At 68.4% G+C, this 57,080-nt stretch carries 46 protein-coding genes (2 of these 46 cut by a window edge); 25 read left to right on the top strand and 21 right to left on the bottom strand.

The annotated features are described in order from the left end of the window. The 6 genes from AC3ANK_RS00490 to rpmG form a co-directional block, all read left to right on the top strand. Positions 1-606 carry the 3' portion of a glycosyltransferase family 2 protein gene (locus AC3ANK_RS00490; protein WP_206862589.1) on the top strand. The gene continues 135 nt to the left of window position 1, outside the view, so the window shows 606 of its 741 coding nt (coding positions 136-741); its start codon lies off the left edge, out of view; it ends in the stop codon at positions 604-606. 28 nt (positions 607-634) lie between these two features. Beyond that, on the top strand, positions 635-961 hold the full coding sequence (locus AC3ANK_RS00485; RefSeq protein ID WP_425492643.1) for a lipid-A-disaccharide synthase N-terminal domain-containing protein: 327 nt from the start codon (positions 635-637) through the stop codon (positions 959-961). A gap of 562 nt (positions 962-1,523) precedes the next feature. Then, entirely contained in the window at positions 1,524-3,311 is a 1,788-nt protein-coding gene (locus tag AC3ANK_RS00480) for a DUF885 domain-containing protein (RefSeq protein WP_484172906.1), read from the top strand. A gap of 52 nt (positions 3,312-3,363) precedes the next feature. Next, positions 3,364-3,639: a DUF2845 domain-containing protein gene (locus AC3ANK_RS00475; RefSeq protein WP_206861802.1), complete on the top strand. Its 276-nt coding sequence runs from the start codon at positions 3,364-3,366 to the stop codon at positions 3,637-3,639. Positions 3,640-4,048: 409 nt separating this feature from the next. Continuing rightward, positions 4,049-4,285: a 50S ribosomal protein L28 gene (gene rpmB / locus AC3ANK_RS00470; RefSeq protein ID WP_115842765.1), complete on the top strand. Its 237-nt coding sequence runs from the start codon at positions 4,049-4,051 to the stop codon at positions 4,283-4,285. Positions 4,286-4,298: 13 nt separating this feature from the next. Further along, the gene (gene rpmG, locus AC3ANK_RS00465; RefSeq protein WP_115842766.1) at positions 4,299-4,463 is read left to right on the top strand and encodes a 50S ribosomal protein L33; all 165 of its coding nucleotides are present in this window, start codon (positions 4,299-4,301) and stop codon (positions 4,461-4,463) included. A gap of 276 nt (positions 4,464-4,739) precedes the next feature. Here the strand turns inward: rpmG and AC3ANK_RS00460 are convergent, their stop codons facing one another. Both AC3ANK_RS00460 and AC3ANK_RS00455 read right to left on the bottom strand, forming a co-directional pair. Beyond that, positions 4,740-7,670 (bottom strand): TonB-dependent receptor plug domain-containing protein, encoded by a 2,931-nt coding sequence (locus AC3ANK_RS00460; protein WP_484171808.1) that lies wholly within the window; start codon positions 7,668-7,670, stop codon positions 4,740-4,742. Positions 7,671-7,700: 30 nt separating this feature from the next. Continuing rightward, positions 7,701-8,684: a helix-turn-helix transcriptional regulator gene (locus tag AC3ANK_RS00455; protein WP_484171807.1), complete on the bottom strand. Its 984-nt coding sequence runs from the start codon at positions 8,682-8,684 to the stop codon at positions 7,701-7,703. 135 nt (positions 8,685-8,819) lie between these two features. On the opposite strand from AC3ANK_RS00455, the gene cls reads away from it, so the two are divergent. Beyond that, positions 8,820-10,238 (top strand): cardiolipin synthase, encoded by a 1,419-nt coding sequence (cls, locus tag AC3ANK_RS00450; RefSeq protein WP_484171806.1) that lies wholly within the window; start codon positions 8,820-8,822, stop codon positions 10,236-10,238. Between the two features lie 88 nt (positions 10,239-10,326). Continuing rightward, entirely contained in the window at positions 10,327-13,782 is a 3,456-nt protein-coding gene (locus tag AC3ANK_RS00445; RefSeq protein ID WP_484171805.1) for a PAS domain-containing hybrid sensor histidine kinase/response regulator, read from the top strand. A gap of 21 nt (positions 13,783-13,803) precedes the next feature. Here the strand turns inward: AC3ANK_RS00445 and AC3ANK_RS00440 are convergent, their stop codons facing one another. The 3 genes from AC3ANK_RS00440 to acs form a co-directional block, all read right to left on the bottom strand. Further along, positions 13,804-15,126 (bottom strand): PQQ-dependent sugar dehydrogenase, encoded by a 1,323-nt coding sequence (locus tag AC3ANK_RS00440; RefSeq protein ID WP_484171804.1) that lies wholly within the window; start codon positions 15,124-15,126, stop codon positions 13,804-13,806. 108 nt (positions 15,127-15,234) lie between these two features. Further along, on the bottom strand, positions 15,235-15,903 hold the full coding sequence (locus tag AC3ANK_RS00435; RefSeq protein WP_206861808.1) for a response regulator transcription factor: 669 nt from the start codon (positions 15,901-15,903) through the stop codon (positions 15,235-15,237). Positions 15,904-16,048: 145 nt separating this feature from the next. Then, positions 16,049-18,001 (bottom strand): acetate--CoA ligase, encoded by a 1,953-nt coding sequence (gene acs, locus AC3ANK_RS00430; RefSeq protein WP_484171803.1) that lies wholly within the window; start codon positions 17,999-18,001, stop codon positions 16,049-16,051. A 221-nt stretch (positions 18,002-18,222) separates the two neighbouring features. On the opposite strand from acs, the gene AC3ANK_RS00425 reads away from it, so the two are divergent. Continuing rightward, positions 18,223-19,683 carry a DcaP family trimeric outer membrane transporter gene (locus tag AC3ANK_RS00425; RefSeq protein WP_484171802.1) on the top strand — a complete coding sequence of 487 codons (1,461 nt, stop codon included), beginning with the start codon at positions 18,223-18,225 and terminating at the stop codon, positions 19,681-19,683. 12 nt (positions 19,684-19,695) lie between these two features. Then, positions 19,696-21,363 carry an MFS transporter gene (locus AC3ANK_RS00420; protein WP_206861811.1) on the top strand — a complete coding sequence of 556 codons (1,668 nt, stop codon included), beginning with the start codon at positions 19,696-19,698 and terminating at the stop codon, positions 21,361-21,363. Between the two features lie 147 nt (positions 21,364-21,510). Here AC3ANK_RS00420 and AC3ANK_RS00415 read toward each other — a convergent pair whose 3' ends face one another. Next, entirely contained in the window at positions 21,511-21,888 is a 378-nt protein-coding gene (locus tag AC3ANK_RS00415) for an MmcQ/YjbR family DNA-binding protein (RefSeq protein WP_484171801.1), read from the bottom strand. A 53-nt stretch (positions 21,889-21,941) separates the two neighbouring features. After that, entirely contained in the window at positions 21,942-22,850 is a 909-nt protein-coding gene (locus AC3ANK_RS00410) for a LysR substrate-binding domain-containing protein (protein WP_484171800.1), read from the bottom strand. Positions 22,851-22,959: 109 nt separating this feature from the next. Here AC3ANK_RS00410 and AC3ANK_RS00405 point away from each other — a divergent pair, with 109 nt between their 5' ends. Next, positions 22,960-23,667 (top strand): glutathione S-transferase family protein, encoded by a 708-nt coding sequence (locus tag AC3ANK_RS00405; protein ID WP_484171799.1) that lies wholly within the window; start codon positions 22,960-22,962, stop codon positions 23,665-23,667. A gap of 74 nt (positions 23,668-23,741) precedes the next feature. Here AC3ANK_RS00405 and AC3ANK_RS00400 read toward each other — a convergent pair whose 3' ends face one another. The 4 genes from AC3ANK_RS00400 to AC3ANK_RS00385 all read right to left on the bottom strand — a co-directional run bounded on the left by AC3ANK_RS00400 (position 23,742) and on the right by AC3ANK_RS00385 (position 30,668). Beyond that, the gene (locus AC3ANK_RS00400) at positions 23,742-27,443 is read right to left on the bottom strand and encodes an indolepyruvate ferredoxin oxidoreductase family protein (protein ID WP_484171798.1); all 3,702 of its coding nucleotides are present in this window, start codon (positions 27,441-27,443) and stop codon (positions 23,742-23,744) included. Positions 27,444-27,731: 288 nt separating this feature from the next. Continuing rightward, positions 27,732-28,868, bottom strand: a complete 1,137-nt coding sequence (nagA, locus tag AC3ANK_RS00395) for an N-acetylglucosamine-6-phosphate deacetylase (protein WP_484171797.1) — start codon at positions 28,866-28,868, stop codon at positions 27,732-27,734. 8 nt (positions 28,869-28,876) lie between these two features. Then, a complete protein-coding gene (locus AC3ANK_RS00390; RefSeq protein ID WP_484172905.1) occupies positions 28,877-29,887 on the bottom strand; it encodes an SIS domain-containing protein in 1,011 nt (336 codons plus the stop codon). A 37-nt stretch (positions 29,888-29,924) separates the two neighbouring features. Further along, positions 29,925-30,668 carry a GntR family transcriptional regulator gene (locus AC3ANK_RS00385; RefSeq protein WP_206861816.1) on the bottom strand — a complete coding sequence of 248 codons (744 nt, stop codon included), beginning with the start codon at positions 30,666-30,668 and terminating at the stop codon, positions 29,925-29,927. Positions 30,669-30,964: 296 nt separating this feature from the next. Here AC3ANK_RS00385 and zwf point away from each other — a divergent pair, with 296 nt between their 5' ends. The 4 genes from zwf to eda all read left to right on the top strand — a co-directional run bounded on the left by zwf (position 30,965) and on the right by eda (position 35,737). Further along, positions 30,965-32,434, top strand: coding sequence for a glucose-6-phosphate dehydrogenase (gene zwf / locus AC3ANK_RS00380; protein WP_484171796.1), 1,470 nt, complete (start codon positions 30,965-30,967; stop codon positions 32,432-32,434). Continuing rightward, positions 32,418-33,173, top strand: a complete 756-nt coding sequence (gene pgl, locus AC3ANK_RS00375) for a 6-phosphogluconolactonase (RefSeq protein WP_206861817.1) — start codon at positions 32,418-32,420, stop codon at positions 33,171-33,173. Before zwf ends, pgl begins: the two co-directional genes overlap by 17 nt. A 43-nt stretch (positions 33,174-33,216) precedes the next feature. After that, positions 33,217-35,043, top strand: a complete 1,827-nt coding sequence (gene edd / locus AC3ANK_RS00370) for a phosphogluconate dehydratase (RefSeq protein ID WP_484171795.1) — start codon at positions 33,217-33,219, stop codon at positions 35,041-35,043. 67 nt (positions 35,044-35,110) lie between these two features. Then, positions 35,111-35,737: a bifunctional 4-hydroxy-2-oxoglutarate aldolase/2-dehydro-3-deoxy-phosphogluconate aldolase gene (gene eda, locus AC3ANK_RS00365; protein ID WP_206861819.1), complete on the top strand. Its 627-nt coding sequence runs from the start codon at positions 35,111-35,113 to the stop codon at positions 35,735-35,737. 197 nt (positions 35,738-35,934) lie between these two features. On the opposite strand, the gene AC3ANK_RS00360 is transcribed toward eda, so the two are convergent. From AC3ANK_RS00360 to AC3ANK_RS00350, 3 genes are all read right to left on the bottom strand, one after another. Next, a complete protein-coding gene (locus tag AC3ANK_RS00360) occupies positions 35,935-36,555 on the bottom strand; it encodes a thymidine kinase (protein ID WP_206861820.1) in 621 nt (206 codons plus the stop codon). Between the two features lie 95 nt (positions 36,556-36,650). Beyond that, positions 36,651-37,529 carry a methylglyoxal synthase gene (locus tag AC3ANK_RS00355; protein WP_206861821.1) on the bottom strand — a complete coding sequence of 293 codons (879 nt, stop codon included), beginning with the start codon at positions 37,527-37,529 and terminating at the stop codon, positions 36,651-36,653. Between the two features lie 99 nt (positions 37,530-37,628). Beyond that, positions 37,629-38,354 carry a sel1 repeat family protein gene (locus AC3ANK_RS00350; protein WP_206861822.1) on the bottom strand — a complete coding sequence of 242 codons (726 nt, stop codon included), beginning with the start codon at positions 38,352-38,354 and terminating at the stop codon, positions 37,629-37,631. Positions 38,355-38,492: 138 nt separating this feature from the next. Between AC3ANK_RS00350 and AC3ANK_RS00345 the strand changes: the two genes are divergently transcribed. The 5 genes from AC3ANK_RS00345 (at position 38,493) to AC3ANK_RS00325 (ending at position 43,143) form a co-directional block, all read left to right on the top strand. Further along, positions 38,493-40,475: a UvrD-helicase domain-containing protein gene (locus AC3ANK_RS00345; RefSeq protein WP_206861824.1), complete on the top strand. Its 1,983-nt coding sequence runs from the start codon at positions 38,493-38,495 to the stop codon at positions 40,473-40,475. A gap of 16 nt (positions 40,476-40,491) precedes the next feature. Beyond that, complete coding sequence (gloA2, locus tag AC3ANK_RS00340; protein ID WP_206861825.1) at positions 40,492-40,884, top strand: SMU1112c/YaeR family gloxylase I-like metalloprotein; 393 nt, start codon at positions 40,492-40,494, stop codon at positions 40,882-40,884. Next, a complete protein-coding gene (locus AC3ANK_RS00335; RefSeq protein WP_484171794.1) occupies positions 40,881-41,372 on the top strand; it encodes a GNAT family N-acetyltransferase in 492 nt (163 codons plus the stop codon). The genes gloA2 and AC3ANK_RS00335 overlap by 4 nt, the downstream gene beginning before the upstream one ends. Positions 41,373-41,451: 79 nt before the next feature. Next, positions 41,452-42,354 carry a 5'-nucleotidase, lipoprotein e(P4) family gene (locus tag AC3ANK_RS00330; RefSeq protein WP_484171793.1) on the top strand — a complete coding sequence of 301 codons (903 nt, stop codon included), beginning with the start codon at positions 41,452-41,454 and terminating at the stop codon, positions 42,352-42,354. 450 nt (positions 42,355-42,804) lie between these two features. Next, positions 42,805-43,143, top strand: coding sequence for a hypothetical protein (locus AC3ANK_RS00325; protein WP_484171792.1), 339 nt, complete (start codon positions 42,805-42,807; stop codon positions 43,141-43,143). 45 nt (positions 43,144-43,188) lie between these two features. Here AC3ANK_RS00325 and AC3ANK_RS00320 read toward each other — a convergent pair whose 3' ends face one another. The 4 genes from AC3ANK_RS00320 to AC3ANK_RS00305 form a co-directional block, all read right to left on the bottom strand. Beyond that, positions 43,189-44,163, bottom strand: coding sequence for a fimbrial protein (locus AC3ANK_RS00320; protein ID WP_484171791.1), 975 nt, complete (start codon positions 44,161-44,163; stop codon positions 43,189-43,191). Next, positions 44,163-46,859 carry a fimbria/pilus outer membrane usher protein gene (locus AC3ANK_RS00315; RefSeq protein ID WP_484171790.1) on the bottom strand — a complete coding sequence of 899 codons (2,697 nt, stop codon included), beginning with the start codon at positions 46,857-46,859 and terminating at the stop codon, positions 44,163-44,165. The genes AC3ANK_RS00320 and AC3ANK_RS00315 overlap by 1 nt, the downstream gene beginning before the upstream one ends. Next, on the bottom strand, positions 46,856-47,596 hold the full coding sequence (locus AC3ANK_RS00310; protein ID WP_484171789.1) for a fimbrial biogenesis chaperone: 741 nt from the start codon (positions 47,594-47,596) through the stop codon (positions 46,856-46,858). Before AC3ANK_RS00310 ends, AC3ANK_RS00315 begins: the two co-directional genes overlap by 4 nt. A 71-nt stretch (positions 47,597-47,667) precedes the next feature. Beyond that, positions 47,668-48,204 (bottom strand): fimbrial protein, encoded by a 537-nt coding sequence (locus AC3ANK_RS00305; RefSeq protein WP_484171788.1) that lies wholly within the window; start codon positions 48,202-48,204, stop codon positions 47,668-47,670. 317 nt (positions 48,205-48,521) lie between these two features. On the opposite strand from AC3ANK_RS00305, the gene AC3ANK_RS00300 reads away from it, so the two are divergent. After that, positions 48,522-49,457 carry a hypothetical protein gene (locus AC3ANK_RS00300; protein WP_484171787.1) on the top strand — a complete coding sequence of 312 codons (936 nt, stop codon included), beginning with the start codon at positions 48,522-48,524 and terminating at the stop codon, positions 49,455-49,457. 25 nt (positions 49,458-49,482) lie between these two features. Beyond that, positions 49,483-52,290: a glycerol-3-phosphate 1-O-acyltransferase PlsB gene (plsB, locus tag AC3ANK_RS00295; protein ID WP_484171786.1), complete on the top strand. Its 2,808-nt coding sequence runs from the start codon at positions 49,483-49,485 to the stop codon at positions 52,288-52,290. A 197-nt stretch (positions 52,291-52,487) separates the two neighbouring features. Here plsB and AC3ANK_RS00290 read toward each other — a convergent pair whose 3' ends face one another. Then, a complete protein-coding gene (locus AC3ANK_RS00290) occupies positions 52,488-52,697 on the bottom strand; it encodes a YdcH family protein (RefSeq protein ID WP_206861835.1) in 210 nt (69 codons plus the stop codon). Between the two features lie 65 nt (positions 52,698-52,762). Here AC3ANK_RS00290 and ttcA point away from each other — a divergent pair, with 65 nt between their 5' ends. From ttcA to AC3ANK_RS00275, 3 genes are all read left to right on the top strand, one after another. Next, positions 52,763-53,665: a tRNA 2-thiocytidine(32) synthetase TtcA gene (gene ttcA, locus AC3ANK_RS00285; protein ID WP_484171785.1), complete on the top strand. Its 903-nt coding sequence runs from the start codon at positions 52,763-52,765 to the stop codon at positions 53,663-53,665. Between the two features lie 76 nt (positions 53,666-53,741). Then, entirely contained in the window at positions 53,742-54,647 is a 906-nt protein-coding gene (locus tag AC3ANK_RS00280; protein WP_206861837.1) for a recombination-associated protein RdgC, read from the top strand. A gap of 132 nt (positions 54,648-54,779) precedes the next feature. Next, complete coding sequence (locus tag AC3ANK_RS00275) at positions 54,780-55,583, top strand: M48 family metallopeptidase (protein ID WP_484171784.1); 804 nt, start codon at positions 54,780-54,782, stop codon at positions 55,581-55,583. Between the two features lie 93 nt (positions 55,584-55,676). On the opposite strand, the gene AC3ANK_RS00270 is transcribed toward AC3ANK_RS00275, so the two are convergent. Together AC3ANK_RS00270 and hemH are read right to left on the bottom strand one after the other, a co-directional pair. Next, entirely contained in the window at positions 55,677-56,549 is an 873-nt protein-coding gene (locus AC3ANK_RS00270; RefSeq protein ID WP_484171783.1) for an alpha/beta fold hydrolase, read from the bottom strand. Beyond that, positions 56,549-57,080, bottom strand: the 3' portion of a protein-coding gene (gene hemH, locus AC3ANK_RS00265; protein ID WP_484171782.1) for a ferrochelatase. 485 nt of this gene lie beyond the right edge of the window; 532 of the gene's 1,017 nt are visible here — the last part of the coding sequence; its start codon lies beyond the right edge, outside the window; the stop codon is at positions 56,549-56,551. The genes AC3ANK_RS00270 and hemH overlap by 1 nt, the downstream gene beginning before the upstream one ends.

Raw genomic sequence — 57,080 nt, 5'->3', positions numbered from 1 at the left:
TACGTCGACGACCACTCGCGCGACGACACCCTGGCGGTATTGCAGGCGCTGAAGGCCGACGTGCCGGAACTGCGCGTGATCCATCACGTGACGCAGAGCGGCCAGAGCACCGCGATCCGCAACGGCGTGAAGGCCGCGCGCGGCGAATGGATCGCCACGCTCGACGGCGACGGCCAGAACGACCCGGCCGACATTCCCAAGCTGATCGCGATGCGCGCGAATTCGCCCGCCGAGGTGAAGATGTTCGCCGGCTGGCGCGTGAACCGGCAGGACAGCGGCAGCAAGCGCTGGGCGTCGAAGTGGGCGAACGCGATCCGCGCGCGCATGCTGCGCGACGACACGCCCGACACCGGTTGCGGCATCAAGCTGTTCGAACGCGCGGCATTCCTAGAGCTTCCGCATTTCAACCACATGCACCGCTACCTGCCCGCGCTGATGCAGCGCGCCGGCTACAGGACAGTGAGCGTGCCGGTGAACCACCGCGCGCGTTCGACCGGCGTGTCGAAGTACAACAACCTCAACCGCGCGCTGGTGGGCATCGCCGACCTGCGCGGCGTCGCGTGGCTGATCCGCCGCGGCAAGGTCACGCGCATCGAAGAAGTCTGACAGCGGGGTCGCCATGGAATTCGACTTCATGAACCACCCCATCGCCTGGCTCGAATGGACCGGGCTCCACATGTCGCCGTGGAAGATCATCGGCCTGACCGGCGCGCTGATGTTCGGCGGCCGGTGGCTGGTGCAGTTCGTCGCCTCGCGGCGCCACGGACGGCCGGTGATCCCGCGCCTGTTCTGGTACATGAGCCTGGTCGGCAGCGCGATGACGCTGGCGTACTTCCTGTTCTCGCAGAAGCAGGACGCCGTCGGCGTGATCCAGAACCTGTTCCCGGCGTTCACGGCAGCGTACAGCCTGTATCTGGACATCCGGCATCGTGGGTGGCGGCGGGATCGGGCGACGCATTGATTCGGGAATCGGGAATCGGGAATCGGGAATCGGGAATCGGGAATCGGGATTCGGGATTCGGGATTCGGGATTCGGGATTCGGGATTCGGGATTCGGGATTCGGGAATCGGGAATCGGGAATCGGGAATCGGGAATCGGGAAAGCAAATCACCGGCTCGTTTTGAAGTCCGTCATGCCGGCGAAGGCCAGGATCCTGGCCCGTAAACGCGCGGGCACTCCCTCGCCCGTCGCACCATCTCTCACCGTCATTCCAGCGAAAGCTGGAGCCCATGTTGCTCTTCGTCTTGGTGAGAACAGCGGCGTGGGTGGGCTCCAACGCACCGACCACCCCGCCCCTCACCCCAACCCCTCTCCCGATGGGAGAGGGGCTTCAGAGCCCTCATTCGCGCCGGCATGCCGCTGCGCACCATCGACTTTGCGCCGTCCGCCCGCAGACCTGCCGCGGCGAGGCCGCAACCACGCGGTGCTGCCGCGCCAACGCGACCGCCGTCGCATAGGCCATCCGGCGCATGCCGCGCGCGCGTACGGGATGCGATGATCGGCCGGTTCGCTCGCCCTGGGGATACCCGTGAAACGACTGCTTCTCGCCGCCGCGCTTTCGGCGCACCTCGCCCTCGTCTCGTCCGCCGCCCTCGCCGGCCCGGTCGACGACCGCTTCCAGGCCATCTACAGCAAGGAATGGCAGTGGCGGCAGGAGCAGACCGGCAGCGCCGACGAGGACAACGACGGGTCCAGCGACCGCCACGACCTGCCTTCCGTCGATGCCGCCAGCCAGCACGCGCGGCTGAAGGTGTGGGAGGACGTCCTCAAGCAGCTCGACGCCATCGACGTCGCGAAGCTCGAGGCGCAGAACCAGGTGAACTTCGCCGTCTACCGCGCGCAGGTGGAGAACCTCGCCGCCGAGGTGCGCCTGCGCACCTACGAGATGCCGTTCAATTCGGATTCCTCGTTCTGGTCGAACCTGGGCTTCATGACGCGCCGGCCGATGCGCACCGTCGCCGATTACGAGGCCTACATCGATCGCCTGCGCGACGTGCCGCGCTATTTCGACCAGCACATCGTCAACATGCGCGCCGGCCTGGCGCGCGGCTTCAGCGTGCCGCGCGCGGTGCTGGATGGACGCGACGTGTCGATCGCCTCCGTCGCCGAGGTCAAGGACCCGCAGGCGTCGACGTTCTTCGAACCGTTGAAGAAGATGCCGTCGAGCATCCCCGCCGCCGAGCAGGCGCGCCTGCGCGAGGCCGCGGCGGCGGCGATCTCCGATCGCGTGGTCCCGGCCTACGCGAAGCTGCTGACGTTCTTCCGCAACGACTACGTGCCGCACGCACGCAAGACGCTCGGTGCCGAGCAGATGCCCGACGGCAAGGCGTTCTATCGCCAGCAGATCCGCGAGTACACCACGCTCGACCTGGGCCCGGAGGAGATCCACCAGATCGGTTTGAAGGAAGTCGCGCGCATCCAGGCGGAGATGGACGCGATCATCAGGCAGGTCGGATTCAAGGGCAGCTTCGCGGATTTCCTCAAGTTCCTGCGCACCGACAAGCAGTTCTACGCGACGACGCCGCAGGAACTGCTCGATCGCGCGGCATGGATCTCCAAGCGCGTGGATGGCGAGGTCGGCAAGTTCATCGGCACGCTGCCGCGCGGGCGCTTCACCATCGTGCCGGTGCCGCCGGACATCGCGCCGTTCTGGACCAGCGGTCGCGGCGGCGCGGGCACGTACTGGGTGAACACCTACGACCTGCCTTCGCGCCCGCTCTACAACCTGCCCGCGCTGACGCTGCACGAGTCCGCGCCGGGCCATGCGCTGCAGGGTTCGCTGGCGAAGGAACAGGGGGAACTGCCGGCGTTCCGTCGCGAGACCTACATCTCCGCGTACGGCGAAGGATGGGGCCTGTACAGCGAGAAGCTCGGCGTGGAGATGGGCATCTACCAGACGCCCTACGAGGATTTCGGCCGCCTGACCTACGAGATGTGGCGCGCCTGCCGCCTGGTCATCGACACCGGCGTGCACCACAAGGGTTGGACGCGCGACCAGGCGATCGCCTACCTGCGCGATCGCACCGCGCTGAGCGAGCATGAGGTGACGACCGAGGTCGACCGCTACATCTCCTGGCCGGCGCAGGCGCTGAGCTACAAGCTGGGCGAGATCACCATCGTCCGCCTGCGCGGGGAGGCCGAAAAGGCGCTGGGGCCGAAGTTCGACGTAAAGGCCTTCCACGACGCCCTGCTCAGCGAGGGCTCGGTGCCGCTGCCGGTGCTGGAGCAGCAGGTGCGGGCGTTCATCGCGAAGTCCGCCGCCGAGGGCGCCGGCGGAAACGTGTCAACCGGCGCGGCGGCAGGGCGTTGACGCCGGACGGGCCCACTCAGCAGAGTGGGCCTCCCACATGGAGGTTTTTCCAATGCGTATCGCGATTGCCATGGTGTTCGCCGTCGCCCTGTTCGGCGCGGCGGGCGCGCACGCCGCCGAGTCGTATGCCTTCGGCAACCGGGTGCTGACCGTCGGCGACAGCGCCGGCAAGCTGGTAGAGCTGGCCGGCACCCCGGTCCACAAGGAGCCGGTGGAGAACAAATTCGGCGCCCATGAGGCGGAGCGCTGGGAATTCCGGCGCGACGACAAGACGCTGTTCGTGACGATCCGGGACGGGAAGGTCGCCCAGATCGACGAGGTTTACTGAGGTCTGATGGGGGGCGGGCGCGCTGGCGCCGGCTCCGCCAGGCAGGACGGACGATGCGCGGCGCTGAGGGCACGCCGCAAGCGGGCTTCGCCTCTCCCGCCCCCGATGACGGTTCTTCGGGGCGCGCGCCAAGGCCCCCGAACGCCCGCCCCGCCTACGGTTGCAGCGATCACCGCGGCTGTGGATAAGTGCTTGCCCGAGGCCCGGATCCCGGGCATAATGCGCGGCTCGCTGCGTCCGGTCTGTCCATCAGGACTCGACCGGGCGGGGTCCGGAAGCACGATTCCGTCCCGCCGCCGGCAGCCAGGATTTCACTACCCGTATCGTGCGCCGCCACCGGATGTCCGGGCGCGGAGGGGCCGCCGCCGCCCTGGCCAAGGGCGACACCCCAATACCTTTCGAGGTGCGTATGGCCCGTATCTGCCAAGTAACCGGCAAGCGAACGACGACCGGCAACAACGTCTCGCATGCAATGAACAAGACCCGTCGCCGCTTCCTTCCCAACCTTCACGAGCGCCGCTTCTGGGTGGCTTCGGAGAACCGTTGGATCAAGCTGCGTGTTTCCAGTGCCGCCCTGCGCACCATCGACAAGAACGGCATCGATGCCGTCCTCGCCGACCTGCGCGCCCGCGGCGAGAAGATCTGAGGAGAACTGACCCATGGCTTCCAAGCGCGACAAGATCCGCCTGATCTCCTCGGCCGGCACCGGCCACTTCTACACCACCGACAAGAACAAGAAGAACACGCCGAACAAGATGGAGGTCAAGAAGTACGACCCCGTCGTTCGCAAGCACGTGATCTACAAGGAAGGCAAGATCAAGTGACGTGACGGCCCGCACGCGCGCAGCGCGTGTGGCTTTGCCGGAACGTCATCCCCGCGAAGCGGGGACCAGCGCCTTCCAGCTTGTTCGAAGCTTCAGCAAGAACCCCGCCGAAAGGCGGGGTTTTTGTTTGGGCGTCGGGTCGACGTGTTGGACGAGTGCTCCTTCTGTCTGCGGTCGACACGGCTCCGTTTCCGGGCTTTGCGCACTGATGCCCGCACCACTCAAAAAGCTACGGCCCCTTTCGGGGCCGTAGCAATCATCACGCTGGATCGTCGATCAGAACCGCTGTGCGTACTTCAGGTAGTAGAAACGGCCGATATCGAAGCCGCCATACATGCCGAAGTCCGAGTTCGGGCTGGTGTACAGGTACGTGCCCTGATGGTCGAACACGTTGTTGGCGCCGATCGAGACGGTCGCGTTCCACGGCGTGTTGTAGCGGAACTGCACGTCATGGAAGGTGTTGGCGCCGGTCTCGTTCGTCGCCTGTGCCAGCGTGTACGACGAGTAGAAGTCCGGATTGTTGCACTCGCCGTCGTACGCGCACGCTTCCTTGATGCCGGAGTAATAACGCGTGCTCCACGTTGCGCCGAAATCGCCCAGGTTCCAATCCAGGCTCAGGTTCGAACGAACGCGGAAGTACGCGTCGCTGTCCACCGACCAGCTGTTCTTCTGCTCGACCGGCGTGACCGCCTCGTTGTCGCGCTTGTATTCCCAGTAATCGATGTACGAGGTCTTCCAGTCGATCGTGAAGTTGCCGATGGACGTCTGGGGCAAGCGGTAGCGGAGGTTGAAATCGTAACCTGCCGTCTCCTGGTAACCGCCGTTGACCAGCGTGACGGTGGCATCGACGATCTCACCCGGAGCGGTTCCGATCGTGCCGGTCAGATCGCGGGTGAAGCCCGAGCACGAGGACGCGATGCCCAGCACGTAGCAGCGATTGAGGATGGCCGTCATCGTTTCGGCGGCAATGACATCGTCGATGCGGATCTTCCACCAGTCGAGGCTGATGTCGAGTCCTTCGGCGAAGCCCGGGCTGTACACGAAACCGAACGTGGAAGACTTCGAGGTTTCGGGCTTCAGGTTCGGATTGGACGTCACCAGGAACGGCGAATCGGCCTGCGTGTTCGGGCCCGCGGCCACCGTGCTACCCGAGGCGATCTGCCGGAAATCCGCCGGAACGCCGTCGGCGACACAGCGCGCGAGCACCTGCGGATTGCTGGCGGCCGAGCCGAAGTTCGTATCGCACGGATCGGTGTAGAACGCGAAGGTCTGCGAGTCGCCACCGTACAGATCGTCCAGCGCCGGAGCGCGGAAGCCGGTGGCGTAGGTGCCGCGGATCAACAGGTCGTCGATAGGACGCCACTTCAGACCGAACTTCCCGTTGACCGTGTCGCCGAACGTGTCGTAGTCGGAGTAGCGGCCTGCCACGTCGATCGACAGCTCCTTGGCGAACGGCATGTCGGCCAGGATCGGTACGTTGAACTCGAGGTAGAACTCGTCCAGTGAGTAGCCACCGGCGGTTACCGCGCCCGCCAGGTCCGTGCTCAGGCCCGACTGCTTCAGCGCGTCGGGTTCGAACCGGGCCTCTTCCTTGCGGTGTTCGTAGCCCATGGCCATGTTGAGGTCGCCCGCCGGCAGGGTCGCCAGCGTGCCGCTCAGGTTGAGGCTGTAGACGTGGGTCGTGGTCTCCGACGTATCGTGCGTCGGCAGGAACAGGTAGTCCTCCAACGCCTGATTGCCGGTGAGGCCACCCGCGCCGGCCTGGCCATGGGGCAGCGCCGGATTCCACGGAACGCATCCGGCGATCACGTTGTCGGCGGTGCCGCAGCGCGCGACCCCGTCGGCGTCGATGAAGCTCGGGCCGAGCGCCGTGCGCGCGTTCGGGATGAAGAGATTGCCCGTGCCCGCCTGCAGTCCCTTGTTCTGGTTGTAGAGATAACCGGCATCCCAGTCCCACGGCTTGTCGCCGATCTCGAACGCGCCCTGCAGCGTGGTGCCGAACCGGTACGTGGTCAGTTCGTTATGCGTCTGCCGCGGCACTTCCCAGGTGCGGCGGACGAACTGCGCGTCGGTGCCGAACGGGTTGTACACATTGTCCGCCGACCAGATGTTGCGGACGCCATCGTTGCTGCTGGTGGACCCGAACGGATAGCCGGCGATCTGCTGCAGCGTGTCGCGATGCGTATAGAGCGCATCTGCCGTCAGGCGAACCCGGTCGGTGAAGTCGAAGCTGCCGTTGGCGAACACCGAACGACGCTCGATGCCCGTGCGCAGGAACATCGCTTCATTCGTGTTGACCAGATCGAAGTTCTCGCCCTCACCGTAACGGTGGTAGTTCGCCGGATCGCTCGGATCGGCGCCCGGGTCCAGGGTCCAGGAACCACCGCCATCCGGAAGGTTGATGCGTCCCTTGTAGGTGTTGCCGCTCCAGCCGCTGGAGTCGAGGATCGTGTTGCCGTCCTCATCGACGCGCCTTTCCGGAAAACGGTGATAAGGGCCGTTGGGATAGTGCGAGAACGCGCGATCGCGCGCGTTGACCGGCTCTTCCTGCGAGTATTCGGCGCCCAGCATCACGGAGCTGCGCTCACCCGAGCTGCCCAGCAGCATGTTGTACTGCTGTACTTCGCCGTCGCCTTGGCTGTACTGGCCGATATAGGCGCTGGCCTCGGCGCCGTCGAAGTTCTTGCGGGTGATGATGTTGATCACGCCCGCGATCGCGTCGGAACCGTAGATTGCCGATGCACCGTCGGTCAGCACTTCGATCCGCTCGACCACGCCGGTCGGGATCGAGGCCAGGTCGGCGTATCCGCTGGAGGTGATGCCAAGGCGCTTGCCGTCGAGCAGCACGAGCGTGCGCTCGGGGCCAAGATTGCGCAGATCGACGTACTGCCCGCCCACTTCTTCGCCGGACGACAGCGCGTTGGCGCGGCTGATCGCCGGCGAGCCGGCGGTGGTGATGTTCTGGATGATGTCGCCGACGCTGGTGAAACCCTGCTTCTGGATCTGCTCGCGGGTCATCATGATGACCGGGTTGGCAGTCTCGATGCTCGCCTGACGGATACGCGACCCCGTCACCTCGATCTTGTCCAGCGTGGTCGCGTCCTTGCCCGATTCCTGCGCCAGGGCGAACGTCGGCGCGAGCGCGACCGCGATGCCCGCCGGCAGCAAGCCGACGCGCACGACCGCGCGCATGTTGCGATGCTTCATTTCTCTCTCCAGAGTTCTGTTATGAGCGCGTTAAGGGCGCTGCAAAACCTTAGGGCCCGGGTGGTCCGAGCCGGTTTCCCGTGCGAAGCGGAGAGATTCGCGACCGGCGGCAATGTGGTTTGCGCGCGCGGGAGCGCACGTTTGCGCGCTTTGTCCATCGGTGCCCGGCGTGGAGCTGCGGTAGTCCGACGCGGTCATGCCGAAATGGGCGCGGAAACTGCGCGCGAAGCTGCAGTTGTTGTCGAAGCCGCTGGCGATGGCGACCTCGCCGATGGTCATCGGCGTGGTGGACAGCAGGTTCGCCGCGTGTTTCAGGCGCAGGTTCGCGCAGGCGGCCTGCGGGCTTTCGCCGTACAGGCGATGGAACACCTTGGAGAAGTACCACATCGAGAACTGGGTGCGTTCGGCCAGCTCGGAGATGCGGATGATGCGGTCGCAGTTGCCCTCCATGAAGAGACGGGCGCGCTGCATGCGCTCGAACACCTGCCGCTTGCGCGCCAGCGATGCGCCCGGGCACAACGGGATGCGGCTGCGATCGTCGGCCTGCATGTCCTGCAGGTTGAGCAGCAGCGAGCGCACGCGCGCCTGGTAGGCGGTCGCACCCAGCACGTTGTCGCGATGGCGGGCGATGCGGTACCAGTGGCGGGCGATGTCGCGCGCCTCACCGGACGCGACCTGACCGAGTCCCACATGCAGATCGAAGTTGCCGAAGCGCGTCATCGACTTCAGCGCATCCTCGGAGATCGCCATGCCGAGGGTCAGCCCCTGCGCGTCGGCCTGGACGAGTGGCGCCGAATCCTTCGCGAATGCGATCCAGTCGCCGGCGCGAAGATAGAACCGTCCTTCCTTCGCTTCGACCCAGGCGCCGCCGCGCATCTGGATCCAGATCGAGAGGTCCTGTCCGTGGTACTCCACGCTGCCCAGGCGGGAGGCACCGATGCATCGTGCCCACTGTCCTTGCGCCGATCCGATGCGCAATAGCTGTCCCCGGTCTGCCCACTTTGCCTTATCCATGGTTATTTGTTCCCGTGTCTGGTGGGGGCAGGCTATGAGGACATCCCACGACACTCCATAGGATTAATTCGCTGGTCAGTTGCCTGTTGGACGCGTTGATCGATGCGGAGCTGATGTCTTGACAGGAGCGCTCGAATGAATTTCGAAGTCCACTTCGGCTATTTGCTCTTCCTGTTCGACTGGTTGATCCGTCTCGCCGCACTGGCGTGGATCCCGGTGCGCAGCCCGCCCGCGGCCGCGCGCAGCTGGTTGCTGCTGGTGGGCTTCGTGCCGCTGTTCGGATTGCCGCTGTACCTGCTGCTCGGACATCCATGGCTGGCGACGCAGCGGCGGCAACGGCAGGCGCTCGCATCGCAGCTGATCCGCGATCGCCAGGCGAGTCTTGCGATGCTTCGCTGGACGCCGGCCGCGCACGGCCTCACCTCCGACATCGCGCGGCTCGCCGAACGCCTGGGCGATTTCATGCCGGTGCACGGCAACACCGTCGACCTGCTGGACGATTACGCGACGTCGATCGACGCGCTGGTCGCCGACATCGACGCGGCGCGCGAGGAAGTGCACCTGCTCTACTACCTGATGTTCGACGACGCCGTCGGCCGCGCCGTGTGCGAGGCACTGCAGCGCGCCAGCGGGCGCGGCGTGCGCTGCCGGTTGCTGCTTGATGCGGTCGGTGCGAAGTCCGGCTTCCGGGCATTCGCCGGGCCGTTGGGGAACGCGGGCGTGGACGTGCGCGCGATGCTCGCCGGCGGCCTGAGGTGGCGCAGCCTCTCGCGCATGGACCTGCGCAACCACCGCAAGCTCGCGCTGATCGACCGGCGCGTCGGCTACGTCGGCTCGCAGAACCTCGCCGACGCCGGCTTCGTGCCCGGCCATCCCAATCGCGAGCTGGTCGCGCGCGTGCGCGGGCCGGTGCTGCGGCAGATCGCGGCGTTGTTCGCGAGCGACTGGCTGATCGAGACCGGCGAGCGGCTGGAGATCGGCGATTTTCCAGGCGGCGAAGCGGGCCGCACGCCCGCGCAGATGCTGCCCAGCGGCCCGGCGTATCCGTTCGAGAACGCGCGCAACCTGGTCGTCGCGCTGGTGCAGCGTGCGCGTCGGCGCGTGGTGCTGGTCACGCCGTACTTCGTGCCGGACGACATGACGCTCGGCGCGCTGCGCGTAGCGGCGCTGTCGGGCATCGACGTGCAGCTGGTGCTGTCGATGAGCAACAACCAGACGCTGACGCGCTGGGCGCAGCGGTCCTACTACGACGAACTGCTCCGGGCGGGCGTGCGGATCGCGCTGTACCGCCCTCACTTCCTGCACGCCAAGCACCTGAGCGTGGACGACGAGGTCGCGCTGATCGGCTCGATCAACCTCGACATCCGCTCCTTCGCGCTGAATGCCGAAGCCGGGCTGCTGTGCTTCGATGCGGAGGTGGTCGCCCGGTTGCGCAGGATCGAGGCCGACTACCTCGCCGATGCGCGGCAACTGGAGCTGCACGAATGGCGCCGCCGTCCACGCTGGCACCGCAGCCTGGAAGGCATGGCGCGGCTGGCCGACTCGCTGATGTAGGCGGGCCGGCGCATTCAGCGACCCGGGCCGGACGCGGGCTGCCGTCGACGTTCTACACTCGCGGCGTGTTCCCTGCAGGGCGGCTTACGTGATCCCAGGCTGGATTCTGCTGCTGGTTTCGGCGGCCTACGTCGGCGTGCTGTTCGCGGTGGCCTATTTCGGCGACCAGCGCGAAACCACGCCGCGGGCGCGCTGGCTGCGGCCGGCGGTGTATTCGCTGGCGCTGGCGGTGTACTGCTCGTCGTGGACGTTCTACGGGGCGGTCGGCACGGCGGCGCGCACGGGGCTGGGATTCCTGCCGATCTACCTCGGCCCGCTGCTGATGCTGCTGTTCGGCTGGCGCATCCTGGAACGGCTGGTGCTGATCTCCGGCGAGCACCGCATCGTGTCGATCGCCGATTTCCTGTCGTCCCGCTACGGCCGCGCGCCGGGCCTCGCGGCGCTGGTGGCGGCGGTCGCGCTGACCGCGGCCGTCCCGTACGTCGCGCTCCAGTTCAAGGCCGTCGCGATGAGCGTGGAAGTGCTGGCCGACGTGCGCAGCGACGCCGGCCTGCTGTCGGACCCGGCGTTCTACGTGGCGCTGATGCTGGCGGCGTTCGCGATCCTGTTCGGCACGCGCCAGATCGACGCCACCGAACACCATCGCGGCATGGTGCTCGCCATCGCGCTGGAATCGCTGGTGAAGCTGCTCGCGTTCCTCGCCATCGGCCTGTTCGCGCTGGCGCACCTGCCGGGCACGGGCAACCTGGTCCAGCGGATGGTGCAGGCCGCGCCGGTGGTGACGGCGCAGGGCCTGCCGGCGGGCTTCGTCGCGCAGACGCTGCTGGCGTTCACCGCCATCGTCTGCCTGCCGCGCCAGTTCCACGTCGCCGTCGTCGAATGCCAGGACCCGGCCGACCTGCGGTCGGCGCGCTGGATGTTCGGCGCCTACCTGGTGCTGATCTCGCTGCTGGTGGTGCCGATCACGCTGGCGGGGCAGTCGCTGCTCGCCGGCACGGGCGCGTCGCCCGACACCTACGTGCTCGCGCTGCCGCTGGCCCTGCAGCACGAGACGCTGGCGTTGATCGTCTACATCGGCGGGTTCTCCGCGGCGACGGGCATGGTGATCGTCGCCAGCGTCGCGCTCTCCACGATGGTCAGCAACGACCTGATCATGCCGCTGCTGCTGCGCGGTGGCGCGCTGCACGAAAGCCAGGGCATCGACAAGCAGGTGCTGTGGGTGCGCCGCATCACCATCTTCGTGCTGGCGATGATGGCCTACGGCTACCACCGCGGCTCGGCGTACTACGGCGGCGGCGAGGACACGCTCGCGCAGCACGGACTGCTCGCGTTCGCGGCGGTGGCGCAGTTCGCGCCGGCGCTGATCGGCGGCCTGTACTGGCGCGGTGCGAGCCGCGCCGGTGCGTTCTCCGGCCTGTTCGCCGGCACGGTGCTGTGGCTGTACACGCTGCTGCTGCCGGCGCTGGCGCGCGGTGGCTGGTTCGGCACGCAGTGGATCGAACAGGGGCCGCTCGGCGTGGACTGGCTGCGGCCGGAACAGCTGTTCGGCCTGCATGGCTGGGACCCGCTCACGCACGGCGCGTTCTGGTCGCTGCTGTTCAACGTCGGCGTGTTCCTGTTCGTCTCGGTGCGACAGCGTCCGCGTTTGCAGGAGCAACTGCTTGCCGCGCCGTTCCTCGATCCCTACGTGCAGCGTCCCGCGCTCGGCCCCGGCGGTTGGGCCGGCAGCGTGCGCGGCGGCGAACTGCTCGCGCTCGCCGAACGCATCGTCGGCGAACGCCATGCACGCCGCGCCTTCGAGGAGTACGCACTGCAACAGGGCCGCACGTGGCAGCCGGAACAACCGGCCGACCGCGCACTCGCGCAGTTCACCGAACGCCTGCTCGCCTCGGCGATCGGCGCGGCCTCGGCGCGCCTCACGCTCACCACCGCGCTGCGCGGCTCGGGCATGGAACTGGGCGAAGTGGTGGCGCTGCTCGACGAAGCGAACCAGGAATTGCGCTTCAACCGGCAGATCCTTTCCACCACGCTGGAGAACATCAGCCAGGGCGTGAGCGTGGTCGATGCGGAAATGCGCCTGGTCGCATGGAATCGCCGGTACCAGGAGCTGTTCGAATATCCCGACGGCATGCTGTACGTGGGTCGCCCGGTGAGCGATCTCATCCGCTGGAACGCGGAACGCGGCGAGATGGGCCCCGGCGACATCGACGAGCAGGTGCGTCGCCGCCTGAAGCATCTTCGCGCCGGCGTGCCGCACGTGTTCGAACGCGTGCGCGCGAACGGACAGGTGATCGAGATGCGCGGCCGTCCGCTGCCCGGCGGCTACGTCACGACGTATTCCGACGTGACCGATTACAAGCGCGCCGAGCAGGGCCTGCGCGAAGTCAACGAAACGCTCGAACAGCGCGTCGAATTGCGCACGCGCGAGGCCGAGGCCGCGCAGCAGTCGAAAACGCGCTTCCTCGCGGCGATCAGCCACGACGTGCTGCAACCGCTCAACGCCGCGCGACTGTTCGCCAGCGCGCTGCGCGAAACCAGCGACGTCGCCGAGCAGGCGCACCTGGCCGAACGCGTCGATGCATCGCTGCGCGCCGCCGAGGACCTGCTCGACGGCCTGCTCGATATCTCACGTCTCGACGCAGGCGCGCTGCGCATCGCCATCACCGATTTCGACGTCAACGAGCTGTTGCGCGAACTCGTCGCGCAGTACGCGCCGGTTGCCGCCGGACGCGGACTGCAGCTGCGCGTGCGCGCGCCGGACACGCCGCGACCGGTGCGCAGCGACCGTCGCCTGCTGCGTCGCGCCCTGCAGAACTTCCTCGCCAATGCCTTGCGCTACACGCGCGAGGGCGGCGTGCTGATCGCCGCGCGCATGCGCGAGGGCGCGGTCGAACTGCAGGTGTGGGACACCGGACCGGGCATTTCCGAACACCACCTGGCGCAGATCTTCGATGAGTTCCGCCGCTTCGAGACGCCTTCCGACGCCGGCGAACGCGGCCTCGGCCTGGGCCTGTCGATCTGCCAGCGCATCGCGCGCACGCTGGAGCATCCGCTGCGCGTGCGCTCGCGCGTGAACGTGGGCAGCGTGTTCTCGATCACCGTGCCGTTCGGCCGCGCGATGCACGCCGCGCCGCTGCCGTCGCCGCATGTGACGATGGGTGGCGATTCGCTCGCCGGCCTGCGCGTGCTGTGCGTGGACAACGATCGCGAGATCCTCGACGGCATGCGCAGCCTGCTGCAACGCTGGGGCGTCGTCGCGCTCACCGCCGCGAACGCGGATGAAGCGCTGGCGCGGCTCGACGAGCGGCCGGACGTCGCGCTGGTCGACTATCACCTGCACGACCGGCTCGACGGCCTGGGCGTGATCGACGAACTGCGAGCGCATTACGGCCGCTCGCTGCCGGCGGCGTTGCTGACCGGTGACGGCAGCGACGCGCTCAAGCTCGCCGCGCGCGAGCACGACTGCCGCGTGCTGACCAAACCGGTGAAGCCGGCGTCCTTGCGCGCATTCCTCGCCGCGCAGCGGCAGGCCGTGCACGCGTGATTGCCTTGACGCGCGCGATCGTCAGCGATTCGACGCGCTCACGCGCCACACCACGTTGCCGACGTCGTCGGCGACCAGCAGCGCGCCGTCGCGTGCGATCGCCACGCCGACGGGACGTCCGCGCGCGTTGAGGTCGGCATCGAGGAAACCGCCGAGCACGTCGACCATCGTGCCGGTCGGGCGTCCGCCATCGAACGGTACGAACACGACCTTGTAGCCCGACAGTGGCTGCCGGTTCCACGAACCGTGCAGGCCGATGAAGGCGCCGTTCGAGTAACCATCGCCGAGCTTCTGCCCCTGCGCGAACGTGAGGCCGAGCGGCGCGACGTGCGCGCCGAGCGCGAAGTCGGGCTCGCGCGCGGTGGCGACGAGGTCGGGGTTCTGCGGCTTCACGCGCGTGTCGACGTGCTGGCCCCAGTAGCTGTACGGCCAGCCGAAGAACGCGCCACGCTCGACGTGCGTGAGGTAATCGGGCACGAGGTCGTTGCCGAGTTCGTCGCGCTCGTTGACCACGGCCCACAACGCGCCGGTGTCCGGTTCGAACGCGATGCCGACCGGATTGCGCAGGCCGCTGGCGAACACGCGGCGCGTGCGCGCGGCGGGATCGATCTCCAGGATCGCCGCGCGATCGACCTCGGCCTGCATGCCGTTGTCGGCGATGTTGCTGTTCGAACCGACGCCGACGAACAGCCGCGTGCCGTCCTTCGATGCGACCAGCGTCTTGGTCCAGTGATGGTTGAGCTGGTCGCCGCCGCCGGGCAGGTCGACGACTTTTTCCGGCGCGCCGCTCGCCTGCGTCTGTCCTGTCTCGTAAGGCAGGCGCACCAGCGCGTCGGTGTTCGCGATGTAAAGCGTGTCGCCGACCAGCGCCATGCCGATCGGCGAGGTCAGGTTTTCCGCGAAGGCGCTGCGCATTTCGGCCACGCCGTCGCCATCGGCATCGCGCAGCAGCGTGATGCGGTTCGCGCTGGGCACGCCGGAGCCGGCGCGCTTCATCACCGCGGCCATCACCTTGCCCTTGAGGCCCTTGATGCCGCGCTTGCCCGGCGGCGCGTTGCTTTCGGCGACCAGCACGTCGCCATTGGGCAGCACATGGAGCCAGCGCGGATGGTTGAGTCCGGTCGCGAGCGCCTTCACTTCGAGCCCCGCGGCGGGCGTCGGCGTTTCCACGCCGTCCCAGCCGCGCGCGGGCGCGATTTCGACCACCGGCAACGCCGACGTCTGCGGCGGCACGATCCGCGGGTTGGCGCCGGTGTCCTCGCCTTCACGCAGCTTCGCCTGGCCGCCGCAGGCGGCGAGTGTCGAAGCGAGCACGAGCGTGGCGATCCGAAGCGCCAGGTTCATGGAGAACGGGACTCCATTGCGACTGTTCCGCACGCTGTAGTACCGCAGCGGCGGTGGATCGGGCGTGAGTTGCCTCCGGGCGCCGGACGACGAGCGTGTCGCGGGGGCTCAGTCGGCCTCTTCCGGCGGCGGCACGATCGCGCCCGGGTCCAGCGCGAGCCGGCCGGCGATCAGTACGGCCTGCGTGCGGTTGCTGGCGCCGAGCTTGCGCAGGATCGCGGTGACATGCGCCTTCACCGTTGCCTCCGACACGCCGAGTTCGTAGCCGATCTGCTTGTTGAGCAGCCCCGCGCCGAGCATCTGCAACACCCGGAACTGTTGCGGCGTGAGATCGCGCAAACGCTGCGCGGCGTCGTGTTCGTCGGCGTGCGCCGCCGGTGCGGAGAGCGCGACCGACGGCGCCCAGCGATCGCCATCGAGCACGCGCGTGATCGCCTCGCCGAGCGTCGCGGCATCGGCGGATTTCGGAATGAAGCCGACCGCGCCGTGATCGAGCGCGCGGCGCATCACCGTGGGCTCCTCGCGCGCGGAGACGACGACGATGGGCAATTGCGGATGCAGCGCGCGCAGGTGCACGAGCGCGCTGAAACCCTGCGCGCCGGGCATGTTGAGATCGAGCAGCAGCAGGTCGGCGTCGGGTTCGGCTTCGACCAGCGTGTACAGCGCCTCGACGCTGTCGGCCTCGCGCAGCTGCGCGTCCGGCAGCACGCGCGCGACCGCGCCGCGCAGGGCTTCGCGGAAGAGCGGGTGGTCGTCGGCGATGAGGAGGGTGGGCATCTGGTCGGGCTTCTGCTTCCCCAGCTGTCAGGGGAGGTTGGGAGGGTAAGCGGCTCGGGCGCCAGTGACGCAATGACGGCCGGCGATACATCCCTCCGCGTCCCTCCCCTGCACGCGGGAGGGAGTGCTTCCGGGAGGGAAGGAGTTACGAAACCCGCCGCTCGCGCACCAGCGATTCGACCACGCTCGGATCGGCCAGCGTGCTCGTGTCGCCGAGCTGGTCCGGTGCGTTCTCGGCGATCTTGCGCAGGATGCGGCGCATGATCTTGCCCGAGCGCGTCTTCGGCAGGCCCGGCGCCCATTGCAGGTGGTCGGGCGTGGCGATCGGCCCGATCTCCTTTCGCACATGGGCGATGAGCTCCTTGTGCAGGTCGTCGGTGGGCGACTCGCCGGCGATCAGCGTCACGTAGGCGTAGATGCCCTGCCCCTTGATGTCGTGGGGGAACCCGACCACCGCCGCCTCGGCGACCTTCGGGTGCGACACCAGCGCGCTTTCCACTTCCGCCGTGCCGATGCGGTGGCCCGACACGTTGATGACGTCGTCCACGCGGCCGGTGATCCAGTAATAGCCGTCGGCATCGCGGCGGCAGCCGTCGCCGGTGAAGTACGTGCCGGGATACGTGCGGAAATACGTGTCGATGAAGCGGGCGTGGTCGCCGTACACGGTGCGCATCTGGCCCGGCCAGGAATCGGTCAGCACCAGGTTGCCTTCGGCTTCGCCTTCCAGCCGCGCGCCGTTCGCATCGACCAGCGCCGGCTGGATGCCGAAGAACGGCCTGGTCGCCGAACCCGGCTTGAGATCGATCGCGCCCGCCAGCGGCGTGATGAGGATGCCGCCGGTTTCGGTCTGCCACCATGTGTCGACGATCGGGCAACGCGAATCGCCGACCGTTTCGTAGTACCAGCGCCACGCCTCGGGATTGATCGGCTCGCCGACCGTGCCGAGCAGGCGCAGCGACGCGCGCGAGGTCTTCTTCACCGGCTCGTCGCCGTCGCGCATCAGCGCGCGGATGGCCGTCGGCGCGGTGTAGAACAGCGTGACCTGGTGCTTGTCGATCACTTCCCAGAAACGCGACACGCTCGGGTAGTTCGGCACGCCTTCGAACACCAGCGCGGTGGCGCCATTGGCGAGCGGCCCGTACACGATGTAGCTGTGGCCGGTGACCCAGCCGACGTCGGCGGTGCACCAGTAGATGTCGTTTTCGCGCAGGTCGAAGACGACTTCGTGCGTGTAGCTCGCGTAGACCAGGTAGCCGGCGGTGGTGTGCAGCACGCCCTTCGGCTTTCCGGTCGAGCCGGAGGTGTAGAGGATGAACAGCGGGTCCTCGGCGTTCATGCGCTCGGGCGCGCATTCGGTGGGCTGGCCGTCGACGACCGCGTCGTACCAGCGGTCGCGCGGCATCTGCATCTCCACCGCCGAGCCGGTGTGGCGCACGACGAGCACGGTCTCGACCGTGTTGGTGCCGCCCATCTTCAGCGCGGCGTCGACGTTGGCCTTCAGGGGCACCTTCTTGCCGCCGCGCAGGCCTTCGTCGGCGGTGATGATGATGCGGCTCTGGCAATCGGCGACGCGATCGGCGATGGACTGCGGCGCGAATCCGCCGAACACCACCGAGTGGATCGCGCCGATGCGCGCGCAGGCGAGCATCGCGACCACGGCGTCGGGAATCATCGGCAGGTAGATGGTGACGCGATCGCCCTTGCGCACGCCCAGCGAGCGCAGCGCGTTGGCCAGCTTGCACACGCGCGCGTGCAGGTCGCGGTAGGTGATGTGCTCGGCCGGCCTGGAGGCATCGTCGTGCTCGAAGATCAGCGCGGTCTTGTCGCCGCGCGTGGCGAGGTGGCGGTCCAGGCAGTTCACGCTCGCGTTGAGCTCGCCGTCCTCGTACCAGCGGATGCGGAAATCCTCCAGGTCGAAGCTGACGTCCTTGATCTTCGTCGGCTTGGCGAACCAGTCGAGCCGGCCGGCGACCTTGCCCCAGAACGCGGCCGGATCGCGCACCGATTCGGCGTACAGGCGCTCGTAGTCCTCGCGCGTCACGAGCGCCTTCGCGGCGAAGTCCGGATCGATCGGATAGACGGCGGCGGGATGGTTCATGGCGGGCGGCTCCGGGACGGCGTGAAAGGCGTTCCGGCCGAAGCAGGCGGCCGGAACGGCCAGTGTGCCGCATTCGCTGTCGGGCCTCATCCACGGGGGTGTAGACGATGGTCGTAGACGGCCCGCGCCTACGACCAATGGGGAATGGTTGTGCAGCGCGATGGCGCCGCAGGCTCGGGCCATGTCGGGCATCCGGTCCGGCGTTCCTTTGGGAGGGAATCATGTCCGCAAGCATTGCCCCGACGTCGAAGGCCGCGTCTCCGCGTCGCCGCCCGCTCGCCGCCGCATTGCTCGTCGCGCTCGCGTTGCCGGGGATGGCCTTCGCGCAGACCGCGAAGGAGAAGGAGCTGGAAGCGCGCGTCGCCCAGCTCGAAGCGATGGTCCAGCAACTGGTGGCGCAGCAGCAGCAACAGCGGAGCCAGATCAGCGAAGTGAAGACGGCCCAGGCCACCGCGCCCGCCGCACCGGCCACGCCCGCGACGGCGACCGCGGCCACGGGCGCGGCGGCGCCGATCCAGAGCACGACGATCACGCCGACCGCGAATCCGAACTCGAAGTTCTCCTACGGCGGCTTCATCAAGCTCGATGCGTCGGTCACCTCGACCAACGACGGCGACATTCCCGACGGCACCGTGGGTCGCCTGTTCTACGTGCCCAAAGCGATTCCGGTCGGCCAGGGCGACCTGCGCGAAGGCGGCACCGACACCGACATGGGCGCCAATTTCTCGCGCTTCTGGTTCGGCGTGGACAGCGTCACCGACAACGACGACAAGCTGAAGGCGTACCTGGAGTTCGACCTGTTCGGCGGCGGCAGCACGGCCTTCACCGGCAACGAGGTCGCGACCAACACCTACGCGCTCACCCTGCGCCAGGCCTACGTGCAGTGGAACAACTGGCTGGCCGGCCAGACCTGGACGAACTTCCAGGACACCGCCGCGCTGCCCGACACGGTCGACTTCCTCGGCCCCACGGAAGGCACGGTGTTCGTGCGCCAGGCGCAGGTGCGCTACACCAACGGGCCGTGGTCGTTCTCGATGGAGAACCCGGAAACGGTCTACACGCCGTTCAACGGCAACATGGCGCAGATCGCCGGCGACGACGGCCCGATGCCCGACTTCACCGCGCGCTACACGGCCAAGGGCGACTGGGGCCACTTCGGCGTCGCGGGCCTGGTGCGGCAGCTGAAGTACCAGACCGCGGGCGTCGCCGGAACGCCGACCACGCCGGCGCTTCCGTCGATCGAGGACGAAAGCACCGGCTACGGCCTGAGCGTGTCGGGCAAGTTCAACCTCGGCAAGAACGACGACATCCGCTACATGGTCACCGGCGGCAGCGGCATCGGCCGCTACATCGGCCTGGCGCTGAACAACGACGCGGTGCTCGATTCCACGGGCGACCTGGACAACATCGACGTCATCGCCGGCTTCGTCGGCTGGCGCCACGTGTTCACTCCGAAGCTGCGCATGAACCTGTTCTATTCGCGCGCCGAATACGACCAGGACGTCGACCTCACCGGCCTTGGCATCACCCGGGGCGCGCAGTCCGCGCACGCGAACCTGATCTATTCGCCGCTGCCCAAGCTCGACCTCGGCGCGGAGCTGATCTGGGGCCAGCGTGAACTCGAGAACGGCGACCGCGGCGAGCTCAACCGCCTGCAGACGCACGTCAAGTACAACTTCTAAGGGGGCGAGAACGTGTCCACCATTACCGCAAACACCTCGAAAGAGGGCACGCTCAGCCAGGGGCACAAGAAGGTCATCTTCGCCTCCAGCCTGGGCACCGTGTTCGAGTGGTACGACTTCTACCTGTACGGCTCGCTCGCGGCGATCATCGCCAAGCAGTTCTTCAGCGGGTTGAACGAGACCAGCGCCTTCATCTTCGCGCTGCTCGCGTTCGCCGCGGGCTTCGCGGTGCGTCCGTTCGGCGCGATCGTGTTCGGTCGCCTCGGCGACATGATCGGCCGCAAGTACACGTTCCTGGTCACCATCGTGATCATGGGCCTGTCGACGTTCCTGGTCGGCATCCTGCCGAACTACGCGTCGATCGGATTCGCGGCGCCGGCGATCCTGATCATCCTGCGATTGCTGCAGGGCCTGGCGCTGGGCGGCGAGTACGGCGGCGCGGCGACGTACGTGGCCGAACACGCACCGCACGGCAAGCGCGGCCTGTACACCAGCTTCATCCAGACCACCGCGACGATCGGCCTGTTCCTGTCGCTGCTGGTGATCCTGGGCGTGCGCACGTGGATGGGCACCGAGGCGTTCGAGGCCTGGGGCTGGCGCATTCCGTTCCTGCTGTCGATCGTGCTGCTGGGCGTGTCGGTGTGGATCCGCATGCAGCTCAACGAATCGCCGCTGTTCCAGCAGATGAAGGCCGAAGGCAAGCAGTCCAAGGCGCCGATCACCGAGAGCTTCTTCTCGAAGAACGGCAAGATCGTGCTGCTCGCGCTGCTGGGCGCGACCGCAGGCCAGGCGGTGGTGTGGTACGCGGGCCAGTTCTACGCGATGTACTTCCTGACGCAGTCGTTGAAGGTGGATGCGACGACGACGTGGCTGCTGATCGCCGCCGCGCTCGCCATCGGCACACCGTTCTTCATCTTCTTCGGCTGGCTCAGCGACAGGATCGGCCGCAAGAAGATCATCATGGCCGGCTGCCTGATCGCCGCGATCACCTACTTCCCGCTGTTCAAGGGCCTCACCCACTACGCCAACCCGGCCATCGCCGAAGCCAGCGCGAACGCGCCGGCCGTGGTGCACGCCGATCCGCGCACCTGCTCGTTCCAGTTCGACCCGGTGGGCAAGAAGGTCTTCACCAACTCGTGCGACATCGCCACGGCCGCGCTCGCCAAGGCCGGCGTGCCGTACACGATCCAGGCGGCTCCCGCAGGCACGGTGGCACGCGTGACGGTGGGCGACGTCGAGGTCCAGAGCTTCGAAGGCGCGGGCCTGGGCAAGGACGACAGCAAGGCGAAGACCGACGCGTTCGGCACCGCACTGAAGCAGGCGCTCACTGCCGGCGGTTATCCCGAGAAGGCGGACCCGGATCGCATCAACAAGCCGATGGTGCTGCTGATCCTGACCATCCTCGTCATCTACGTGACGATGGTCTACGGCCCGATCGCCGCGTGGCTGGTGGAGCTGTTCCCCACGCGCATCCGCTACACCTCGATGTCGCTGCCGTACCACATCGGCAACGGCTGGTTCGGCGGCTTCCTGCCGACGATCGCCTTCGCGCTGGTGGCGGCCACGGGCAACATGTACTACGGCCTGTGGTACCCGATCATCATCGCGCTGATGACCTTCGTGATCGGCTCGCTGTTCCTGCGCGAGACGAAGGATGTGGATATCACCGCGTACGATTGATCGACGCTCGATCGGGTGACGTTCGATCGATCGCGGTCCGATCGTTGGATGCGACAACGCCGGCCTTGTGCCGGCGTTGTCGTTTGTGGGCCTGGCGATCGCTTCGGTGCTTCGCCTGTGCCAGTGTCGTCCGCGCACGCCGGCGCCTCAGCGGTCCACGAACGCCTCATCGCCCACCAGCTCACGCCGACGCTTCCCACTCAGCGTCCCCAACGCACGCCGATACGACCACGTCACCAGCTCGCGCAGGTAATCCTCCGGCACGCGGCGCACGTCGACGACGGTCACCCAGTACCAGCGTGCCATCCAACGCGCCGGCTTGACGCCGGGCTGGTCGGTGAGTTCCACGAAGCGGTCCGGCGTCGTGCGGAAACTGAAGCGCCAGCGCTCCGGCTCGCTGGTCTTGAAGTAGGCGAAGGTCTTGCCGCCCACCGAGTAGACGAGGATGTTCGACGGTTCGCCGTGCAGCACTTCCTTCGCTGCGGGAAACGACGCGCAGTAGCGCTTGAGCCGGGCGGTGTCCATGGCGGCATTCTCGCGCGTGTCTGCTGACAGCCTGCCGGCAGCAGCCACCGCGTTCAGCCGTCCTCGCGGAAGTGATCGACCAGGAACTCGACCGTCGCGCGCACGCCGGGCAGCAGGCCGCGCCGGTGCGGCATCACCAGCGTGGTGGTCACCGTGCCGGCGTTCCAGTCCGGCAGCACGCGCACCAGCGCGCCCGACGCGATGGACGCCCGGCACATCCGCTCCGGCAGGCAGGCGATGCCAAGGCCGGCTTCGGCGGCGGCGATCAGCACCGTGGATTCGTTCGCGACCATGACCGCCTGCGGCGCGACCAGCGCGCGCCGGCCGGAACGATCGAACAGCGTCCACGTGGTCAGCAAGGCGCCCGACAGCACGCCGTCGTGCTGCGCGAGATCGTCGGGCGATCGCATCGGCGAACGCGATGACACATACGCGGGCGACGCCACCAGCACGACCGCCTCTTCCGAGAGACGACGCTGCACCAGACCCGAATCGGGAAGCGGCGCGAAATGACTGCGGATGGCGATGTCCATGCCTTCCTGCGGCAGGTCGACGAAGCGGTCGGACACGTCCAGCTGCAGGCGCAGCTTCGGGTGCAGGCGCGCCAGGCGCGGCAGGCACGCGGCCAGCTGCAGCTGCGCCACCGGCACCGAGGCACTGATGCGTACCGTGCCGCTCGGCTCGGCCTGGCGGTCGCGCACGATGGCCTCGGCGGCTTCGGCCTCGATCAGTGCGCCGCGCGCGTGCTCGTAGAAATCGCGCCCCAGCTCGGTCAGGGTGAAGCTGCGCGAGGTGCGATGGATCAGGCGCGCCGACAGTCGTTCCTCCAGCACCGCCACGCGCTTGCTGATCGTCGACTTGGGCAGGCCCAGGCGGCGCGAGGCCGCGGCGAAACCGCCGTGCTCGACGGCGGACACGAAGAACACCAGGTCGTTGAGGTTGAGCACGCGGCCGACATCCATCCATGTGGACGATAAGTCCCGATTCTGCCGGCTACTCGCCCAAAGTCCACAGATCTACCTTTCCGGCAGGCCAGCGCCGCTGGCCGGAGCCCATCAGAGGAGATTCCCCATGACCCCGATCCTGTTCTACGGCGTGCCGTCCGGCTGTTCCTTCGGTTCCATCGTCGCGCTGGAGTGGCTGGGCCAGCCCTATCGCCTGGCCCGCGTCGGCATGCCCGAGGAAGTGACCGGCGAGGACTACCGCCGCATCAACGCCGTCGGCGAGACCCCGACGCTGCGCACCGCCGACGGCGAGTTCCTGAGCGAGAGCATGGCCATCCTCAACCACCTCGGCGCGCGAGGCATCGGGACGAAGCTGGCGTTCGCACAGGGCACGCCGGAATTCGACCGCCTCAACCACATGCTCGCCTTCCTCAACACCAGCTTCTTCGGCGCCTACGTGCCGCTGTGGTACGCGCTGGAACACGGCGGCGACGAGGCCGAGCAGAGAGTGCTGACGGACTTCGGCCGCGCGAAGGTGCGCAAGGTGCACGAGGATCTGTCGGCGATGCTGGGCAACAAGCCGTGGCTGCTGGGCGAACACCGCACGCTGGCCGACGCCTACTTCATCGGCATCGCGCGATGGAACGAGTACCACCAGGCCGTCGACCGCCGCGAGTTCCCGAACCTGCAGCGCCTGTTCGACAAGCTCGAAGCGGATCCGGCCGTCGTGTTCGCCCATGCCATCGAAGACCAGCGGCCCGCGACCAGCGCCGGCGGCTTCGTCGGCGAAGTGGCGCTGCGCGACGTGCTGGCGGAACTGCGCCAGGCCGCGTGAGCGACGGCAATCCATGGAAACGCAAAGGGCCCGCGCGAGGCGGGCCCTTTGTCGTCTGACGATGGCGCGGCCGCTTACGCGACCTTCACGATCCGCAGCGGATTGCTCCACTCCTTCAGCAGCTCGGCTTCGCGTGCCTTGGCCTTGTGCAGGTGGTCTTCCTTGACGTGGCCGTAGCCGCGGATGTGTTCCGGGATGCTCGCGATTTCCGCCGCGAGGTCCACGTTCGAACGATCCAGCTTGCCGAGCAGGCCTTCCACCGTGCGGAAGTAGTCCTCGATCAGCTGGCGCTCCATCCTGCGCTCGTCGGTCTTGCCGAAGATGTCGAACGTGCCGCCGCGCAGGAAGCGCAGCTTCGCGAGCCACTTGAACGCGGTGAACACCCACGGGCCGAATTCCTGCTTGATCAGGCGGCCCTGCGCGTCTTTCTTCGCAAGCAGCGGCGGCGCGAGGTGGAACTTCAGCTTGTAGTCGCCATCGAACTGCTGCTCCAGGCGGCGCTGGAACTCGCCGCTGGTGTACAGGCGCGCGACTTCGTACTCGTCCTTGTACGCCATCAGCTTGAATGCGTAACGCGCGACGGCTTCGGTCAGGTCGGTCGTACCGGCGACGTTGCGTTCGGCCGCGTGCACCTTGGCGACGAAATCGCTATAGCGCTTGGCGTACTTCGCATCCTGATAGTCGGTGAGGAACTTCACGCGACGCTCGACGATCTCGTCCAGCGAACGCGACAGGCGCTCGTCGTCCAGCGGCATGAAGGCCACGTTGTCGCCGCCATGGGCCGGCACGTGGCGCAGTTCGTCCTCGCGACGCGTCGTGCGCGGTGCGGAGGTGGCGCCCCACTCGTTGCCTTCCCACGCACCCGGCGACAGCATCGGCAGCGCGCCCGGCGTCGCTTCGGCGAGCGTCGGCGCGTTGCGGATCAGGCCGGCCGCTTCCATCACGGCGTTCGGATCGATCACCGCCAGGCGGCCCCACGCGAACGCGGTCTTGTTCATTTCGATGGCCGCGCCATTGAGCTCGATGGCGCGCATCAGCGACTCCATCGACAGCGGCACCAGGCCGTGCTGCCACGCGTAGCCGAGGATGAAGAGGTTCGTCGCGATCGCGTCGCCCATCAGCGCGGTGGCCAGCTGCGTCGCATCGACGACATGCATGCTTTGGGCAGCACGATCGTGGCCGCCGAGCGCGACCTTCACCGCCGAGATGATGTCGGCCGCGGGGAACTGCATGTCCGGACGCGTGGTGAACGTGCCGGGCATCGCCTCATAACTGTTGAGCACGACGTTCGAACGGCCCGCGCGCACCTTCGACAGCGCCCAGTAATCGTTGACGACGACCATGTCGCAGCCGAGCACGAGGTCGGCTTCGCCCGCGGCGATGCGCACGGCGTGGATGTCGGCCGGCGTGCGCGCGATGCGGATGTGCGTGGTCACCGCGCCGCCCTTCTGCGCCAGGCCCGTCTGGTCGAGCACCGTCGCGCCCTTGCCTTCCAGGTGGCCGGCCATGCCGAGCAGCGCACCGATCGTCACCACGCCCGTGCCGCCGACGCCGGTGATGAGGATGTTCCAGGGCTGCGACAAATCACTGGCGATCTTCGGCATCGGAAGATCGGCCAGGCGATCCTTTGCGCTCGAGCCCTTCTTCTTGCGCAGGCCGCCGCCTTCCACCGTCACGAAGCTCGGGCAGAAGCCGTTGACGCAGGAGTAATCCTTGTTGCAGTTGCTCTGGTCGATCTCGCGCTTGCGACCGAACTCGGTTTCCTTCGGCAGCACCGAGACGCAGAACGACTTTTTGCCGCAGTCGCCGCAGCCTTCGCACACAAGCGAATTGACCATCACGCGCTTCTGCGGATCGACCATCTTGCCGCGCTTGCGGCGACGACGCTTTTCGGTCGCGCAGGTCTGGTCGTAGATGAGGACCGAGGTGCCCTTCGTTTCGCGCAGGCGCTTCTGGATGGCGTCGAGTTCCTTGCGGTCATGGAATTCCATGTCGCCGGGGAAGATCTCGCACTTGCTCCACTTCGCGATGTCGTCCGACACCAGGATGATCGTCTGCACGCCTTCGCTGCGCACCTGGTGCGCGATCTGCGGCACCGACAGCGTGCCGTCGACGGGCTGGCCGCCGGTCATCGCGACCGCGTCGTTGTAGAGGATCTTGTAGGTGATGTTCACGCCGGTGGCGACCGACTGGCGGATCGCCAGCGAGCCGGAGTGGAAGTACGTGCCGTCGCCGAGATTCTGGAACACGTGCGGCGTATCGGTGAACGGCGCCTGCCCCGACCACGTCACGCCTTCGCCGCCCATGTGCGTGAAGGTGTCGGTGCTGCGGTCCATCCACGTGACCATGTAGTGGCAGCCGATGCCGCCCAGCGCGCGCGAACCTTCCGGCACGACGGTCGAGGTGTTGTGCGGGCAGCCCGAGCAGTAGTGCGGCACGCGCGGGAACACGGCGCGCGGCAGGGCGAGTTCGGATTCCTTCTCGGCCATCCACGCCATGACGTTGCGGATGTGCTCGGAATCGTGGAAGCGCTGGATGCGGCGGCCGATGACGCCGGCGATGGTCGCCGGCGTGAGCTCGCCGGTCGAGGGCAGGATCCATTCGCCGTTCTCGTCGTACTTGCCGACGATCGACGGACGCTGGCCGCTCCAGTTGTACATGTACTCCTTCATCTGGCGCTCGATGAAGGCGCGCTTTTCCTCGACGACGACGATGTCCTCCAGGCCCTGCGCGAAACGCGTGATGCCCACCGGCTCCAGCGGCCAGGTCATGCCGACCTTGTAGACGCGGATGCCGAGGTCGGCGCAGGCGTGCTCGTCCAGGCCGAGGTATTCCAGCGCCTGCAGCACGTCGAGGTAGGACTTGCCGGTGGTCACGATGCCCAGGCGCGCACGCGGCGAGTCGATCACGACGCGATCGATGCCGTTGGCGCGCGCGAACGCCTGCGCGGCCTTCACCGCGTACTTGTGCAGTCGCATTTCCTGGTTCATCGGCGGATCGGGCCAGCGGATGTTGAGCCCGCCTTCCGGCATCTCGAAATCCTCCGGCAGCACGATGCGCGTGGCCATCGGATCGACGTCGACGGAGGCCGACGATTCCACCGTTTCGGCGATCGTCTTGAAGCCCACCCATCGACCGGTGTAACGCGACATCGCCCACCCGACCAGGCCCATGTCGAGGATGTCCTGCACGCTGGCCGGATTGAGGATCGGCATCATCGCGCTGACGAATTCGTCTTCCGAACCGTGCGGCAGCGTCGAGGAACGGCAGGCATGGTCGTCGGCCGCGAGCGCGAGCACGCCGCCGTACTGCGACGTGCCTGCGGCATTGGCGTGCTTGAACACGTCGCCGGTGCGGTCCACGCCGGGGCCCTTGCCGTACCACATGCCGTACACGCCCTGCACTTTCGCGCCGGGGAACAGGTTGGTCTGCTGCGTGCCCCAGACCATCGTCGCGCCGAGGTCCTCGTTGAGGCCCGGGGTGAACTTCACGCCCGCGTTCTCGAGGAACTTGCGTGCGCGCCACAGCTCCAGGTCGAACCCGCCCAAGGGCGATCCGCGATAGCCGGAGATGAAACCGCCGGTGTTCAGGCCCGCCGCTTCGTCGCGCAGGCGCTGCATCAGCGGCAGGCGCACCAGCGCCTGCACGCCGGACAGGTAGATGCGTCCCTTCTCGCGGCTGTACTTGTGCTCCAGCGAGTAGTCGGTGTCGAGCACCGAGTTGGTGAGCGCGGTGTTCGCCGAGGACGGCGAGCTGAGTTCGGCGGTGCTGGTCATGCGTGGCTCCGGCGCGACGGGGGTCGCGGGGGTGGCTGCGGGCGCCCGGCATCACGCCTCACGGCACGTGGCCGCGAGGTCGGAATCCCGAGCAAAGACTCGGAATTGTAGCAGTTGGGCACGCTTCGACCGCCCGGCGGGTGCCGGGAAGGGTCCAGAGGTGACGCGGGGCGCCCTGTTCATTGGAACCGCGCCGGCGTTTGTAGCCCGGGTAAGGCGAAGCCGCACCCGGGGAACGTGGCGGAAACCTCAACCCGGGTGCGCTGCGCTTACCCGGGCTACAACGGCTCAGGCTTGCCCAGCGATCCAGGTGCCCTGCACGTCCAAGGCGTCGTCCAGCACCACGAGGTCGGCGCGATAACCCGGTGCGATGCGCCCCAGCTCGCCGCCCAGGCCGATGAACTGCGCCGGGTACTGCGAGGCCATGCGGCAGGCTTCGTCGAGCGGCAGGCCGAGGCGCTGCACGGTGTTGCGCACGGCCGAGGCCATGTCGAGCGCCGAACCGGCGAGCGTACCGTCAGCGGTCGTGCACTGGCCGTCGCGGCAGATCATCTCGACGCCGTAGAGCGAGAACGCCTCACGCTCGCCGCCGACCGGCGGCATTGCGTCGGTGACCAGCATCATCTTCCCGCGTGGTCGCGCGTTGATGGCCACGCGCAGCGACGCGTCGTGCACGTGGTGCCCGTCGACGATGAGTCCGCACCACGCGTCGGAATTCTCCAGCGCCGCACCGACCGCGCCGGGCTCGCGCGAATTCATCGGCGTCATTGCGTTGAACAGGTGCGTGATGCCGGTGATGCCGTTGGCGAAGCCGTCGCGCAGTTGTTCGTACGTCGCGGCGGTATGACCGGCGGCGATGATGACGCCGCGTTCGGCCAGCGCGCGCAGCGTGGCCGCTTCGAAACGCTCCGGCGCGAGCGTCACGAGCGTCACGCCGTCCTTGCCCAGCGAGGCGACGAGGTCGAGCTCGGCCGCGTCAGGCGTGTGGAACTTCGACGGATCGTGCACGCCCTTGCGCGCGGCGTTGAGGTACGGGCCTTCCAGATGCACGCCGAGCACGCCCGGCACGCGCTGCGCGATCGCCTCGCGCGTGGCGTCGATCGCCCGACGCATCACGTCGACGTCGTCGCTGATCAGCGTCGGCAGCATGCCGGTCGTGCCGTACTTGCGGTGCGCGCTGGCGATGCGGCGCAGGCCGTCGGCCGTGGGCTCGTCGTTGAACAGCACGTCGCCGCCGCCGTTCACCTGCGTGTCGATGAAACCGGGCACGAGATAACGACCCGCGAGGTCGACCACCTGCGCGTTCTTCGGCGGCTCACCCGGCACGACGGCGACGATGTGGCCGTCCTCGACGAGCACGCTGACGTTCGTCTCGAAGCCGTTGTCGGTGAGGACGCGGCCGTTGGTGAAGGCGATGGTGGTCATGGTGATCGTCAAACCGTCTCGGTGACCTTGTTGAGATGCGGCGGCACGTCCGGGTTGTGGCCGCGCGCGACGGCCAGCGCGTTCACCGCCTTGTAGAAACACTGCACCGTGAGCAGCGGCGTGCACGCCGGATGCGGCGAGGCCGGCATCGGCAGCACGTCCGGGCCCTGAGCGCCCGGAAGGGCGATCCACACCGGCGCGCCGCGCTGGTGGAATTCCTCGGCAACCGACATCGTGCTGCTGCACGTGTCGTCGTCCTGCGCGAAGGCGAGCACCGGGAAGCCCGGGCCCACGATCGCCATCGGTCCGTGCTTCACCTCGGCCGAGGAGAACGCTTCGGCGTGCAGGCCGCAGGTTTCCTTGAACTTCAGCGCCGCTTCCTGCGCCGCGCCGAGGCCGAGACCGCGGCCGACGACGAAGAGATTGCGCGCGTCCTTCAAACCATCGACGACCGGCGACCAGTCCATCTTCCATGCCTCGCGAAGCGCGGCGGGCAGCGCGTCGACGGCGGCGAGCAGCTTCGCGTCGCCGCTCCAGCGCGCGGCCAGCTGCAGCAGCGCAGCCAGCGAGCACAGATAGCTCTTCGTCGCTGCGACGCTCTTTTCCGGGCCGGCGCGCAGCGGGATCACGGTGTCGGCGATCTGCGCCAGCGGCGAATCCTCGACGTTCACCAGCGCGACGACCAGCGCGCCGGCGGCGCGCGCGATTTCCGCGTTGCGCACCAGGTCCGGGCTCTTGCCCGACTGCGAGATCGCGACGAACAGTGCGCCCTTCAGGTGCGGACGCACCGCGTACACCGAGCCCACCGACGGCGACGCGGACGCGGTCACCAGGCCGAGCGTTGTTTCGAACAGGTACTTGCCGTAGGTCGCCGCGTGATCGGAACTGCCGCGCGCGCAAGTGACGATGAACGCCGGCGGCTGCGCCTTCAAACGCTGCACCAGCGCGTCGATGATCGGTGCATTGGCTCCGAACTGCCGCGCGACGGCGTCGGCGGTTTCGGCCGCCTCGGCGTGCATGCGCGTGGCGGTGGCGGTCAGGGTTTCGCTCACGGGGTTACTCGCTCTGGAGTTCGGCGACGAAGTCGTACGCATCGCCGCGGTAGAAGGATCGGGTGTATTCGACGACGCGGCCGTCGTCGAGAAAGGTGCGACGTTCGATGAACAGTCCCGGGCTGCCTTCGGGCAGGTTCATCAGACGGGCCTGTTCGGCGTCGAACGCGATCGCGCGCAGCCGCTGCAGCGCGCGCGTCGGGCGCAGGCCCATTTTCTGGAAGGTTTCGTACAGCGAATTCTCGACCAGTGAAGGATCGGCCAGCACGGTCTGCGGCACGACGGTGCGCTCCAGCGCGAGCGCCATGTCGTCGGCGATGCGCAGGCGGTAATAGCGCACGACCTGCGCGCCGGGTGAGAGGTTCAACGCCATCGCTTCGTCCGGCGTGACCTCGCCGGTGCCGCGCTCGATGAAGCGCGATTTCGGATCGAGCCCGCGCGCGCGCAGGTCGTCGGTGAAGCTGGTGAGCTTGGAAAACGACTTGACGATGCGCTCGGAGACGAACGTGCCCGAGCCCTGGCGCTGCATCAGCAGGCCGTCGGCGACGAGGCCTGAAATGGCCTTGCGAACCGTCACGCGGGACAGGTCGAGCAGCTTGGTCAGCTCGCGCTCGCTGGGCAGCGCCTGGCCCGGCGTGAGTTCACCATTCTCGATGGCGTGCTGGAGCGTCCGGCGCAGGTGCTGATAGGCCGGGGCGCGTCGCGCGTCGGCCTGGCGGCGGAACTCGTTGACCAGGTAGTCCTGCATCCGGATGAGAATACCAGTCGAATACCAGTTCGGGCAAATGCGCCCCGCCGCCCTTCCCGGCTCCGGACGCCGGGATTACGACGAAAGTCGCATCGGGCCGTCCCTGGGCACTTCGCGGCCCGGATTTCGCGCGAACGTAACCTCAAGTCGTTGAAATTGAAGGACCGGACTGTGAAACGACCGCACTGACGGCCCGCTGTCCGACCATGTCCACTGCATTTGCACCAGTGGTATCTGACTGGTATCTTCACTGGTATGCCTGTGGTCTTCAAAACCCCTTCCTTCCGGAACGCCCCGTGAGCCCCTCCATCGCGCCGATGGCGCCCTTCGACCTGATCATCTTCGGCGGCACGGGCGACCTGGCCCTGCGCAAGCTGCTGCCGGCCCTGTTCCATCGCTATGTCGACGGCCAGATCGTCGCCGGCACGCGCATCTTCGGTCTGGCGCGCGACAGCCAGAGCGACGACGCCTATCGCGAACGCGTCCGCGAAGCGCTGCAGAAGCACCTCGCCTTCGACCTGCGCGCGCCGACGATGCTGGAGCCGTTCCTGCAGTTGCTCTCGTACCGCCGCATCGACCTGCAGGCCGAGGACGGCTGGAGCGAGCTGGCGGGCGAACTCGCCGACGAATCGCGCGTTCGCGTGTTCTACCTTGCCGTCGGCCCCGACCTGTTCGGCAGCGTCGGCGCGCGACTGCAGGCGCACGGCCTGACCGGCGCGAATACGCGCGTGGTGGTGGAAAAGCCCATCGGCCACGATCGCGCCAGCGCCGCGGCGATCAACGACGCGCTCGGGCAGGTGTTCGCCGAGTCGCAGATCTATCGCATCGATCATTACCTCGGCAAGGAAACGGTCCAGAACCTCACCGCGCTGCGCTTCGGCAACGCGCTGTTCGAACCGCTGTGGCGCGCCGAGCACATCGACCACGTGCAGATCACCGTGGCCGAGACCGTCGGCCTTGAGCGTCGCGCGAGCTACTACGACAAGTCCGGCGCGCTGCGCGACATGGTGCAGAACCACATGTTGCAGCTGCTGTGCCTGGTGGCGATGGAGCCGCCGTCCTCGCTCGCCGCCGACGCGATCCGCGACGAGAAGCTCAAGGTGCTGCATTCGCTCAAGCCCATCGCCGACGGCGCGACCTCGCACCTCACCGTGCGCGGCCAGTACCGCGCCGGCGCGGTCGAAGGCCGCCCGGTGCCGGGTTATCTCGAAGAGCTCGGCACCAACACTTCGCGCACCGAAACCTTCGTCGCGCTGAAGGCCGAAGTCAGCAACTGGCGCTGGGCCGGCGTGCCGTTCTACCTGCGCACGGGCAAGCGGCTGGCCGATCGCATGTCGGAAATCGTGCTGACCTTCCGCAAGGTGCCGCATTCGATCTTCGGCGACGAACCGGTCGCGCAGAACCAGCTGGTGATCCGCCTGCAACCTGACGAGGGCGTGAAGCTGTGGATCGTCAACAAGATCCCCGGCCCCGGCGGGCTGCGCCTGCGTCGCGTGCCGATGGACCTGAGCTTCGCCGAGACCTTCGGCGGGCGTCAGCCCGAAGCGTACGAGCGCCTGCTGATGGACGTCGTGCGCGGCAATCCGATGCTGTTCATGCGTCGCGACGAAGTGGAAGCCGCGTGGGCGTGGATCGATCCGATCCTCGCCGCGTGGCAGTCCAGCGGCGAATCACCCAAGGCGTACACCGCGGGCAGCTGGGGTCCCAGCGCGGCCGTGGCCCTGATCGAACGCGACGGAAGGACGTGGCATGAGGACGCAGTCTAAGAGCGCGCTGGCGGAGCGATTGACCGTGCTGACACCCGATCCGTTGCCCGTGCGCGAGCACCTGTTCGACGACAAGGCGGAGCTCGCGACCGCGCTGGCGAAAGCCGTCGCGGCCGATCTTCGCGGCGCGATCGCGCGTCGCGGCGCCGCGCGACTGGCGGTGTCCGGCGGCACCACGCCGCGCGCGTTCCTGACCGAACTGTCGAAGCAGACGCTCGACTGGGCGCACGTGACGGTGGTGCCGGTGGACGATCGCTGGGTCGCGCCGGACCATCCGCGCTCGAACGAGCGGCTGCTGCGCGAAACGCTCTTCCAGGGCGCCGCTGCGCAGGCGACGCTGCTGCCGCTGCGTCGTCCGACCGCTACGCCGGAAGCCGCGCTGCTGCCGGTGCTCACGCAGGTGGCGAACGAAGCGCTGCCGCTGGACGTCGTCGTGCTCGGCATGGGCGACGACGGTCACGTCGCATCGCTCTTCCCCGACCTAGTGCGTCGCGACATCGGCCTGCAACCCCGCGGTCGCGCGCCGGTGCTCGCCATCCGCACCGCATCGCAGCCGGAACCGCGCATGACGCTCACGCTCAGCGCGATCTTCACCGCACCGTCGCTTTACCTGCACATCGAGGGCGCGAAGAAGCGCGAAGTGCTCGACAACGCCGCGCGCGATCCGCGTTCGACCTTGCCGATCCGCTCCGTGCTGTCCGGCGCACCGGTGGTGCCGATGCTGTACTGGAGTCCGTAGCCATCCTTCCGTCCGCGGAAGGAAAGCCACACACGAGATCGAAATGCCGAACCTGCATCCCGTCATCGCCGACGTCACCGAGCGCATCCGCAAGCGCAGCCACGATCGCCGCGCCGCGTACCTTGCGCGCATCGAAGCCGCGTGCGGGCGCGGTCCGCACCGCGCCACGCTTTCCTGCGGCAACCTCGCGCACGGCTTCGCCGCGTGCGGCACCGACAAGGCGGCGCTGCGCGGTGGCGTGTCGCCGAACCTCGCGATCGTCAACGCGTACAACGACATGCTGTCCGCGCACCAGCCGCTGGAGCGCTTCCCGTTCCTGATCAAGAACGCCGCGCGCAACGTCGGCGCGACCGCGCAGGTCGCCGGCGGCGTGCCGGCGATGTGCGACGGCGTGACGCAGGGCCGCGCGGGCATGGAGTTGTCGCTGTTCTCGCGCGAGGTGATCGCGCTGTCCACCGCCGTTTCGCTGTCGCACGACATGTTCGACGCCGCGCTGTACCTGGGCGTGTGCGACAAGATCGTGCCGGGTTTGCTGATCGGCGCGCTGAGCTTCGGTCATCTGCCGGCGATCTTCGTGCCCGCCGGGCCGATGACGTCGGGTCTGCCCAACGACGAAAAATCGCGCGTCCGCCAGCGTTACGCCGTGGGTGAAGCGACGCGCGAGGAACTGCTGGAAGCCGAAGCGCAGAGCTATCACGGTCCGGGCACGTGCACGTTCTACGGCACGGCGAACTCCAACCAGATGCTGATGGAGCTGATGGGCCTGCACCTGCCGGGTTCGAGCTTCATCAATCCCGACAACCCGCTGCGCGATGCGCTCACCGCCGAGGCCGCGCGACGCGCGGCGCAGATCACCGCACTCGGCGACGATTACCGCCCGGTCGGCCGCATCATCGACGAACGTACGATCGTCAACGGCGTCGTCGGCCTGCATGCGACGGGCGGTTCGACCAACCACCTGCTGCACCTGATCGCCATCGCCGCCGCCGCAGGCATCGAGCTGCGCCTGGAGGATTTCGACGCGCTGTCCTCCGTCGTGCCGCTGCTGGCGCGCGTGTATCCGAACGGCAGCGCGGACGTGAACCACTTCCACGCGGCCGGCGGCCTGGGCTTCCTCATCGGCGAACTGCTCGACGCCGGGCTGCTGCATGGCGACGTGGAAACCATCGCCGGACCGGGCCTGGACCGCTATCGCGTCGAAGCGCGCCTGGCGCCTGAACAACGCATCGAATACGTGCCGGCTACCGGACGCAGTGGCGATCCCACGGTCCTGCGTCCGGTGGCCGAGCCGTTCCGTCCCGATGGCGGTCTGCGCGTGCTGCATGGGCCGCTGGGCACGGCGGCGATCAAGGTGTCGGCGGTGCCGGAAGACCGCTGGATCGTCGAAGCCCCGGCGCGGGTGTTCTCCGACCAGTCGCAGGTGAAGGCGGCGTTCGATCGCGGCGAACTGGATCGCGACGTCGTCGTGGTGGTGCGTTTCCAGGGGCCGCACGCGAACGGCATGCCGGAACTCCATCAGCTCACGCCGACGCTGAGCGTGCTGCAGAAGCGCGGTCATCGCGTGGCGCTGGTGACCGACGGCCGCATGTCGGGCGCGTCGGGCCAGGTGCCGGCGGCGATCCACGTGAGCCCGGAAGCGGCGGTCGGCGGACCGCTGGCGAAGGTGCGCGACGGCGACGTCATTCGCGTCGATGCGGTGGCCGGCACGTTGCAGCTGCAGGTTCCGGCGGACGAATGGGCCTCGCGCGAGAACGCGACGACGGACCTCACGCCCAGCCATTTCGGCATGGGTCGCGAGCTGTTCGCGGTGTTCCGCAACGCAGCCGCGCCCGCGCACCTGGGCGGCGGGATTTTCAATCCGCCTGCCTGATCGTTTTGTAACCCGGGCAAGCGAAGCGCACCCGGGAGACGCCAGCACTTACCTTTCGGAGAACAAGATGGGCCTGCTCGAATCCGTACTGCACGTCGCCCCGGTGATGCCGGTGGTCGTGATCGAAGACGCCAAGCACGCGGTGTCGCTGGCGCGCGCGCTGGTGGCCGGCGGCATTCCCGCCATCGAGATCACGCTGCGCACGCGCGCCGCGCTCGATGCGGTGCGCGCGATCGCCAACGAGGTCGACGGCGCGATCGTCGGCGTCGGCACCGTGCGCAAGCCGCAGGACCTGAAGGATGCGGAAGCCGCCGGTGCGCGCTTCGCCGTATCGCCGGGCTCGACACCGGACCTCATCGCCGCCGCGAAGGATTCCGCGCTGCCGTGGCTGCCCGGCGCCGGCACCGCGAGCGAGGCGATGACGCTGTCCGAGCACGGTTTCATCTTCCAGAAGTTCTTCCCGGCCGAAGCCGCCGGTGGCGCGCCCGCGCTGCGCTCCCTGCACGGTCCGCTGCCGGAGATCCGCTTCTGCGCGACCGGCGGCATCGGCGCGCACAACGCGCGCGATTACCTCGCCACGCCGAACGTCGCCTGCGTGGGCGGCTCGTGGCTGACGCCGTCGCGACTGGTCGCGGCGGAGGAATGGGGCGCGATCGAAGCGCTCGCCCGTGCGGCGACGCTGCTGCGGGCGTAAGCATCACGCGCCGGTAGTTTTCGTAGCCCGGGTAAGCGAAGCGCACCGCGCCTGTGTGCAACTCGGTTGCGGTAGTGATGAACGCGCCGCAGCGTGCCGCACCATCAACATGCACGCGTTCTTGTGGAACTCGCCACGGCAGCCCGGGTGCGCCGCTCACCCGGGCCACAAAAGCGTTTGGCTGCAACGGCGTTTGGCTACAACGGCAGCGGCGGCTGCAACGGCTCGATCGTGCCCTCGCCGCTCATGACTTTCTTGTACTCGGCGCGCGAGACGGAGATGTAGCGGTCGTTGCCGCCGATCTCGACCTGCGGGCCCTCGCGCACCGCGCGGCCCTGCGCGTCCACGCGCACGACCATCGTCGCCTTCTTGCCGGTGTGGCAGATGGTCTTGATCTCGGTGAGCTCGTCCGCCCACGCGAGCAGGTACTGGCTGCCTTCGAACAGTTCGCCGCGGAAGTCCGTGCGCAGGCCGTAGCACAGGACCGGGATGCGCAGCGCATCCACCACTTCGCTCAACTGCCACACCTGCGCGCGGGTGAGGAACTGCGCTTCGTCGACGAGCACGCAGTGCAACGCGCCGTGCTGGGCGATGTCGCGGCGCACGATCGCTTCCAGGTCGTCGTCGCGTTCGAACGCGATGCCTTCCGACCGCAAGCCGATGCGCGAGGCCACCACGCCGGCGCCGGCGCGATCGTCCAGGCGCGGCGTGAGGATCGCCACGCGCATGCCGCGCTCGCGATAGTTGTGCGCCGACTGCAGCAGCGTGGTGGTCTTGCCGGCGTTCATCGCCGAATAATAGAAGTAGAGCTTCGCCATGCGCGCAGTGTACGGCGCGCGCGGCACGCGCCACAGGCTTGAAATCAGGCGCCGATGCGATGTCGGTCTCGCGCGGCGCGGGCGCCGCCACGCATTCAGCCGCCGCGCTGCGACCGCAACCGCACCGCCGTCGCCCAGCGCTGCGCGACCGCCGGCGAGGTGATGCAGACCGCGTCGAAGGTGACCGTGGTGACGGCGCGTTCGAGCAGCTGGATGTCGGCTTCGTGCTGCCGCGCGACGTGCGGGTCCTCGAAGAAGATCGCGCGCTGGCACTGGCGTTCCAGCACCAGGTCGGCGATCTGCGCGTCGCCGCCCATCGGGCCGCTCTCGAACCGCTGCACCCACGCCTGCCCCTGCGGCCAGCCGCGGCTCCACGCCAGTTCGTTCAGGCGCTGGCCCGTGGTGCCGGTCGCGACGCGGCGCTGGAAGCGCGACAGCACGTCGAAGTGCTCGGCGGCGTAAGCCATCATCTGCGGCTTCATCGCGTCGTGCGCGATCAGTGCGAGCGTCTGGATTTCGAACGCGTGCAGCGCGTCCATCCCCGGGTCCGGCGCGAACCCGGCATGCATGCGCTCCACTTCGATCCAGTCGCGCGCCGATGCCACGGTCGAGATGAACGGCTTTCCGTGGATCACGCACTGGCGCTTGAGCGCGACGGCTTCGGGAAACACTGACGAGGGATCGACCGGGTCGATCAGGTAGATCGCGCCGTCGAGCGTGCGTTCGGGGCTGCCGAGGCCCACGACTTCGGCGACCAGCTTCATCAGCCCGCCCTCGCGGCCATACGGATAGCGGCGCAGTCCGGTGTAGCCGGGAAGCAGGCCGGCCGCGGCGATGGCGTCGAAGGTGCGCCCGACCGTGTGCAGTTCCAGGCCGAGTTCGCGGATGCCCGGCTCGCAGGCGTGCAGCCAGCGGAACAGTGCGGAATCTTCGCGAAGGTGGTGCAGGCGGTTGGCGGCCAGGCCCAGGCGCATGGGAAATCCGTCGTCGACAGGCGGAACGCCCAGTCTAGCCGCGGCTGTCGCCGGAGTCGCAATCAACGGAACCGGCGAGACACGCCGGCCCCGCATCCGTCAGCGCCCGTCGGTTTCGACCTCGCCCACCTCGACATGGCCGTGCGACCACACCGCGTCTTCCACGGCCCGGTAGCGGGCCGGATCGCGACGCCAGCTGGCGTACATCGGCGAGAGGTCGAAGTTGCCCAGGTCGCCCATCAGGCCGCCGCCCCTGCTCGGACCGATGACCTGCAGGCGCTCGTCATGGAAGCCGGTGTGGCTGCCGGTGATGTCGCGCGTGCTGGCGGCGATGACCTGCGCCAGGCGCGGCTTGGCCACTTCGTCGCCGTACTCGTCGTATAGCGACTGGCCGACCTGCAGCGCGCGCGCGCGTTCGGCGTCGTCCATCGCCATCCACATCTTCTCGCGCAGCACGACGAAGCTCGGGTACATGCGCTCGGCCGCGAGATCCGCCCACGCGTAGGCCAGCGCGCGATCGTGTTCGACGCCCACGCCGTGCCAGTACATCAGGCTGATGCGATGCTGCGAATACTTGTCGCCGTAGCGCGCCGCGTGCCTGAAATGCCGGACGGCGTCGCCGTAATCGCCCTTGGCGACCGCATCGCTGCCGTACAGGCGCCACAGTTCGTTGGGGAATTCGCGCGACATTCGCGTGCGTTCGTCGAACTCGCGCGCGGCCATGCGGTCGGTGGTCGCGACCACGCCCTGCGTGTCGGACGAAGCCGGAGGGGCGGGGCCGGCCGCGGCGGCCAGGGCCAGGGCGATTGCAAGATGAACGTCCATGCAGCCTCCTTGTGCGTGGCCGGGGGTGCCGGACGGCAGGATCGCGGCCATCGCGCGGAATCGCGACCCGGTCGGCGCCCGCCGTGGAGTCGCTTGCGGCACAATACGCCGCCGCCTCCAAGGCCGCAAACACGCCCCATGCACGGTCTCAACCCTCCGCAACGCGCCGCCGTCCTGCACACCGACGGGCCCCTGCTCGTGCTCGCCGGCGCGGGCAGCGGCAAGACGCGCGTGATCGTCGAGAAGATCGCGCACCTGATCGCCTCCGGCCGCATGCCGGCCAAACGCATCGCCGCCATCACCTTCACCAACAAGTCGGCGAAGGAGATGAAGGAACGCGTCGCCAAGCGCATCAAGGGCGATGCGGCCGAGGGCCTGACCGTGTGCACCTTCCATGCGCTCGGCCTGAAGTTCCTGCAGATCGACCACGCCAAGGCAGGCCTGCGTCGCGGCTTTTCGGTGTTCGACAGCGACGACAGCACGGCGCAGATCAAGGACCTGATGCCCGCCGGCAGCAAGCCCGACGCGATCGACGACATGCGCAACCTCATCTCGCGCGCGAAGAACGCGGGGCTGTCGCCGGAGGAGGCGCTGGCGGTGTCGAAAAGCCCGCGCGAGATGGAAGCGGCGCTGATGTACCAGCGCTACCAGGCGCGGCTTTCCACGTTCAACGCGGTGGATTTCGACGACCTCATCCGCCTGCCGGTGCAGATGCTGGAAGCCGACGAGAACCTGCGCCTGGCATGGCGCGAGCGCATCGGCTACCTGCTCGTCGACGAATGCCAGGACACCAACGACGCGCAGTACCGCCTGCTCAAGGCGCTCGCCGGCGACAAGGGCCTGTTCACCTGCGTGGGCGACGACGACCAGTCGATCTACGCCTGGCGCGGGGCGAATCCGGACAACCTGCTGCAGCTCGGCAAGGACTATCCAACGCTTGAGATCATCAAGCTCGAACAGAACTACCGCTGCTCCAACCGCGTGCTGCGCACGGCGAACGCGCTGATCGCGCACAACCCGCACGAGCATCCCAAGACGCTGTGGAGCGACCAGGCCGACGGCGAGCGCATCCGCGTGTGGGAATGCCGCGACGGCGCGCACGAGGCGGAGAAGGTCGCCGCGGAGATCCATTTCCTCGCCGCGGCCAAGCAGGCGCCATGGAGCGATTTCTGCATCCTGTTCCGCAGCAATTTCCAGAGCCGCGCGCTGGAGAAAGCGCTGCAGTTGCTGCGCGTGCCGTACCACCTCAGCGGCGGCACGGCGTTCCTGGAACGCGGCGAAGTGAAGGACGCGCTGTCGTGGCTGCGGCTGATCGCCAATCCCGACGACGACGCGGCATTCCTGCGCGCGGTGCAATCGCCCAAGCGCGAAGTCGGCGCGACCACGCTGGCGAAGCTCGCCGAACTGGCGCAGCACGCGCACATGCCGATGTCGCGCGCGGCCGAGCAGATCGGCGTGCTGAAGCAACTGCAGCCGCGTGCGGCTAACGCGCTGGACGGCTTCGTCGACATCGTGCGTCATCTTCGCGGCGAGGCGTTCAGGATCTCGCCGGCGGAACTGGTACGCGTGCTGGCCGAGAAGAGCGGCCTGCTCGCGTCGATCCGCGCGCAGTGCAAGGACGAAGCCAGCTTCCAGCGTCGCAAGGAGAACCTGGAGGAGCTGTCGGAATGGTTCGACGGCGGCAAGGGCTCGGGCCCGGGCGAGCTCGCGGCGCAGCTCGCGCTGCTGTCGCACGCCGACAAGGGCGAGGCCGGCAACCAGGTGCGCCTGATGTCGCTGCACGCGGCCAAGGGCTTGGAATTCCGCTACGTTTTCATCGTCGGCATGGAAGACGGCACGCTGCCGCACGAGATGGCGCTGGAGGAAGGTTCGCTCGAAGAAGAACGTCGGCTGCTGTACGTCGGCATCACGCGCGCGAAGGAACAGCTGTGGCTGTCGCATTCGCGCGAGGCGTCGAAGTGGGGCGACAAGATCCGCCTGAAACCGAGCCGCTTCTTCGACGAACTGCCGACGGCGGAAATCCAGCGCGATGGCGCCGACCCCGTGGCCGATGCCGCGCGCAAGCAGGAGCGCGCGGCGGCGGGCTTCGCGGCGATCAAGGCGTTGCTGGGCGAGGCGTGAACGGGACGATGCGCGCATGAACCTCCATCGCATCCACCACGTCGCGATCATCGCGTCCGATTACGCACGCTCGAAGGACTTCTACACGCGCGTGCTCGGCCTGCGCGTGGTTGCCGAGGTCTATCGCGAGGCGCGCGATTCGTGGAAGCTCGATCTCGCGCTGCCGGACGGCACGCAGATCGAACTGTTCTCCTTCCCGTCGCCGCCGCCGCGCACATCGCGACCGGAAGCGTGCGGATTGCGCCACCTCGCATTCGAAGTGGCCGACGTGGCCGCCGGCGCAGCGGAGCTGCAGGCGCAGGGCATCGACGTCGAACCGCTGCGCGTGGACGAATACACCGGCCGGCGCTTCACCTTCTTCGCCGATCCGGACGGCCTGCCGATCGAGCTCTACGAGGCTGCCGCATGAGCTTCACCCTGCGTCCGGCGACCGCCGCCGACCACGCCCGCATCCTCGCGCTGAACCTCGAATCGGAGGAGATGCTGAGCCCGATGGACGCGACGCGCCTGCGCGAGCTCGATGCGATGGCTGCGTACCACCGCGTTGCGTGCGAAGGCGATGCGGTCGTCGCGTTCCTGCTCGCGTTCCGCGAAGGCGTGGCGTACGACAGCCCGAATTACGTCTGGTTCGCACAGCGCTATCCGCGCTTCCTGTACGTCGACCGGATCGTCGTGGCGGGCACGCACCAGGGGCGCAAGCTCGGCCCGCTGATGTATCGCGATCTGTTCGGGTTCGCGCGCGCCTCGGATGTCGACACCGTGGCCTGCGAGTTCTACACCGTGCCGCCGAACGAAGCCTCGCGACGTTTCCATGCGGCGTTCGGCTTCGAGGAAGTCGGTTCGCAATGGGTCGCCGACGGGCGCAAACAGGTGTCGCTGCAGGTGGCGCGCGCGTGAGGCGAACCGCCCGTCCGTGAAACGGCGGCGTCGCATGGCTCGGCTAGAATCGCGCGTCCTGTTCGAAGTCCGGATCGCCATGTCGCCTCGCGTCCTCACCCTTTCCGTCCTCACCTGCGCGATCGCGCTGGGCGGCTGCAAACGCGCCGACACGCTCGCGCCCGGCGAGACGCCGAAAGCGGCGCCCGCGGCCGTCGCCAAGCCCGCCACGCCCGCCGACGACAACCTCAACGCGGTGCTCTGGATGCAGGCCAGCGCCGAGTACCCGGCGGTGACGACCACGATCTATCGCGCCGCGGCGGACAAGCTCGACGCCGCGCTGAAGGAGAAGCACTGGGACGCGCTGGTCACCGACGAACGCGGCAACGCGGCCACGGGCCTGCCGCCGGCGGTGATCATGGACGTGGACGAGACCGTGCTCGACAACTCGCCCTACCAGGCGCGCCTGGTGCGCGAGGGCAAGGAGTACGACGAAGTGACCTGGGACGGCTGGGTCGCCGAGAAGAAGGCCCGCGCCATGCCGGGTGTCGTCGAATTCGCCAAGGCTGCGTCCGCGAAGGGCGTGACCATCGTGTACCTGTCCAATCGCGCCGTGCACCTGAAGGACGCGACGATCGCCAACCTCAAGGCGGTCGGCATGCCGGTGAAGGACGACAGCGTGTTCCTCGGCCTGGGCACGGTGGTGGAAGGCTGCGAGCAGAACGGCAGCGAGAAGAACTGCCGTCGCCGCCTCGCCGGCCAGCAGTACCGCGTGCTGATGCAGTTCGGCGACCAGCTGGGCGATTTCGTGCAGATCACCGCGAACACGCCGGAAGGCCGTGCGCAGCTGCTGGACGAATACGGCGACTGGTTCGGCGAACGCTGGTTCATGCTGCCCAACCCGAGCTACGGCAGCTGGGAGCCGGCGGTATTCAACAATCAGTGGGCGCAGCCGCGCGAATCGCGCCGCGAGGCGAAGCGGGCTGCGTTGCGGCCGGAATGAGTTCCCGGGAAGGAGTGGGCAGAGCGGAGCCGTCCCCTCGTTTCTCACTCCTGCCCTCTCACTTCTGTGCCTTTCGATTCAAATACTTGCAGCGCAACTCTTAAGGGGTTGCGTTAAGTTCGAAGGGCCGCTAACCTGCCTTCCGTCCGGCGCGAGCCGGAGCCATGCCACAACTCGAAGTCCTCCGGTTTCGGCCGGATTTGAAGGAGGCCCCGGCCTCCTTTTTCTTCGCCCGGCGCGCCCACGCCGGAGGTTGCAGGCAGCCGCGACACCTCGGCGAACACGCCGCCACCACCTGCACCGCGCTTCACTCCCCGGGAGACTCGGCCGAGGAAGTGTGACGCCGCTTCCAGTTCCACATCACCGGCGACGCGATCCTCTTCAGAAAGGTTCAGCGCGGCCGATGGAGCGAACAGGCGAACTACGCGCATGCAGGCGCAAGGGAAGGCCATGAAACGAGTCAGAGCCACGGTGGGCGCCGTGCTCTGCGCACTGGTGGTAGCCGCGGCAACGGCGGGCGCGAACGCGCACGCGGCCGACGGCCGCATCGCGTTCTCGGGCAGCGTGGCGACACCCACCTGCGCCCCGGCCGCGATCCGGACCCCTGCACAGACGGTGCCGCTACACCTGCGCACGCAGTGTCCGGGAGCGTCCGCTCCGGTGCCGTACACCCTGCGGCTGGAACCGGCCGCGTCGCACGCGCGCTCGCAACTGGTGAGCTACTACGCCGGCTACGTGCAGGCCGCCGGCGGCGCTCCGGTCTGGGTGGCGACGCAGACCTACGACTGAGCGGAAGGATTTACGGCCGCGACGCGCGCGGCTTTAGCGCGCGCGTCAGTCGTAGCTGAGCGTGAAGGTCGCCGTCGCGCTGATCGTGCCCGGCTGCATCGTGGTGCCGGTGCGGTAGTAGCGCGCGTTGTAGGTGAGTTCCAGCGCGCCCTGCGGCGTGGCGCCGACGAGGTACTCGCGCTTCAAGTCCACCGGCACCGCGCCGGAATCGACGATCTGCACGCCCACGCCGGTTGCGCGCCCGTTGCCGGTACTCGATGCGATCACGCCGGTCTTGCCGGGCACCGCCGCGTCCGTGTCGAACATGATGTTGAGCCTGGAACCGGCGCTGCACGTCAGGTTGATGCGGAACGGCGTACTGCCGGTGGTCGCGTCGACCGAGGGCAGCGACAGCGATGGCACCGTCGGGAGCGTCACCGCGATGTTGGCGGTGTTCAGCCGGCAGGCGGCCTGCACGAAGGTCACCCGGTTGGCCAGCACGTAGTTCTGCACCGATGCCGTGTTGCCCGAAGCGGTCCGTTCGTACAGCCATCGCGCCAGCCTGCCGCTCGACAGGCTCCTGCCGTTGGCGATCGGCCCGGTCTTGACGAACTGCAGCGCGGTGCTCACGGAGAAGTCGTACGTACCGCTGCTCAGGCGGCAGCACGGGAACGGGTACATGTAGTTGGACGGACTGTTGTCGCCGTGCAGGAGCCGGTAGCCGATGCCGTCCACGCCGGTGGGATAGATCGCCGTGCGGGTGTTCGGCGTGGATCCGACCGAGTTCGAGATGCCGTAATCCGTATTGCCGGAGCAACTGAGCCTGAGCGGCTCCGCCGGAGGCACCTGCGGCGTTTCGTACAGGACGTCGCCGACCTGGGCGTCGTAGGGCACGACGATCGTGTCCGGCACGCTGAAGCGCACATCGACGCCGCTGCCGTTGTAGGGGCAATGCGACCAGGCCTGGCCCCACGGCATCAGCAGCAGCAACGCGAGCATCGCCAGCGCGATGCGAGCGCGGAACAGGGACGTGACGGGCATCAGCTCTTCCTCGTTTCGGTCGGCACGGCCACGTCCGTGCAGGTGGCCTGCGTGCGCGGCAGCGCGTCCGCGCCCTGGCCGTCGACGTCGGGCACGGTGTATTCGAAGCGGCAGGCGCGGGCGGTTTCGCCGTTTTCCTGCCAGCGCACCTGCAGCTGCCCGGCCGGTTCGACGCCACGCAGCAGCGCGCGCCCGCCCTGGCCGACGAAGCCCAGGCTGCGGCCGGTCGCGTCGTTCACTTCCGCACCGAACGGCAGCGGCTGGCCGCCCGCCGTGTGCAGGCGCACGAGCACGGTGTTGCCGTGCGAGGTCGCGTAGGTGACGAGGGCGACCGAGCCCGCCCGCGGCGCGACGCGCGCACTGGTGGAGGCCAGCTCGACGTTCAGCGGCAGGCCCTTCGGATCCAGCTCGATGGTGTTCATCGCGTACGGCGTGAGGTACGGCACCAGCGCCTGTCCGAAGCGGTTCACCCGGATGCCCTGGCCGTTGAGCACGCGGGCGCCGTTGGCGTGCGGCGCCGATACGATGGCGACGGTGTCGCCCACGGGCTGACCGAGCGTCACGCCGCGCGGGTGCGCGACGAGCGCGCCGGACAGGCCGAGCGAAGCCTGCCAGTAACCCTCGCCCTCGCCATAGCTCGCGCTGGCGATGCCGTAGCCGCCCCGGTACGTACCGTTGAGCGAGCCGGACGTGCCGACGTCCTCGTCGTGGCTCATCGTCGCGCCGTAGGTGGCCTGTCCGTCCGCGCCGGCGGTGCCGGCCAAACTGGCCTGGGTCTGCGTGCGGCCGGCATCGTCGCGCACGACGCCCGCGGTCAGGCTCGGCGCACGCGCGGCGCTCCCCAGAGGCACGCTGAGGCTCAGGTAGAACTGGTTGCTGAAGCGGCCGTCGATGTCGCGCAGCCGCGTGGCCGAAACGTTGTAGCTGAGCGTGCGGAAATGATGGTTGTAGCCGACCTGGAACTGCACGTCGGTGCCGGTCCGGGTCCAGTAGTCGCGCGCCGACGCGGTGGCGTACAGCGTGCCGCCGTGCTCGCCGAGCTGCTGGTTGAGGTTCAGATCGAAACGGTTGCGCTGGCGATCCAGGCCATCGTTGTTCGCCAGCACGTCGACCTCGCGTTCGCCACGCAATGCCTCGCGCTGTTCGGGCGTGAGCAGGTTGGCGAAGGGATCGGTCTCGTCCAGGAAACTGTCGGCGGCGCGGCCCTGCGCGAAGTCGCGCGCCGCGAGTGCTTCGCGCAGGCTGTAGAAGCCGCTGGTCGAATAGCGGTAGGACGCGAGGCTGAAGGACGTCCCGGTATCGGGGAACATCTTGCTGTAGGTGGCGCGCACGCTCTGGCCGTCGCTGGCCGCCTGCCCCGGCAGCTTGGTGCGCGCGGCGGTCACGTCCAGCGCGATCGCGCCCACGCGGGTATTCAGCGCGACGCCACCGAGCACGGAGACGTAGCCCTCGCTGCCCAGCACGCCGCCGTAGCCGGTCACGGTGTTGGTCAGCCCGCGCTGCAGGGTCGCCTGCACCAGCGCGGGATCGCCCTCGAAGGCGTCGTCGCTGATCACGCCCGCGGCGACGGAAAAACGCGACGACCCCGGGCGAAGCTGCTGCGGAACCGCCGCGTACGGCACGGAGAATTCGCGCACGCGACCGTCGGCCTCGGTGACCACGACATCGAGGTCGCCGCCGTAGCCGGTGGCATAGAGATCGTTGATCGCGAACGGCCCCGGCGTGACCGTGGTTTCGTACAGCAGCACGCCGTTCTGGCGAATGGTCACGCGCGCGTTGGTTTCCGCCACGCCTCGCACGGTCGGCGCGTAGCCGCGCAGCGACTCGGGGAGCATGCGGTCGTCGGTGGTCAGTTGCACGCCGCGCACGCCGACGCTGTCGAACAGTTCGCCGCTGGTGAACGTGTCGCCCAGGGTGAGCTGCGCGCGCCATTCGGTGATGTCGCGGCGCGCGTAGGTCGATGCGGCCTTGTAGCGGTGATCCGACGGGCGTCCGTCCAGCCCCGACTGCCAGGTGTAGTTGCCGCCATGACGAAGACGCCAGGCGCCGAGGTTCAGGCCGGCGTTCAGTCCGACGTAGCCCGACGTCTGCTCCACCCCACCGGAACGCGTGCGATACACGTTGGCGTTGTAGTTGAGCAGTCCCGCCGTGACGCCTTCGGTCCACTGCGAGGGCGCGACGTAGCCGCGCGCGCGGTAGCCCAGCCATGCCTGCGGGACGGTCGCGTCGAGGCGCAGCGCGGACTGGTCGTAGGTCGCGGTCGCGCCCGGGATCAGGTCGGACAACGCGAGGCAGCCCGGCTGCGCCTTCAGTCGCTCACGCGCGTCGGCGTCCATCTTCTCCAGCGGCAGGCCGAGCAGTTCGATCAGTTCCGGCGTGAAGCAGGGCACGGCGTTGGCGTCCGGCTCCGGCGATTCGAAGCGGACTTCGCCCGAACCGCTCCAGCGACCGTCCAGATAGACGTCCACGCGGTACACGCCGGGCAGGACCACTTCGCCGCGCTCGAAGCGCGACAGGTCGACGGACGACTGCCGCGCGCCGGCCAGCAGGCTCATGTCGAACTCGGCGTCCGCCGGCGTGGTCGGTGCGGCGTACGCCGCACCGGTCAGCAGCGAGCACGCGATCGCGGTACCCAGCAGCGCACGCGCGGGCACTCGCAGGAGGGCCGGCGGGAGTGGGCCGGCGGCGGATCTCATGGAGCCAGCACGCCTTCGAACGGGGCGATCGCGCCGTAATCGTTGATGGCGGTGAAGCGGACGACGGCGCCGGCGCCCGGCGGCTTGGCCAGCCCCGGCACGTCGATGCTCAGCTGCGAAAGGGGGGCGACCATGCCGACGGTCGCCTTGTACGACTTGCCGGCCACTTCGACGGCCAGGTCGTTCAGCGTGACGTGGTACGGCGTCGGGTTGTCGACCAGCAGCACGGTGCCGGCGTTGCCGGCGGTCGCGCGGAAGGTCAGCTCGCCCGGCGCCTTGAGCGGATCGCCGGACAGCCCCTGCGGCCGGAAGAACAGCTTCAGCCGCGAACGCACGGCCAGCTGCAGGTAGTTCGCACCTGCCGCTTCAAGGTCGGCCGGCTTGGGCGGAACCTCGAGCACGTTGAGCCAGAACAGCGACTCGCGGTCGGCCGGCAACGGCTCGCGGGTGTAGAGGATGCGCAGACTCTGGTCGCGCCCGGCTTCCATGCGGAACATGGGCGGCGTGACCAGGAAAGGCGTGTCGACGGTATCGGGCGTGGACTTCGCGTCGCCGCGATCGATCCACGCCTGCACCAGTGCGGGACGGTCGTTCTCGTTGCTCAGCCGCACGGTGACTTCGCCTTCCCTGGCCGGCAGGACGACCCGCGTGCCGCCGATCAGCACGTTGGCGCTCGCCGGCGCGAAGACGCACGCCGCGAGCAGCGCCATGCCGATGGCGCGAAGGAAAGTGTTCATGGGATTGCCTTGGAAGCGGCCGGGCGAATGCCGGAGGCGGGCGCGGCCAGGCCGCGCCCGCGGGGTGGTGCTCAGTTGTAGACCATCGTGAACTGCACGCTGGTGTTCACGCTGCCCGGCGTGGCGGCACCGGTGGCGTAGTACTGGGCGTAGTAGTTCAGCGTGCCCGCGCCGTTGGTGTCGGTGACGACCGACTGCGACGCCTGCGCGCCGCGCACGCCGGCCAGCTGGATCTGGGTCAGGTCGCTGTTGAGCAGCTTGACCTGCACGTTGCTCGCCGAGCCGGCGGCGGTGCTGTTGCGCAGGCCGTGCGTCGTCGGGTCGATCGAGGCGCTCGGTTCGAAGAAGGCCTGCGCCGAGGTGCCGCCGGTGCAGCCGCTGACGTTGATCGCGAACGGCGTGGTCGCGGCGGTCTCGCCTGCGGCGGCCAGCGCGGTGGTCGGCACGCTCGGCAGCGCGACGTTGACGTTCGTGCCGCTGGTGCCGGCGATGCGGCAGGTGTTGGCGGCGACCGTGCCGGTCACGGTGATGGTGCCGTCGGCGGCGGAAGCCGGCGCAATGGAAACGAGGCCGGCGGCGGTGGCCGCGACGAGAAGAAGCTTCTTCATGGAATGAGTCCCTGTATGGTGTCCGCCGGCGGCGACACGCGGCCGGGTCAGGGCATGGAAAGCAGAAACTGTGCCAACCGTCTCAAAACGACCTGCGGCCCGTTACGGGGATGTGAAAGGGCAGGATCAGCCAATATCCAACGCGATACTGATCACAGTTTTTGATGATTTTGACACTCAACGTCAGTTTTTGACCCATTGATTTGTGACGTGGTGCCGATATTCCGACGCATTCCGATTCCGAGACCGCCTTGGCTTGCCGGCATCCGGCCTCGCCGCCAAGATGCCGGCAGCGACTTGGGGGGAGCCGCACCCGCATGACATCGATCGCACGCGCCACCGCCGCGCTGACGCTGCTGGCCGCCCTGACGGCGGCGGGCTGCCAGCGCGCGCCCGCGCCCGTGGTCGAGCCCACGCCGACCGAACCGACGCAGGCCGTCGAGCAGCTCATCCGCGACCTCCGCCGCAACGACCTGGTGAGCTACTCGCGCCACGCCGTCCCACCGGAGCTGCACGCGCGGCTCGATCTTGCATGGAAGGAAGGCCGCACCCGCTGGCCGCTGACCGACCTGCCGCTCGACGACCGGCTGCCCGCCTTCATCGACGCCCTGTCCGCGCCGGGCGCCGAGAAGCAGCTGCTCACCGTCTACCAGCGCCAGTTCTCCGGCGCGAACGCCGAACTGCGCTCGGCCGCCGCCACGCTGGGGCTGTTCGCGACCCAGTACCTGCGCCGCGAAGGCGACTACAGCGACGAGGAACGCGCCCATTACGTGCAGCTGGTCGGCGCGATCAGCCGCTGGGCGCAGAAGGCGCCGCTGGGGGATGTGCAGCTCGCGCGGCAGGCCATCCCCTTGCTGGTCGCCGGCGCCCGCCACACCGGCCTGGCCGGCGGGCCGGAGCGCTTCCGCCAGCTCGGCATGCAGCGCAGCCTGGAGCACATGGGCCCGTTCTTCGAACGGATGAAGCGGGTGCTGCTGGCCTACGGACTGGACATCGATGCCGACCTGGCGACCGCCCGCGCCACCCTGCTCGAACGCGACGGCGACCGCGCCCGCATCCGCCTGGACTACACGCTGGCCGGGCAGGCGATCCAGGCCGAACTGACGGTCGAACGCCGCCACGGCCACTGGTATCTCACCGACGCCCTGCGCCACGCCGAGGTCGAAGCCGCGCGCCCGGCGGCGGCGAGCGGCAAGGCGCCGAAGGTCCTGCCGCCGGCCGCCAAGGCCCCGCTCGCGCCGGCGGCGCCCTGAACGCGCCCAAGGCGTGAAGGGCATAATGCCCGCGATGCCGAACCAGACGCCCCTGCCTTTTCCGGACGCCGACAAGGACGCGACGGCCGCCCCTCCGTCCAGCCGCGACAACGCGGCAACGCCTCCGCACGCACCGGCGCAGGACGCGACGGACCCGACCGCCGCACTCGACGCGGATCCCGTGGACGCCGGGCGTCCGGAACCCGATCCGGCCCAGGCCGAACTCCCCATCGCCGCCCCCGCCGGCACGCCGGGCGACGATCGCCGCGGCGGCGGCCCGCGCCGTTCCGCTTCGGCCGCCCGCCGTCCGTGGTGGGCGAAGCTGCTCGGCCGGATCATGGCGCCGTGGGTGCAGATCACCGTCGAACCGCGCAACCCGGCGGCCGAGATCCCCGAGGAATGGAGCGGCCGGCCGGTCTGCTACGTGCTCGAGGACTACGGCCTGTCCAACGCGCTGATCCTCGAACGCGCCTGCCGCGAGGCCGGCCTGCCCTCGCCGCTGCAGCCGCTGCCGGGCGATCCGCTCAGGCGCAAGCGCGCCTACCTCGCGCTGTCGCGCCGCAACGTCAACACGCTGGCGCAGCTGCAGCAGTCGCTGGGCACCGCGCCGGCCTCGCCGAAGTCGCATTCGGGCTCGCTCGCGCACCTGCTCGACGCGCACCGCGCCGATCCGTCGCTGGACGTGCAGCTGGTGCCGGTGTCGATCTTCGTCGGCCGCGCGCCGGACAAGAACAGCGGCTGGTTCTCGGTGCTGTTCTCGGAAAACTGGACGCTGGTCGGCCGCTTCCGCCGGCTGCTGGCGATCGCGCTCAACGGCCGCGACACGCTGGTGCGCTTCGCCCCGCCGGTAAGCCTGCGCGACATCGTCGACGAAGGCCTGGAATCCGAACGCACGGTGCGCAAGCTCTCGCGCGTGCTGCGCGCGCACTTCCGCCGCATCCGCGCGGCGGTGATCGGGCCGGACCTTTCCACGCGCCGGCTGCTCGTCGACCGGGTGCTGTCCTCGGCCACGGTGAAGGAAGCCATCGCCGACCAAGCCGCGCGCGACAAGAGTTCGCTCGCCGATGCGTGGAAGAAGGCGCACGGTTTCGCGTACGAGATCGCCGCCGACTATTCGCATCCGGTCGTGCGTTCGGCGAGCTTCCTGCTCACGCCGGTGTGGAACCGCATCTACCGCGGCGTGCTCGTCCACCACCTGGACAAGCTGAAGGACGACGCGCCCGGCTTCGAAGTGGTCTACGTGCCCTGCCACCGCAGCCACATGGACTACCTGCTGCTGAGCTACCTGCTGTACACGCGCGGCATCGTGCCGCCGCACATCGTGGCCGGCATCAACCTCAACCTGCCGGTCGTCGGCACGCTGCTGCGCAAGGGCGGCGCGTTCTTCATCCGCCGCAGCATCCGCGGCAGCGCGCTGTATTCGGCGGTGCTGAGCGAGTACGTCGCGCAGCTGGTCGCCGGCGGCTATTCGATCGAGTACTTCGTCGAAGGCGGCCGTTCGCGCACGGGTCGCCTGCTGCCGCCCAAGGGCGGCATGGTCGCGATGACGGTGCGCGCGTTCGTGCGCCAGCCCACGCGCCCGGTGCTGTTCCAGCCGATCTACATCGGCTACGAGAAGCTGATGGAAGGCAACAGCTACCTCGACGAGCTGTCCGGCAAGCCGAAGGAAAAGGAATCGATCTGGCAGCTGCTCATCGGCATCCCGAAGGTGCTGCGCAGCAACTACGGCCAGGTGGTGGTGAACTTCGGCGAACCGATCCGCCTGAACGACGTGCTCGCCGAGCACGCGCCGGACTGGGACGGCGCGCCGGTCAGCGACGAGGAAAAGCCCGCGTGGCTGTCCGACACCGTCGACGCGCTCGCGCAGCGCATCCAGGTGAACGTCAACCGCGCCGCCGACGTCAACCCGATCAACCTGCTCGCCCTGGCGCTGCTGTCCACGCCCAAGCACGCGATGGGCGAGGCCGACCTGCGCGCGCAGATCGCGCTGAGCAAGACGCTGCTGGCGGAGCTTCCGTATTCGGACCGCGTGACGGTCACGCCGCATCCGGTCGAGGAGATCATTGCCCACGGCGAGGAGATCGCCGTGCTCACGCGCATCCGCCACCCGCTGGGCGACGTGCTCGGCGTGAGCGGCGACAACGCGGTGCTGCTGAGCTACTTCCGCAACAACGTGCTGCACCTGTTCACCGCGGCGTCGTGGATCGCCTGCTGCTTCCAGAACAACCGCCGCATGAGCATGAACGGCGTGCTGCGCCTGGGCCGCGCGGTGTATCCGTTCCTGCAGGCCGAGCTGTTCCTGCCGTGGACGGAAGAGGAATTCGCCGACCGCCTGACCCGCACGGTCGACGTGTTCGTGCGCGAAGGCCTGTTGGAGCGGATCAGCGAGGACGAAGGCGGCATCCTCGCGCGCAACGCCGGGCAGACCGACGAAGTGTTCCGCCTTCGCGCGATCGGCCACTCGCTGCAGCAGGCGTTCGAGCGCTACTACATCGCCATCAGCGTGCTGGTGAAGAACGGCCCGGGCACGCTCACCGCCGCCGAACTGGAAAGCCTGTGCCAGCTCGCCGCGCAGCGCCTGTCGCTGCTGTACGCGCCGGCCGCGCCGGAGTTCTTCGACAAGACGCTGTTCCGCGGCTTCATCCAGAAACTGCGCGAGATGAAGCTGGTGTGGCTGGACGAGAACAGCAAGCTCGCCTTCGACAGCCGCCTGGACACCTGGGCGAAGGACGCGAAGTTCATCCTCGGCCGCGAGTTGCGGCACACGATCGAGAAGATCAGCCCGGAGAGCGTGAAGCCTTCGGCGGAAGAAGCGCCGGGCGACAAGGCGTAAATACCTCCCGCTGCGTTTGCAGCCCGGATAAGCGAAGCGCACCCGGGGTGCCATGGCGAGTTCCACAAGGACACGTGCACGTTGATGGTGCAGCGCGCTGCGGCGCGTTCATCGCTACGGCAACTGAGTTGCACCGAGGCGCGGTGCGCTCCGCTTGCCCGGGCTACGCAAGAAGATGCGTCAGATCCGACCGGCCCTCACGCCGGCTCATCCGGAATCAACGCGCTCTCCAGCCGCGCGATGCAGTCCTTCAGCCACAGCTTGCGCTTCTTCAGGCGCTTGACCGTCAGCTCGTCCACGTCGGACGCCTGGCCCAGACGTTCGATCGCCGCGTCCAGGTCGCGGTGTTCGAGCCGCAGTTCGGCCAGCTGGCGCGCTAGCACGGCGGGATCGTCGCTTTCGGTCATCCCCGAAGCTTAACGCGCCGCGGCGACCAGCGTCACCGCGCCCGCGCCGGTAGAATGGCCGGTCCATGAGTACCGTCCTGCCCCTGCTGGAACCCCAGCCCCGCGCGCAGCGTCGCGCGCACGAGAACAACAAGCTCGCCAAGCGCCTGCGCCACCAGGTCGGCCGCGCGATCGCCGACTTCGGCATGATCGAGGACGGCGACAAGGTGATGGTCTGCCTGTCCGGCGGCAAGGACAGCTACACCATGCTCGACATCCTGCTGCAACTCCAGCAGAAGGCGCCGGTGAAGTTCGAACTGGTCGCGGTGAACCTGGACCAGAAGCAGCCGGATTTCCCCGAGCACGTGCTGCCGCAGTACCTGGAATCGATCGGCGTTGCGTACCACGTCATCGAGCAGGACACGTATTCGGTCGTCACGCGCGTCGTGCCCGAAGGCAAGACCATGTGTTCACTGTGCTCGCGCCTGCGGCGCGGTGCGCTGTACACGTACGCCGAAGAGAATGGCTTCACGAAGATCGCGCTCGGCCACCATCGCGACGACCTGGTCGCGACGTTCTTCCTGAATCTGTTCTTCCACGCCAAGCTCTCGGGCATGCCCCCCAAGCTGCTCAGCGACGACGGCAAGCACGTGGTGATCCGCCCGCTCGCGTACGTGCGCGAGGACGACATCAGTGCCTACGCCGAAGCGAAGGGCTTCCCGATCATCCCGTGCAACCTGTGCGGCTCGCAGGAAAACCTTCAGCGCAAGCAGGTATCGAGGATGATGGATGCCTGGGAGCGCGAAACGCCCGGCCGCATCGAAACCATCGCGCGCGCGCTGGGCGACATCCGCCCGTCGCAGCTGAGCGATCCGAAGCTGTTCGATTTCCTTGCGCTCGGTCGCCATGGCGACGCGCCGATGCCCGACGCGCATGCGTGGCTGGCGGGCGACACCCGGGAACCGGCAATGGAGAATGGGGAATCGTAGAAGCCGACCAACGCTCACGCTCCCCGCGCCTGCTGTTCCGATTCCCGATTCCCCATTTCCTATTTCCGGCTCCCGAATGTTCTTTCGCAACCTGACACTGTTCCGCTTCCCCACCACCACCAAACTCGACGAACTGGAAAGCGGCCTGGGCGAATGCCAGCTCAAGCCGGTCGGCCCGCTGGAACTGTCCAGCCGCGGTTTCATTTCGCCGTTCGGGCGCGGCTCCGAGGAAATGCTGCACAACCGCAGCGATGCGACGTGGCTCGCCGTCGGCGGCGAGGACAAGATCCTGCCGGGTTCGGTCGTCAACGACATGCTGAACAAGAAGCTGTCGGAGATCGAGCAGAAGGAAGGCCGCAAGCCCGGCGGCAAGACGCGCAAGCGCATCAAGGACGAACTCATCACCGACCTGCTGCCGCGCGCGTTCGTGAAGCCCAGCCGCACCGACGCCCTGATCGACGCGGGGCTGGGGGTGGTCGCGGTGGATACCTCCAGCCGCAAGTCCGGCGAGAACGTGGTGAGCGAGATCCGCCGCGCGCTCGGCAGCTTCCCGGCGCTGCCGCTGAACGCCGAAGTCGCGCCGCGCTCGATCCTGACCGGCTGGGTCGCGGGCGAGCCGCTGCCGGAAGGCCTGTCGCTGGGCGATGAATGCGAGCTGCGCGATCCGATCGACCAGGGCGCGGTGGTGAAGGTGCAGCGCATGGAGCTGCAGAGCGACGAGATCACCAAGCACCTGGAATCGGGCAAGCAGGTCACGCGCCTGGCGCTGAACCTGGACGACCACGTGTCGTTCGTGCTCGGCGAGGACCTGGTCGTGCGCAAGTTCAAGCTGCTCGACGGCGCGGTGGACGAGCTGGAATCGACCGAGCGCGACGACCTGCGCGCCGAGCTCGACGCGCGTTTCGTGCTGATGGCCGGCGAGTTCCGCCGCCTGTTCACGGTGCTGGAAGGCGCGCTGAAGCTGTCGAAAGCCGAAGCCTGAGCCTGCCGACGCGGCACGCGGATGCGGGCGCGCCGCCGCGTCCGCCGCTCCGGTTCGCGTCCCGCGCATGACAATGCGACGCGCGACGCCGTTTCGCGCCGCATCGTCACCTCGCATCGCTAAGATGCACCCATGCCATCGCCGCCCCGCCCCCTCGCCCGCCTGTTCGCGCCCACGCCGCGCACGGTGGAGCGCGAAACACTCGACATCGAGCTGGGCGACGGGCGCACCATCCCGCTGCAGCGCGTGCGCGATCCGCGTGCGCGCCGGATCAAACTGTCGGTCGACGAACGCGGCGCACGCCTCACCGTGCCGATGCGCGCCAGCCTGGCCACCGCCGACCGCTTCGTCGCGCAGCATCGCGACTGGCTCGCCGCGCAGCTGGAGCGTTTCGCCGTGGACGGCATGCCGACGCTGGAGCCCGGCGTCGCGACGCAACTGCCGCTGCGCGGCGAGGTGCACGACGTGCGCTGGGAAGCCGGACGTTTCACGCGGCTGGACCATGCGGGCGATGGCAGCGGCGAACTGGTGTTCACCCATCCGGCGCGCGCCGGCGACACCGCGGTGCGCCGCGCGGTGCGCGATTTCCTCGAAGCGCAGGGCCGCGCCGACGTCGGCCGCTGGATGCCGCGCTACCTGCCCGCGTTGCCGCGCGCGCCGCGCCGGGTGACGTTCAAGATCATGTCGTCGCAGTGGGGCTCGCTCGCGCCCGACGGCTCGATGGCGTTGGACCTCTCGCTGGTGCTCGCGCGGCCGGGTGCGTTCGAGTACGTGCTGGTGCACGAACTCTGCCATCTGATCCATGCCGATCATTCGCGCGCGTTCTGGCGCGAAGTCGAATCGCGCTGCCCGCAGTGGCGCGAGGAGCGCGATTATTTCCATGCCGAAGGGCGGCGGTTGAAGGCGACGCTGCGCGCGTTGTGCGGTAAGACGTAACGCCGTCGCCCTCTTGGGCGCATCCGGGTTCGCGTATCCGCGTCGTCACCCCGGGTGCGCTTCGCTTACCCGGGCTGCGACAGCGGTTTGCGATCACCCGCGAACGAAGAAGTCCCCGATCACGTCGGCGATCCGCTCCGGCTGTTCCATGTGCAGGTGATGCCCGCCGTCGATGACGATCAGCTCGCCCGCCGGCAGCAATCCGGCGCGGTCGCGCCGCAGCGGATCCGGCAGATAGGGCTGCGCCGGTTCGGCGAAGATCACGCGCGCCGGGCACTCGATGCCCGACACGAGATCGCGGATCTGCGGCTCGGTCATGCGATGCATCGTCGGCAGCGTCAAGCGCGGATCGCTCGACCAGGTGAAGCCTCCTTCCACCGGCACGACGCCGCGTTCGACCAGCAATCGCGCCGCGCGCTCCTCGAGCCGGCTACCGACCTGCGCGCCCGCCGCCATGCGCGCACGCACGGCGATGGCGAGGTCGGGAAACACGCGCAGCGACTTGCCGCGCAGCGCGCGATACGCGGCGATGGCGTCGCGCAGGCGCGACACCGTGCGCTCGGGCACCTCGGCGAGCGCGCCGAGCGCTTCGATCGCCACCAGCCGCTCCACGCGCTGCGGGCACGCGGCGGCGACCAGGCTGGAAATCCCCGCGCCCATCGAATGGCCGAGCAGCGAGAAGCGGTCCCAGCCCAGCGCGTCGGCGATGTCGAGCACGGCGTTCACCGCGGCGGCGAACGAATAGTCCGCGCCGGGCGCGAGGTGCGCGCTGGCGCCGTGGCCCGGCAGATCGGGCGCGACCAGTTCGATGCCGTGCAGGTGTTCGGCCAGCGGCACGAAGCTCGCCGCGTTGTCGAGCCAGCCGTGCAGCGCGAGTACACGCGGGCCGCCGGGTTGCCCGCGCAGGCCGGCGATGCGGCCGATGAGCGTGTCGAGGGTGAATTCGTGCAGGCCGCGCGCGGGCATCAGGTCCAGCGCTCCAGCTCGACGCGCGCGATGTCGGCCAGCGCGCGCGCATGCGGGCGCGTGTCGTTGAGGCAGGGGATGTAGCGCAGCGTGCCGCCGTGCGCGGCGAAGTCCTCCGCGAGCATCATCGCCACCTCCTCCAGCGTTTCAATGCAGTCCACCGCAAAGCCCGGCGCAACCACGTCGACCTTGCGCACGCCGCGTGCGGCAAGCGCATGCAGCGTCTGCTGCGTGCCCGGCTCCAGCCATTTGTCGCGTCCGAACCGCGACTGGTAGCTCAGCGTCCACGTGTCGTCGGCGAGGCCCAGCCGTTGCGCGATCGCGCGCGCGCCGGCCTCGCACTGGTGTGCGTAGGGATCGCCCGCGTCCACCAGCCGCTGCGGCAGGCCGTGGAAGGAGAACAGCAGGTGCTCGCCCGCGCCATGTTGCGCGCGGTGCTCGCGGATCGAGCCGGCGACGGCGTCGAGCCAGCCGGCGTCGACGTGGTATTCCTCGACCATGCGCGTCGGCAGCGCCTCGCGTGCGAGCACG

The sequence above is a fragment of the Lysobacter sp. SCRH-1R genome (assembly GCF_057747855.1).
This window is presented reverse-complemented; position numbering and strand designations above follow the sequence as displayed.

What these genes read in the sequence shown, in the direction of transcription:
- AC3ANK_RS00485 (WP_425492643.1), top strand. Translation starts at nt 635, where the DNA reads ATGAACCACCCCATCGCCTGGCTCGAATGGACCGGGCTCCACATGTCG.
- AC3ANK_RS00475 (WP_206861802.1), top strand. Translation starts at nt 3,364, where the DNA reads ATGCGTATCGCGATTGCCATGGTGTTCGCCGTCGCCCTGTTCGGCGCG.
- rpmB (WP_115842765.1), top strand. Translation starts at nt 4,049, where the DNA reads ATGGCCCGTATCTGCCAAGTAACCGGCAAGCGAACGACGACCGGCAAC.
- rpmG (WP_115842766.1), top strand. Translation starts at nt 4,299, where the DNA reads ATGGCTTCCAAGCGCGACAAGATCCGCCTGATCTCCTCGGCCGGCACC.
- AC3ANK_RS00460 (WP_484171808.1), bottom strand. Translation starts at nt 7,670, where the DNA reads ATGAAGCATCGCAACATGCGCGCGGTCGTGCGCGTCGGCTTGCTGCCG.
- AC3ANK_RS00455 (WP_484171807.1), bottom strand. Translation starts at nt 8,684, where the DNA reads ATGGATAAGGCAAAGTGGGCAGACCGGGGACAGCTATTGCGCATCGGA.
- cls (WP_484171806.1), top strand. Translation starts at nt 8,820, where the DNA reads ATGAATTTCGAAGTCCACTTCGGCTATTTGCTCTTCCTGTTCGACTGG.
- AC3ANK_RS00440 (WP_484171804.1), bottom strand. Translation starts at nt 15,126, where the DNA reads ATGAACCTGGCGCTTCGGATCGCCACGCTCGTGCTCGCTTCGACACTC.
- AC3ANK_RS00435 (WP_206861808.1), bottom strand. Translation starts at nt 15,903, where the DNA reads ATGCCCACCCTCCTCATCGCCGACGACCACCCGCTCTTCCGCGAAGCC.
- acs (WP_484171803.1), bottom strand. Translation starts at nt 18,001, where the DNA reads ATGAACCATCCCGCCGCCGTCTATCCGATCGATCCGGACTTCGCCGCG.
- AC3ANK_RS00425 (WP_484171802.1), top strand. Translation starts at nt 18,223, where the DNA reads ATGTCCGCAAGCATTGCCCCGACGTCGAAGGCCGCGTCTCCGCGTCGC.
- AC3ANK_RS00415 (WP_484171801.1), bottom strand. Translation starts at nt 21,888, where the DNA reads ATGGACACCGCCCGGCTCAAGCGCTACTGCGCGTCGTTTCCCGCAGCG.
- AC3ANK_RS00410 (WP_484171800.1), bottom strand. Translation starts at nt 22,850, where the DNA reads ATGGATGTCGGCCGCGTGCTCAACCTCAACGACCTGGTGTTCTTCGTG.
- AC3ANK_RS00405 (WP_484171799.1), top strand. Translation starts at nt 22,960, where the DNA reads ATGACCCCGATCCTGTTCTACGGCGTGCCGTCCGGCTGTTCCTTCGGT.
- AC3ANK_RS00400 (WP_484171798.1), bottom strand. Translation starts at nt 27,443, where the DNA reads ATGACCAGCACCGCCGAACTCAGCTCGCCGTCCTCGGCGAACACCGCG.
- nagA (WP_484171797.1), bottom strand. Translation starts at nt 28,868, where the DNA reads ATGACCACCATCGCCTTCACCAACGGCCGCGTCCTCACCGACAACGGC.
- AC3ANK_RS00390 (WP_484172905.1), bottom strand. Translation starts at nt 29,887, where the DNA reads ATGCACGCCGAGGCGGCCGAAACCGCCGACGCCGTCGCGCGGCAGTTC.
- AC3ANK_RS00385 (WP_206861816.1), bottom strand. Translation starts at nt 30,668, where the DNA reads ATGCAGGACTACCTGGTCAACGAGTTCCGCCGCCAGGCCGACGCGCGA.
- pgl (WP_206861817.1), top strand. Translation starts at nt 32,418, where the DNA reads ATGAGGACGCAGTCTAAGAGCGCGCTGGCGGAGCGATTGACCGTGCTG.
- edd (WP_484171795.1), top strand. Translation starts at nt 33,217, where the DNA reads ATGCCGAACCTGCATCCCGTCATCGCCGACGTCACCGAGCGCATCCGC.
- eda (WP_206861819.1), top strand. Translation starts at nt 35,111, where the DNA reads ATGGGCCTGCTCGAATCCGTACTGCACGTCGCCCCGGTGATGCCGGTG.
- AC3ANK_RS00360 (WP_206861820.1), bottom strand. Translation starts at nt 36,555, where the DNA reads ATGGCGAAGCTCTACTTCTATTATTCGGCGATGAACGCCGGCAAGACC.
- AC3ANK_RS00355 (WP_206861821.1), bottom strand. Translation starts at nt 37,529, where the DNA reads ATGCGCCTGGGCCTGGCCGCCAACCGCCTGCACCACCTTCGCGAAGAT.
- AC3ANK_RS00350 (WP_206861822.1), bottom strand. Translation starts at nt 38,354, where the DNA reads ATGGACGTTCATCTTGCAATCGCCCTGGCCCTGGCCGCCGCGGCCGGC.
- AC3ANK_RS00345 (WP_206861824.1), top strand. Translation starts at nt 38,493, where the DNA reads ATGCACGGTCTCAACCCTCCGCAACGCGCCGCCGTCCTGCACACCGAC.
- gloA2 (WP_206861825.1), top strand. Translation starts at nt 40,492, where the DNA reads ATGAACCTCCATCGCATCCACCACGTCGCGATCATCGCGTCCGATTAC.
- AC3ANK_RS00335 (WP_484171794.1), top strand. Translation starts at nt 40,881, where the DNA reads ATGAGCTTCACCCTGCGTCCGGCGACCGCCGCCGACCACGCCCGCATC.
- AC3ANK_RS00330 (WP_484171793.1), top strand. Translation starts at nt 41,452, where the DNA reads ATGTCGCCTCGCGTCCTCACCCTTTCCGTCCTCACCTGCGCGATCGCG.
- AC3ANK_RS00325 (WP_484171792.1), top strand. Translation starts at nt 42,805, where the DNA reads ATGAAACGAGTCAGAGCCACGGTGGGCGCCGTGCTCTGCGCACTGGTG.
- AC3ANK_RS00320 (WP_484171791.1), bottom strand. Translation starts at nt 44,163, where the DNA reads ATGCCCGTCACGTCCCTGTTCCGCGCTCGCATCGCGCTGGCGATGCTC.
- AC3ANK_RS00315 (WP_484171790.1), bottom strand. Translation starts at nt 46,859, where the DNA reads ATGAGATCCGCCGCCGGCCCACTCCCGCCGGCCCTCCTGCGAGTGCCC.
- AC3ANK_RS00310 (WP_484171789.1), bottom strand. Translation starts at nt 47,596, where the DNA reads ATGAACACTTTCCTTCGCGCCATCGGCATGGCGCTGCTCGCGGCGTGC.
- AC3ANK_RS00305 (WP_484171788.1), bottom strand. Translation starts at nt 48,204, where the DNA reads ATGAAGAAGCTTCTTCTCGTCGCGGCCACCGCCGCCGGCCTCGTTTCC.
- AC3ANK_RS00300 (WP_484171787.1), top strand. Translation starts at nt 48,522, where the DNA reads ATGACATCGATCGCACGCGCCACCGCCGCGCTGACGCTGCTGGCCGCC.
- plsB (WP_484171786.1), top strand. Translation starts at nt 49,483, where the DNA reads ATGCCCGCGATGCCGAACCAGACGCCCCTGCCTTTTCCGGACGCCGAC.
- AC3ANK_RS00290 (WP_206861835.1), bottom strand. Translation starts at nt 52,697, where the DNA reads ATGACCGAAAGCGACGATCCCGCCGTGCTAGCGCGCCAGCTGGCCGAA.
- ttcA (WP_484171785.1), top strand. Translation starts at nt 52,763, where the DNA reads ATGAGTACCGTCCTGCCCCTGCTGGAACCCCAGCCCCGCGCGCAGCGT.
- AC3ANK_RS00280 (WP_206861837.1), top strand. Translation starts at nt 53,742, where the DNA reads ATGTTCTTTCGCAACCTGACACTGTTCCGCTTCCCCACCACCACCAAA.
- AC3ANK_RS00275 (WP_484171784.1), top strand. Translation starts at nt 54,780, where the DNA reads ATGCCATCGCCGCCCCGCCCCCTCGCCCGCCTGTTCGCGCCCACGCCG.
- AC3ANK_RS00270 (WP_484171783.1), bottom strand. Translation starts at nt 56,549, where the DNA reads ATGCCCGCGCGCGGCCTGCACGAATTCACCCTCGACACGCTCATCGGC.